Annotated in this window: 53 protein-coding genes and 2 tRNA genes (2 of these 55 only partly in view); 35 read left to right on the top strand and 20 right to left on the bottom strand. The window is 67.7% G+C overall.

The genetic code is table 11. The annotated features are described in order from the left end of the window. The 4 genes from yidC to NMP03_RS08710 form a co-directional block, all read left to right on the top strand. A protein-coding gene (yidC, locus tag NMP03_RS08725; RefSeq protein WP_256504974.1) for a membrane protein insertase YidC crosses the window boundary here: on the top strand, positions 1 to 1,404 show its 3' portion. 300 nt of this gene lie to the left of the window's left edge; 1,404 of the gene's 1,704 nt are visible here — the last part of the coding sequence; its start codon lies off the left edge, out of view; its stop codon occupies positions 1,402 to 1,404. Further along, a complete protein-coding gene (yihA, locus tag NMP03_RS08720; RefSeq protein ID WP_256504973.1) occupies positions 1,353 to 2,042 on the top strand; it encodes a ribosome biogenesis GTP-binding protein YihA/YsxC in 690 nt (229 codons plus the stop codon). The genes yidC and yihA overlap by 52 nt, the downstream gene beginning before the upstream one ends. Before the next feature lie 65 nt (positions 2,043 to 2,107). After that, a complete protein-coding gene (locus NMP03_RS08715; RefSeq protein WP_319937578.1) occupies positions 2,108 to 2,413 on the top strand; it encodes a DUF3253 domain-containing protein in 306 nt (101 codons plus the stop codon). Positions 2,414 to 2,583: 170 nt separating this feature from the next. After that, positions 2,584 to 2,979, top strand: a complete 396-nt coding sequence (locus tag NMP03_RS08710) for a response regulator transcription factor (protein WP_256504971.1) — start codon at positions 2,584 to 2,586, stop codon at positions 2,977 to 2,979. A 32-nt stretch (positions 2,980 to 3,011) separates the two neighbouring features. Here the strand turns inward: NMP03_RS08710 and NMP03_RS08705 are convergent, their stop codons facing one another. Beyond that, complete coding sequence (locus NMP03_RS08705; RefSeq protein WP_406697512.1) at positions 3,012 to 3,698, bottom strand: TetR/AcrR family transcriptional regulator; 687 nt, start codon at positions 3,696 to 3,698, stop codon at positions 3,012 to 3,014. Between the two features lie 95 nt (positions 3,699 to 3,793). On the opposite strand from NMP03_RS08705, the gene NMP03_RS08700 reads away from it, so the two are divergent. Further along, positions 3,794 to 6,196 carry a TonB-dependent receptor gene (locus NMP03_RS08700; RefSeq protein WP_256504970.1) on the top strand — a complete coding sequence of 801 codons (2,403 nt, stop codon included), beginning with the start codon at positions 3,794 to 3,796 and terminating at the stop codon, positions 6,194 to 6,196. Between the two features lie 75 nt (positions 6,197 to 6,271). Then, the gene (locus tag NMP03_RS08695; RefSeq protein ID WP_256504968.1) at positions 6,272 to 7,549 is read left to right on the top strand and encodes a spinster family MFS transporter; all 1,278 of its coding nucleotides are present in this window, start codon (positions 6,272 to 6,274) and stop codon (positions 7,547 to 7,549) included. A 103-nt stretch (positions 7,550 to 7,652) separates the two neighbouring features. Here the strand turns inward: NMP03_RS08695 and NMP03_RS08690 are convergent, their stop codons facing one another. Further along, positions 7,653 to 9,260: a GNAT family N-acetyltransferase gene (locus NMP03_RS08690; RefSeq protein ID WP_256504967.1), complete on the bottom strand. Its 1,608-nt coding sequence runs from the start codon at positions 9,258 to 9,260 to the stop codon at positions 7,653 to 7,655. A 291-nt stretch (positions 9,261 to 9,551) separates the two neighbouring features. Between NMP03_RS08690 and NMP03_RS08685 the strand changes: the two genes are divergently transcribed. Further along, complete coding sequence (locus tag NMP03_RS08685) at positions 9,552 to 12,011, top strand: hybrid sensor histidine kinase/response regulator (RefSeq protein WP_256504966.1); 2,460 nt, start codon at positions 9,552 to 9,554, stop codon at positions 12,009 to 12,011. A gap of 73 nt (positions 12,012 to 12,084) precedes the next feature. Here NMP03_RS08685 and NMP03_RS08680 read toward each other — a convergent pair whose 3' ends face one another. From NMP03_RS08680 to NMP03_RS08650, 7 genes are all read right to left on the bottom strand, one after another. Further along, a complete protein-coding gene (locus NMP03_RS08680) occupies positions 12,085 to 12,435 on the bottom strand; it encodes a response regulator (RefSeq protein WP_256504965.1) in 351 nt (116 codons plus the stop codon). Between the two features lie 2 nt (positions 12,436 to 12,437). Further along, on the bottom strand, positions 12,438 to 12,776 hold the full coding sequence (locus NMP03_RS08675; RefSeq protein ID WP_256504964.1) for a hypothetical protein: 339 nt from the start codon (positions 12,774 to 12,776) through the stop codon (positions 12,438 to 12,440). A gap of 308 nt (positions 12,777 to 13,084) precedes the next feature. Beyond that, a tRNA-Thr gene (locus NMP03_RS08670) sits at positions 13,085 to 13,160 on the bottom strand. A gap of 17 nt (positions 13,161 to 13,177) precedes the next feature. Then, positions 13,178 to 14,068, bottom strand: a complete 891-nt coding sequence (locus NMP03_RS08665) for a hypothetical protein (RefSeq protein ID WP_256508072.1) — start codon at positions 14,066 to 14,068, stop codon at positions 13,178 to 13,180. Continuing rightward, entirely contained in the window at positions 14,065 to 15,414 is a 1,350-nt protein-coding gene (locus NMP03_RS08660; RefSeq protein ID WP_256504963.1) for a serine hydrolase domain-containing protein, read from the bottom strand. The genes NMP03_RS08665 and NMP03_RS08660 overlap by 4 nt, the downstream gene beginning before the upstream one ends. A gap of 133 nt (positions 15,415 to 15,547) precedes the next feature. After that, positions 15,548 to 16,864 (bottom strand): replication-associated recombination protein A, encoded by a 1,317-nt coding sequence (locus NMP03_RS08655; RefSeq protein WP_256504962.1) that lies wholly within the window; start codon positions 16,862 to 16,864, stop codon positions 15,548 to 15,550. Between the two features lie 149 nt (positions 16,865 to 17,013). Next, positions 17,014 to 18,162, bottom strand: coding sequence for a glycosyltransferase family 4 protein (locus NMP03_RS08650; RefSeq protein WP_256504961.1), 1,149 nt, complete (start codon positions 18,160 to 18,162; stop codon positions 17,014 to 17,016). A gap of 94 nt (positions 18,163 to 18,256) precedes the next feature. Here NMP03_RS08650 and NMP03_RS08645 point away from each other — a divergent pair, with 94 nt between their 5' ends. The 6 genes from NMP03_RS08645 to NMP03_RS08620 all read left to right on the top strand — a co-directional run bounded on the left by NMP03_RS08645 (position 18,257) and on the right by NMP03_RS08620 (position 23,200). Next, a complete protein-coding gene (locus tag NMP03_RS08645) occupies positions 18,257 to 18,475 on the top strand; it encodes a hypervirulence associated TUDOR domain-containing protein (RefSeq protein WP_256504960.1) in 219 nt (72 codons plus the stop codon). A 187-nt stretch (positions 18,476 to 18,662) separates the two neighbouring features. Continuing rightward, positions 18,663 to 20,036, top strand: coding sequence for a DNA repair protein RadA (radA, locus tag NMP03_RS08640; protein ID WP_256504959.1), 1,374 nt, complete (start codon positions 18,663 to 18,665; stop codon positions 20,034 to 20,036). Positions 20,037 to 20,066: 30 nt separating this feature from the next. After that, positions 20,067 to 20,612, top strand: coding sequence for a CvpA family protein (locus NMP03_RS08635; protein WP_256504958.1), 546 nt, complete (start codon positions 20,067 to 20,069; stop codon positions 20,610 to 20,612). Between the two features lie 43 nt (positions 20,613 to 20,655). Beyond that, positions 20,656 to 21,096: an iron-sulfur cluster assembly scaffold protein gene (locus NMP03_RS08630; RefSeq protein WP_256504957.1), complete on the top strand. Its 441-nt coding sequence runs from the start codon at positions 20,656 to 20,658 to the stop codon at positions 21,094 to 21,096. After that, a complete protein-coding gene (locus NMP03_RS08625) occupies positions 21,096 to 22,871 on the top strand; it encodes a cation:proton antiporter domain-containing protein (RefSeq protein WP_256504956.1) in 1,776 nt (591 codons plus the stop codon). Before NMP03_RS08630 ends, NMP03_RS08625 begins: the two co-directional genes overlap by 1 nt. Beyond that, positions 22,868 to 23,200: a DUF423 domain-containing protein gene (locus NMP03_RS08620; RefSeq protein ID WP_256504955.1), complete on the top strand. Its 333-nt coding sequence runs from the start codon at positions 22,868 to 22,870 to the stop codon at positions 23,198 to 23,200. The genes NMP03_RS08625 and NMP03_RS08620 overlap by 4 nt, the downstream gene beginning before the upstream one ends. 15 nt (positions 23,201 to 23,215) lie before the next feature. Here the strand turns inward: NMP03_RS08620 and NMP03_RS08615 are convergent, their stop codons facing one another. Genes NMP03_RS08615 through NMP03_RS08600 form a run of 4 tightly spaced genes read right to left on the bottom strand, consistent with a single transcriptional unit; the run spans position 23,216 to position 26,529 of the window. Beyond that, the gene (locus tag NMP03_RS08615; RefSeq protein WP_319937577.1) at positions 23,216 to 24,712 is read right to left on the bottom strand and encodes a DUF4403 family protein; all 1,497 of its coding nucleotides are present in this window, start codon (positions 24,710 to 24,712) and stop codon (positions 23,216 to 23,218) included. Beyond that, positions 24,705 to 24,887 carry a DUF2256 domain-containing protein gene (locus NMP03_RS08610; protein WP_256504954.1) on the bottom strand — a complete coding sequence of 61 codons (183 nt, stop codon included), beginning with the start codon at positions 24,885 to 24,887 and terminating at the stop codon, positions 24,705 to 24,707. Before NMP03_RS08610 ends, NMP03_RS08615 begins: the two co-directional genes overlap by 8 nt. Beyond that, complete coding sequence (aroB, locus tag NMP03_RS08605; RefSeq protein WP_256504953.1) at positions 24,887 to 25,993, bottom strand: 3-dehydroquinate synthase; 1,107 nt, start codon at positions 25,991 to 25,993, stop codon at positions 24,887 to 24,889. The genes NMP03_RS08610 and aroB overlap by 1 nt, the downstream gene beginning before the upstream one ends. Continuing rightward, on the bottom strand, positions 25,990 to 26,529 hold the full coding sequence (locus NMP03_RS08600; RefSeq protein WP_256504952.1) for a shikimate kinase: 540 nt from the start codon (positions 26,527 to 26,529) through the stop codon (positions 25,990 to 25,992). Before NMP03_RS08600 ends, aroB begins: the two co-directional genes overlap by 4 nt. A 117-nt stretch (positions 26,530 to 26,646) precedes the next feature. On the opposite strand from NMP03_RS08600, the gene NMP03_RS08595 reads away from it, so the two are divergent. The 4 genes from NMP03_RS08595 to NMP03_RS08580 are packed head-to-tail and all read left to right on the top strand — an operon-like array spanning position 26,647 to position 30,436. Continuing rightward, positions 26,647 to 26,784, top strand: a complete 138-nt coding sequence (locus tag NMP03_RS08595) for a hypothetical protein (protein ID WP_256504951.1) — start codon at positions 26,647 to 26,649, stop codon at positions 26,782 to 26,784. Continuing rightward, complete coding sequence (locus tag NMP03_RS08590; RefSeq protein ID WP_256504950.1) at positions 26,765 to 28,555, top strand: hypothetical protein; 1,791 nt, start codon at positions 26,765 to 26,767, stop codon at positions 28,553 to 28,555. The genes NMP03_RS08595 and NMP03_RS08590 overlap by 20 nt, the downstream gene beginning before the upstream one ends. Before the next feature lie 59 nt (positions 28,556 to 28,614). After that, positions 28,615 to 29,475, top strand: coding sequence for a tyrosine-type recombinase/integrase (locus tag NMP03_RS08585; RefSeq protein WP_256508070.1), 861 nt, complete (start codon positions 28,615 to 28,617; stop codon positions 29,473 to 29,475). A 13-nt stretch (positions 29,476 to 29,488) separates the two neighbouring features. Continuing rightward, positions 29,489 to 30,436 (top strand): acetyl-CoA carboxylase carboxyltransferase subunit alpha, encoded by a 948-nt coding sequence (locus NMP03_RS08580; protein ID WP_256504949.1) that lies wholly within the window; start codon positions 29,489 to 29,491, stop codon positions 30,434 to 30,436. A 57-nt stretch (positions 30,437 to 30,493) separates the two neighbouring features. Here the strand turns inward: NMP03_RS08580 and NMP03_RS08575 are convergent, their stop codons facing one another. Both NMP03_RS08575 and NMP03_RS08570 read right to left on the bottom strand, forming a co-directional pair. Beyond that, complete coding sequence (locus NMP03_RS08575) at positions 30,494 to 30,670, bottom strand: Flp family type IVb pilin (RefSeq protein WP_256504948.1); 177 nt, start codon at positions 30,668 to 30,670, stop codon at positions 30,494 to 30,496. A gap of 120 nt (positions 30,671 to 30,790) precedes the next feature. Further along, positions 30,791 to 30,988: a Flp family type IVb pilin gene (locus NMP03_RS08570; RefSeq protein WP_256504946.1), complete on the bottom strand. Its 198-nt coding sequence runs from the start codon at positions 30,986 to 30,988 to the stop codon at positions 30,791 to 30,793. Between the two features lie 95 nt (positions 30,989 to 31,083). Here NMP03_RS08570 and NMP03_RS08565 point away from each other — a divergent pair, with 95 nt between their 5' ends. Continuing rightward, positions 31,084 to 31,467, top strand: a complete 384-nt coding sequence (locus NMP03_RS08565; protein ID WP_319937576.1) for a (deoxy)nucleoside triphosphate pyrophosphohydrolase — start codon at positions 31,084 to 31,086, stop codon at positions 31,465 to 31,467. 16 nt (positions 31,468 to 31,483) lie between these two features. Here the strand turns inward: NMP03_RS08565 and NMP03_RS08560 are convergent, their stop codons facing one another. Then, on the bottom strand, positions 31,484 to 32,329 hold the full coding sequence (locus NMP03_RS08560; RefSeq protein WP_256504944.1) for a methyltransferase domain-containing protein: 846 nt from the start codon (positions 32,327 to 32,329) through the stop codon (positions 31,484 to 31,486). Between the two features lie 43 nt (positions 32,330 to 32,372). Between NMP03_RS08560 and NMP03_RS08555 the strand changes: the two genes are divergently transcribed. The 7 genes from NMP03_RS08555 to NMP03_RS08525 all read left to right on the top strand — a co-directional run bounded on the left by NMP03_RS08555 (position 32,373) and on the right by NMP03_RS08525 (position 36,516). Then, positions 32,373 to 33,122, top strand: coding sequence for a ComF family protein (locus tag NMP03_RS08555; protein WP_256504943.1), 750 nt, complete (start codon positions 32,373 to 32,375; stop codon positions 33,120 to 33,122). A 32-nt stretch (positions 33,123 to 33,154) separates the two neighbouring features. Continuing rightward, positions 33,155 to 33,412 (top strand): glutaredoxin 3, encoded by a 258-nt coding sequence (gene grxC / locus NMP03_RS08550; protein WP_256504941.1) that lies wholly within the window; start codon positions 33,155 to 33,157, stop codon positions 33,410 to 33,412. Between the two features lie 10 nt (positions 33,413 to 33,422). Continuing rightward, positions 33,423 to 34,247, top strand: coding sequence for a carbon-nitrogen hydrolase family protein (locus tag NMP03_RS08545; protein WP_256504939.1), 825 nt, complete (start codon positions 33,423 to 33,425; stop codon positions 34,245 to 34,247). Continuing rightward, on the top strand, positions 34,244 to 34,699 hold the full coding sequence (locus NMP03_RS08540) for a DUF1178 family protein (protein WP_256504938.1): 456 nt from the start codon (positions 34,244 to 34,246) through the stop codon (positions 34,697 to 34,699). The genes NMP03_RS08545 and NMP03_RS08540 overlap by 4 nt, the downstream gene beginning before the upstream one ends. Positions 34,700 to 34,775: 76 nt before the next feature. After that, positions 34,776 to 34,852 (top strand) — tRNA-Arg (locus tag NMP03_RS08535). A gap of 132 nt (positions 34,853 to 34,984) precedes the next feature. Next, a complete protein-coding gene (locus NMP03_RS08530) occupies positions 34,985 to 36,118 on the top strand; it encodes a hypothetical protein (protein ID WP_256504936.1) in 1,134 nt (377 codons plus the stop codon). Then, a complete protein-coding gene (locus tag NMP03_RS08525; protein ID WP_256504933.1) occupies positions 36,115 to 36,516 on the top strand; it encodes a hypothetical protein in 402 nt (133 codons plus the stop codon). Before NMP03_RS08530 ends, NMP03_RS08525 begins: the two co-directional genes overlap by 4 nt. A 47-nt stretch (positions 36,517 to 36,563) precedes the next feature. On the opposite strand, the gene NMP03_RS08520 is transcribed toward NMP03_RS08525, so the two are convergent. Together NMP03_RS08520 and NMP03_RS08515 are read right to left on the bottom strand one after the other, a co-directional pair. Beyond that, on the bottom strand, positions 36,564 to 37,340 hold the full coding sequence (locus tag NMP03_RS08520) for a class II aldolase/adducin family protein (RefSeq protein ID WP_256504931.1): 777 nt from the start codon (positions 37,338 to 37,340) through the stop codon (positions 36,564 to 36,566). Positions 37,341 to 37,387: 47 nt separating this feature from the next. Next, a complete protein-coding gene (locus NMP03_RS08515; RefSeq protein WP_256504930.1) occupies positions 37,388 to 38,791 on the bottom strand; it encodes a helix-turn-helix domain-containing protein in 1,404 nt (467 codons plus the stop codon). A gap of 143 nt (positions 38,792 to 38,934) precedes the next feature. Here NMP03_RS08515 and NMP03_RS08510 point away from each other — a divergent pair, with 143 nt between their 5' ends. The 9 genes from NMP03_RS08510 to NMP03_RS08470 all read left to right on the top strand — a co-directional run bounded on the left by NMP03_RS08510 (position 38,935) and on the right by NMP03_RS08470 (position 53,609). Then, positions 38,935 to 40,461, top strand: coding sequence for an acyl-CoA carboxylase subunit beta (locus NMP03_RS08510; RefSeq protein WP_256504928.1), 1,527 nt, complete (start codon positions 38,935 to 38,937; stop codon positions 40,459 to 40,461). A gap of 111 nt (positions 40,462 to 40,572) precedes the next feature. After that, the gene (gene mce, locus NMP03_RS08505) at positions 40,573 to 40,986 is read left to right on the top strand and encodes a methylmalonyl-CoA epimerase (protein WP_256504927.1); all 414 of its coding nucleotides are present in this window, start codon (positions 40,573 to 40,575) and stop codon (positions 40,984 to 40,986) included. Positions 40,987 to 41,196: 210 nt separating this feature from the next. Further along, positions 41,197 to 41,982 (top strand): enoyl-CoA hydratase-related protein, encoded by a 786-nt coding sequence (locus NMP03_RS08500; protein WP_256504925.1) that lies wholly within the window; start codon positions 41,197 to 41,199, stop codon positions 41,980 to 41,982. Between the two features lie 116 nt (positions 41,983 to 42,098). Further along, a complete protein-coding gene (gene scpA / locus NMP03_RS08495; RefSeq protein WP_256504924.1) occupies positions 42,099 to 44,237 on the top strand; it encodes a methylmalonyl-CoA mutase in 2,139 nt (712 codons plus the stop codon). After that, a complete protein-coding gene (locus NMP03_RS08490; RefSeq protein ID WP_256504922.1) occupies positions 44,234 to 45,040 on the top strand; it encodes a heme-dependent oxidative N-demethylase subunit alpha family protein in 807 nt (268 codons plus the stop codon). Before scpA ends, NMP03_RS08490 begins: the two co-directional genes overlap by 4 nt. Beyond that, positions 45,040 to 46,056: a biotin synthase BioB gene (gene bioB / locus NMP03_RS08485; protein ID WP_256508068.1), complete on the top strand. Its 1,017-nt coding sequence runs from the start codon at positions 45,040 to 45,042 to the stop codon at positions 46,054 to 46,056. Before NMP03_RS08490 ends, bioB begins: the two co-directional genes overlap by 1 nt. A gap of 151 nt (positions 46,057 to 46,207) precedes the next feature. Further along, a complete protein-coding gene (locus tag NMP03_RS08480) occupies positions 46,208 to 48,322 on the top strand; it encodes an acetyl-CoA carboxylase biotin carboxylase subunit (protein WP_256504921.1) in 2,115 nt (704 codons plus the stop codon). 182 nt (positions 48,323 to 48,504) lie between these two features. Further along, positions 48,505 to 50,274, top strand: a complete 1,770-nt coding sequence (locus tag NMP03_RS08475) for a M14 family metallopeptidase (RefSeq protein ID WP_256504920.1) — start codon at positions 48,505 to 48,507, stop codon at positions 50,272 to 50,274. Positions 50,275 to 50,306: 32 nt separating this feature from the next. Further along, positions 50,307 to 53,609: a PAS-domain containing protein gene (locus NMP03_RS08470; protein ID WP_256504919.1), complete on the top strand. Its 3,303-nt coding sequence runs from the start codon at positions 50,307 to 50,309 to the stop codon at positions 53,607 to 53,609. A 41-nt stretch (positions 53,610 to 53,650) separates the two neighbouring features. Here NMP03_RS08470 and NMP03_RS08465 read toward each other — a convergent pair whose 3' ends face one another. Next, entirely contained in the window at positions 53,651 to 54,274 is a 624-nt protein-coding gene (locus NMP03_RS08465) for a response regulator transcription factor (RefSeq protein WP_256504918.1), read from the bottom strand. Continuing rightward, positions 54,271 to 56,214, bottom strand: a complete 1,944-nt coding sequence (acs, locus tag NMP03_RS08460) for an acetate--CoA ligase (RefSeq protein WP_256504917.1) — start codon at positions 56,212 to 56,214, stop codon at positions 54,271 to 54,273. Before acs ends, NMP03_RS08465 begins: the two co-directional genes overlap by 4 nt. 209 nt (positions 56,215 to 56,423) lie before the next feature. On the opposite strand from acs, the gene NMP03_RS08455 reads away from it, so the two are divergent. Next, a protein-coding gene (locus NMP03_RS08455) for a DcaP family trimeric outer membrane transporter (RefSeq protein WP_256504916.1) crosses the window boundary here: on the top strand, positions 56,424 to 56,731 show its 5' portion. Its footprint extends 1,123 nt past the window's final position; the window shows 308 of its 1,431 coding nt (coding positions 1-308); it begins with the start codon at positions 56,424 to 56,426; the stop codon falls past the right edge of the window.

Raw genomic sequence — 56,731 nt, 5'->3', positions numbered from 1 at the left:
CAATATGATGAGACGATCGCCAAGAACTCGCCGCCGATCCGGCTGCTGTCGCCGGCGGGCAGCGCCAACGCCTATTTCGCGGGCTTCGGCTGGCGATCGAGCAGCGTTGCCGCGCCCGATGCCGATACCGTCTGGCGCGCCACCGGCGACGTGCTGTCGCCGGGCCGCCCGATCACGCTCGACGCCGATAACGGGCAGGGCCAGCGCTTCCGGATCGAGCTGTCGATCGACGAGGATTACATGTTCACCGCGCGCCAGACCGTCGCCAATGGCGGCCAGGCGCCGATCGCGGTGACCCCTTATGGGTATCTCAGCCGGCGCGGCGCCTCGACCGATGTCGACCAATGGGTCGCGCATGTCGGCCCGATCGCGGTGCGCGACGGCAGCGCGGTGTATCGCGACTATGACGAGGTGGCCGAGGAGGCGACGCGCTACCCCACCACCGGCGGCTGGGCGGGCTTTACCGACCAATATTGGCTGACCGCGCTGGTGCCCGACCAGCAGACGCCGGTCGAACTGCAGCTGCGTTCGGGCGCCAATGGCCAGTTCCAGGCCGATTATGCGCAGCGCGATGCGGTCACGATCGCCCCCGGCACCACCGCGACCCAGACCGCGCGCTTCTTTGCGGGCGCCAAGGAAGTGCGGTTGATCGATCGTTACGAAGGGCAACTGGGGATCGTCCAGTTCGACAAGGCGATCGATTGGGGCTGGTTCCGGATCATCGAAAAGCCGATCTTCTATTATCTCGACTGGCTGTTCCGGCTGGTCGGCAATTTCGGCGTCGCGATCATCCTGCTGACGTTGACGATCCGGTTGCTGCTGTTCCCGATCGCGCAGAAGCAATTCGCGTCGATGGCGAGCATGCGTGCGATCCAGCCCAAGCTGAAGGCGCTGCAGGAGAAGCACAAGGAGGACAAGCCCAAGCTCCAGCAGGAGATGATGGCGCTGTACAAGACCGAGAAGGTGAACCCGCTGGCGGGCTGCCTGCCGATGCTGTTGCAGATCCCGATCATGTTCGCGCTGTACAAGGTGCTGATCCTGACGATCGAAATGCGGCATCAGCCGTTCGTGGCGTGGATCAAGGATTTGTCGGCACCCGATCCGCTGACCCCGCTCAACCTGTTCGGGCTGCTGGCGTTCACCCCGCCGAGCTTCATCGCGATCGGCGTCGTGCCGATCCTGCTGGGCATTTCGATGTACTTCCAGTTCAAGCTGAACCCCGCGCCGATGGACGAAGTGCAAAAGCAGGTCTTCGCGATCATGCCGTGGATGCTGATGTTCGTGATGGCGCCGTTCGCGGTGGGGCTGCAGGTGTACTGGATCACCTCGAACGTGCTGACGATGGCGCAACAATGGTGGCTGTATCGCCAGCATCCGGCGCTCAAGACGGCCCCCGCCAAGTGACGTCGCCCTTCGACGACGACGCGATCGAGGCGGCGCGGAAGATCTTTTCGGGGCCGATCGCGTTCCTGCGCTCGGCGCCCGCGCTCGAGCACATGCCCGAGCCGGTGGTGCCCGAGGTGGCGTTTGCCGGGCGGTCGAACGTCGGCAAGTCGTCGCTGCTCAACGCGCTGACCAACCGCAACGGGCTTGCGCGCACCTCGAACACGCCGGGGCGGACGCAGGAGCTGAACTTCTTCGACGTTGGCGAGCCGCTGGCGTTCCGGCTGGTCGACATGCCGGGCTATGGCTTTGCCAAGGCGCCCAAGGACGTGGTGCGCAAATGGCGCTTCCTGGTGAATGATTTCCTGCGCGGGCGGCAGGCGCTCAAGCGCAGCCTGTTGCTGATCGATTCGCGCCACGGCATCAAGGACGTCGATCGCGACATCCTTAAGATGCTCGACGCGGCGGCAGTCAGCTATCGCATCGTGCTGACCAAGGCCGACAAGGTGAAGGCGAGCGAGCTGGCCGAGGTGACCGAACGGACGATCGAGGAAGTGCGCAAGCGCCCCGCGGCGCACCCCGACATCCTGGTGACGTCGAGCGAAGGCGGGATGGGGATTCCCGAACTGCGCGCCGCAGTGATCGAGGCGGTCAGCTAGGCGCCGATTCGGGCGCTTCGAGCAGGTCGGCCCGCGCCTACACCGCGGCTTCGCGCACGTCGGTCATGATGGACCAAATATGGGTTTGGACCGAGGCCGGACCGATGACGATCGATACCAGCGCCTCCCGCGCCGCGACGCTGGCGTTGCTCGCCCGGCGCGCACCCGGTGCTACGATATGCCCGAGCGAGGTGGCCAGGGCCCTGGCCGCCGCAACCGGCGACGCGGCGGATTGGCGCGGGGCGATGCCCGCGGTCCACGCCGCGGTGGATCGGCTGGTCGCCGAGGGGGCGGTGCGGCTCAGCTGGAAGGGCGAGGCGCTGGCATCAAGGCGCGGACCCTACCGGATCGGCCGTACGCAGCGAGGCTGATACGGCGCGGATCGTCCCGCGACGCTAGCGCGGTGCAGCGGATACAGGCGGCGGCCGGTCCCCGAACGGACCCAAGGCTTCGCCGCGGCGGATGTACGGTTGCGTGCGGCGGCATGAAGGTGTCGAATGGCAGCGCCAGGATTTACGAGTATGCAAGCAAGGAACGAAGCGTGGCGCGTGTCATAGTTGCGGAAGACGACGAGATTGTTGGCCAGATCGCGTGCGATGTGCTGGTGGCCTATGGCCACGCTGCGGGGCTGGTGCAGGATGGCGCCGAGGCGCTGCAGATCGTCAAGACACGGCGACCCGACCTGTTGGTGCTCGATTGCAACCTGCCGGGCATGTCGGGGGTGACGGTGCTGCGCGAACTGCGCAACATGCCCGCCTTTTGCGATCTGCCGATCATGATGCTGACCGGACGGCGCGGGGCGCAGGACGAGGAACTCGCGCGGTTCGCCGGCGCCGACGATTATATGAAGAAGCCGTTCGATCCCGACGAGTTCGTCTTTCGGGTCGAGGAACTGCTGACGCGCAAGCAGAAGGCGTCGCCACCAAAGCGCGCCTAGGCGATAGCCGCGCGGCGGCTGGCGAGCGCGGTTCAGCCTGGCCTGGGGGCGAGCCCATGGCGCAGGAAATCGGCGGCTTCCTCGGCGATGGCCTCGTGCGGCCGGTCCTCGTTCCAGACGCCGTAGCGCAGTCCCAGGAACACGTTCATCCCCATCACCGCCCAGGCATGGACTTCGCCGACATCGGCGCGGATATCGCCGCGCGCTGCGGCCGCGCGCAGCCGCGAGGTGATCCGCTCGGCGGTGGTTGCATAATGGAGGCGGAAGCTGTCGGGATCGACGAATTCGGCCTCGTCGATGATGCGATAGATTTCCTTGTGCTGGCGCACGAAGCCGATGAATTCCTGCAACCCCGCGCGCTCGGCGGCGATGCCGTCGGGCGCGGCGCGGATCGCGGGGGCGACCCGATCGCGCACCTGCGCCGACATGTCGCGCACCAGCGCGCGGAACACCGCGTCCTTCGAATCGAAATAGGTGTAAAAGCTGCCGAGCGCGACGCCCGCGCGCCGCGTGATCCCGCTGATCGATGCGTCGTGGAACCCGCTCTCGCCGAATTCGATTGCCGCGGCATCGAGGATCGCGCGCAGCGTCCGGCGACCGCGCGCGGTACGCGGCTCCTTGCCCGCGCTGGCGCCTTCGACCTTGGCCTCGCTCGCAGCGCCTTCGCCCAGAACGCCCTCGTCTGCCCCGCCTTCGACCAATCTGGATCCCCTCTTCATTCCTAAGTTGAAGCCTGGTTCATGTTTCAGTATAGCGTCGTGCAACGAGGCACAACCCGCAGTGACGGGCGCCCATTTCAAGGAGGGGATACCGCATGGCACGCCTGCATTCGAACATCCGTATCGCGCTGAAACTCTCGGCCGCCGCGCTCGCGCTGTCGGCGGTTCCCGCCTTGGCGCAGGACGCCGCCGATACCCAGGCAGCGCAGGATGCGCAGCAGGACCAGGGTGCGCTCGGCGACCAGGACATCGTCGTCACCGCACGCCGCCGCGCCGAAAGCCTGCTCGACGTGCCGATCGCGATCACCGCCTATTCGGGCGAAGCGCTCGAAGCGCGCGGCGCGATCGACCTGTCGGATATCGGCACGACCACCCCCAACGTGACGCTCGAGCCGTCGCGCGGCACCAATTCGACGCTGACCGCCTTCATCCGCGGCGTCGGCCAGCAGGATCCGGTGCCGGGCTTCGAAGCCGGGGTCGGGCTGTATCTCGACGACGTGTATCTCAACCGCCCGCAGGCGGCGCTGCTCGATATCTACGATGTCGAGCGGATCGAAGTCCTGCGCGGGCCGCAGGGGACGCTGTACGGGCGCAACACGATCGGCGGCGCGATCAAATATGTCACCCGGCGGCTGCCCGACGAACTCTCGGTGCGGCTGCGCGGCACCTATGGCAGCTATGACCAGGCCGATGGCGTCGTCAGCGTCTCGGCGCCGATCACCCAGGGCATCCGCATCGGGCTGGCCGGCGCGCGGCTTAGCCGCGGCGGCTTTGGCGACAACGTCAATCTGGGGATCGAGAACTACAACAAGGATATCTGGGCGGGCCGCGGCACGATCGAATTCGAGACCCCCGACAGCCGCCTGTTCGTGCGGATCGCGGGCGATTACACGCATGACAAGTCGAATGCGCGCAACGGCCATCGACTGATCCCCGGGCTGCAATCGGGTGCGCCGGTGCTCGACGACGAATTCGACACCCGCGCGGGCCTTGCCAACCCGGCCAACGATATCGAGGCGGGCGGGCTGACGATGAACGTCAGCGCGCAGCTGAGCGACGCCTTCACGCTGCGCAGCATCAGCGCGTGGCGGCAGGACCGCAGCTTCACCCCGATCGATTTCGACGCGCTGCCCACGGTCGATGTCGACGTGCCGGCAGTCTATCGCAACGAGCAGATCAGCCAGGAATTCCAGCTGTTATACGAAAGCGACCGGCTGAACGGCCTGGTCGGCTTCTATTATCTCGATGCCGAGGCTTCGACCAAGTTCGACGTGATCCTGGCCACCACCGGGCCCGCGCTGGGGCTGCCGGTGGCAGCGGGGTTCGGCCAGCAGACCGCGGGCGACGTGCGGACCGACACGTGGTCGGTGTTCGGCGACCTGACCTTCGACGTCACCGACTGGCTGAGCATCGCGGGCGGCCTTCGCTACACCAGCGATTCGCGGCGGTCGGACATCTTCAAGGCCAACCGGCTGGGCGGCGCCGATCCGTCGTTCGGCGGCAACGGCGTGAACCTGGGTGCGCCGATCACCGATTTCACCGGCGAGGCGACCTTCAAGAAATGGACCCCGCGCGCGTCGGTGTCGATCAAGCCGACCGAGGACATGCTGGCCTATGCCTCGTACGCCAAGGGCTTCAAGGGCGGCAGTTTCGATCCGCGCGGCAGCGCCAACATCACCCCCAACAGCAACGGCGTGCCGGGGATCCAGTATCAGGACATCTATGACTTCTTCCTGTTCGATCCCGAAGAGGTCGACAGCTACGAGGTCGGGCTCAAGGGATCGCTGTTCGACCGCGGCTTCACCTATCAGCTGACCGGCTTCTATGCCGATTACCAGAATGTCCAGGTGCCCGGATCGGTCGGCGTCGATGCCAACAATGACGGGGTGTTCGAAGGCTTTGCTGGCGTCACCACCAATGCCGCCGCTGCAACCTTCAAGGGGGTCGAGGCCGAACTGTTCGCGCGGCTCGCCCGCGGCTTTGCGGGCCCGGGATCGCAGGTGACGGTGTCGGGAACGATGGGCTATATCGATGCGAAATATGACAGCTTCGTCGGCCCGACCGGGCGCGACGTCGCAGAGTTCCGCCGCATCCAGAACACCCCCGAATGGACCGCGAGCGGAACGCTGGGGGCGATCGCGCAGGTCGGGCCGGGCGAGGTCAACGCATCGACGACGGTTTCGTATCGCAGCGACACCACCCAGTTCGAAATCCCCAACCCCTTCCTGGACCAGCCGGGCTATGCGCTGTTCGATGCCAGCATCAACTACAGCTTCGGCCCCGATCGCGCCTATTCGATCGGGTTGCACGGCAAGAACCTGACCGACGAACGCTACATCACTTCGGGCTATATCTTTGCGCTCGGCAATCCGGTGAACCAGCTGCCGGTGGTCACCGCGAGCGGCGGGATCACCCCGGCGCTTGGGCGCGAGGGGGTGGTGACCGCGTTCTACGGCAACCCGCGCCAGGTGTTCGCGACCTTCGGGGTGAAGTTCTGACCCCCGTCGGCGCGGCGCCATGGTGCGAAGGACACAGGATGGCGGCCAGGGGATCGGCATGCGACAGATAGCGGCATGACCGATTCGCCCACGCGCCCGGTGACCCCAGCCTATCGCGGGCTCGTGCTCGCGATGCTGCTACTGGTCTATATCTTCAACTTCCTCGACCGGCAGATCCTCGGCATCCTCGTCCAGCCGATCAAGGCCGATCTGGGGCTGAGCGACACGCAATTGGGGGCGCTGGGCGGGATCGCGTTTGCGATGCTCTATTCGACGTTGGCGATCCCGCTGGCGCTGATCGCCGATCGTACCAGCCGCAGTTGGGTGATCACCGGATCGCTGGTGGTGTGGAGCGCCTTTACCGCCTTGTGCGGCACCGCAACGAGCTTCTGGCAGCTGTTCGCCTATCGGCTGGGCGTCGGTGTGGGCGAGGCGGGCGGGGTGGCGCCGTCCTATGCGATGATCGCCGATTATTTCCCGCCCGAGCGCCGCGCGCGGGCGCTGGCGATCTATTCGCTCGGGGTGCCGCTGGGGCTGGCGGGGGGCGCGATCCTGGGCGGCTATATCGCCGCGACGGTCGACTGGCGGACCGCGTTCATCGTCGTCGGGGTGGCGGGGATCGTCATCGCGCCGATCTTCCGGCTGATCGTTCGCGAGCCGGTGCGCGGCGGTGCCGACGGCGCGGCGGCGGGGCCGATCGTCCGCGCGCCGCTGGGCGAGGTGTTCGCGATCCTCGCGCGCAAGCCAAGCTTCTGGCTGATGGGCTTCGCCGCGGGGTTCAGCTCGATGTGCGGCTATGGCCTGGCCTTCTGGATCCCCTCGGTGCTGGTGCGTAGCTTCGACTTCGCCTTGTTCGACGCGGCGCTGTTCATCGGCACCGTGCTGCTGATCGGCGGATCGACCGGGGTGTTGGCGGGGGGCAGCCTTGCCGACCGCTTCGGCACGCGCGACCGCGGCGCCTATGCCAAGCTGCCCGCGGTGGCGTGGCTGGTCACCGTCCCGTTCTTCGCGGCGGCGCTGCTCGCGCCCTCGCCGGTGGTGGCGTGGTTCCTGTTCCTGATCCCCAACGGGCTCAACATCCTGTGGCTCGGCCCGGTCAACACCGCGGTGCAGGGGCTGGTGCCGGCGCATATGCGCGCGACTGCGAGCGCGAGCTTCCTGCTGATCAACAATCTGATCGGGCTGGGGCTCGGCTCGTGGGTGATGGGGGCGATGTCCGACGCGATGACCGCGCGCTTCGGCGAGGAGTCGCTGCGCTATTCGACTGTCGCGGCGCTCGGCTTCTACCTGATCGCGGCGGTACTGATGCTGCTGGCGGTGCGCCCGCTGCGCCGCGACTGGGTGGGGGGATAGCGGCGCGATCGGCGGGAGCGGTAGCGGCAATCAACCGACGCTTCGCTCTCTCACCGCCGACGGGACCGCCGATAAGCGGTCGCGCCGAGGCCGCCGTCCCGGGCTATCCGCCCCCCGGCACCTTGGGCCCGCGCGGCGCCGCGTCGACCGGCGCGCTCTCGGACGATTTGCTTCGGCGCCAGTCGATCCGATACAGATCGAAGCGCCGATCGGCGAGGTTGCGAACCGTGCCCTCGGCGCGTGCCCAGGTCAGGTCGGCAAGGTTCACGTCGGCGATCGTCAGCGCCTCGATATTCTCGCTGGCCTCGGCCGCGATCCCGTCGCGCGCGAAGGGGAAGTCGCACGGCGTCAGGATGCACGACTGGGCATATTGGATGTCCATATTGTCGACCCCGGGCAAATTGCCGACATTGCCCGAGAGCACGACGAAACACTGGTTCTCGATCGCCCGCGCCTGCGAACAATAGCGCACACGCATATAGCCCTGCCGATTGTCGGTGCAGAAGGGCACGAAGATGATCCGCGCGCCTTCGTCGACCAGCCGGCGCGCCAGCTCGGGAAACTCGCTGTCGTAGCAGATCAGCACCCCGACCGGACCGATATCGGTCTGGATGACGTTTACCGAACTGCCGCCCTTGATCTTCCACCAATAGGCTTCGTTGGGGGTGGGGTGGATCTTTTCCTGCGAATGCACCGATCCGTCGCGAAGGCAGGTATAGGCGATGTTCTTGATCGTGCCGTCTTCGGTGCGGGTGGGATGCGAGCCGCCGACGATGTTGATGTTGTAGCGCATCGCCATGCGCGAAAGCTCGGCGACGATCGGCGCGCGATGCTCGGTCAACCGGTCGATCGCCTCCATCGGCGATAGCGTCTCGCTTTCGAACGAGAGCAGCGACAGCGTGAACAGCTCGGGGAAGACCACGAAATCGGACCGGTAATCCGCCGCGACATCGACGAAATATTCGACGTTCTTGACGAACTCGGCAAAGTCCTTGACCGCGCGCGCCTGGAGCTGGACGGTCGCCAGGCGTACGCTCTCGACATGGCGCGGCACGCGGAATTCGGGGGGCTCGTTCGGGTCGACATAGGGGTTGCGCCACACCATGTGCGTCGCGAACCCCGCCGATTCCTTGTCGCCGGGCAGATATTTGGGAAGGATGCCGATCGGCGTGAAGCCGTTGGCCAAATGGAAGCCGATCACCGGATCGCGGAACTTCCCCTCGCGGACGCCGATCAGATAGTCCTCGGGCTTGCCCGCCTTTGCTTTCTGCCGCGCATAGCCGGGCATCCGCCCGCCGAAGACGATTCCGCGCAGCTCCAGCCGCTCGGCCAACACCCGGCGCGCGTCATACAGGCGCTTGCCGATGCGAAGCCCGCGCCGGCTTTCGTCGACCGCCATCTCGATGCCGTACAGCCAGTCGCCGGTCGGATCGTGGCGGCTGCCGAAGCCATTGCCCGATATCGTCGGCCAATCGTGCGGCGCCAGCGCAATCGCCTCGTCGATCCGCGACGAGGCGCAATAGCCGACGATCTTCTTTTCGAGGACCGCCACGAACTGGCCGTCGGGGAAATTGTTGATCTGCCCGCGGATTTCACCGGCGGTGTAGTTTTCGGTGTCGGGATAGGCCGCGCTGATCAGCGCCAGGATGCCGCGAACGTCCCCCGGGACGGCGACGCGGACCTTTAGCTTTGCAGGGCTCTTCTTGGACAATGGTTTGCTCCAACCTCTTCCGGATACGCAGGCGGGGGCCGCCGCGCGCAGCAATACACCGATCCTGCGAGCGATCCAGGCGGCTCGGGACGATCGGGCAGAGGTTCTCTTAAGGACTGGCGCTTAGGAAGGGGCCAGCCACAGAAAGCCATCATGTCCGTCTCCGTCCGTACGCGATCGTCCTACTTAGTCCTGCTCAGCTTCGCGCTGCTGCTGAGTTGTGGCCTGGCGGCAGCGGGATTCCAGTGGCAGCAAAACCGGTCGGACCGGTGGGTGAGCCATACGGTGGAGATGCAAAAGCGTATGGCCCAGCTGCGTATCATGCGGCTGCGGGCCGAGGTGGCCCGCCGCGGGTTCGTGTTGACCGGCGATCCGCAGGATCGCGCCGCCGCGCACGCCGCGCGCAATTCGCTGCGCAAGGAACTGGCCCCGCTATCGGCGATGAGCGCGGGCAATCCCGCCCAGCAAGCCAACATGGCGATGCTCGACCGCGCCACGCAGCGATATTTCCAGGAAATGGAACGCACCTTCGCGCGCATCGACGAAGGCCGGGGAGACGAAGTCCGACGGAAATTCGGCGATCCCGCGGCTCGGCACGCGGATGCCCGGATCACGGCGCTGGTAGAGCGCATCAATGACGAGGAAGCGCGCCTCCTGCTGCAGCGCCAGCAGCGTTCGTCGCGCCTGGAGAACCTCGCCCGCGGCGTGCTCGGGTCGTGCATCGCACTGATCCTGCTGCTGGCAGCCATCGTCTGGCGCGATCGGGTGCTGCGACTGCGGGCGCTGCGCGCGGCGAACGAGGAGTTGGCGGCTGATGTCCAGAAGCGGGAGCTCGTCGAGGCGCAGCTGCAGTTGCTGGCGACCAACGCCACCGATGCGGTATTCCGGATCAGTCTTGACGGCACTTTTCTATATGCGTCGCCCTCCACGAAGCAGGTCTTCGGGATCGACCCATCGGCGGTGATCGGCGGCGACATCGCGCTCGGGGTTCATCCCGAGGACCAATCCGAGCTCGCAAAAGGGCTCGAAACGCTCCGCAGCGGCAAGCGCGATCGTACCTCGCTGACCTATCGCACGATCCAGCGCGGCGGCCCCCGGGCTTGGCGCTGGGTGGAGTCGAATGCCGGGCTGGTGCGCGATGCGGAGGGTCGGCCAGCCGAGATCATTGCTTCGGTGCGCGACGTGAGTACGCGCAAGCTGCTCCAGCTCGAGCTCGAGGCGGCGCGCCTCCACGCGGAATCGGCCGCGCACGCAAAATCGAGCTTCCTGGCCAATATGAGCCACGAGATACGCACGCCGATGAACGGCGTGATCGGCTTCACCGATTTGTTGCTCGCGGCCGACCTTGCTCCCCAGCAGCGACGGCAGGCCGAACTGATCGCCGATTCGGGTCGAGCGATGATGCGGCTGCTGAACGACATTCTCGACATTTCGAAGGTCGAGGCCGGACAAATGAAGATCGCCAGCGATGCCTTTGACCTACGCCATGCCCTGCGCGCTTGCGTGAAGCTGGTGATGCCGGCGGTCCAGCAGAAGGGCTTGGTGCTGAACCTCGATATTGCCGACGAATTGCCGGGGATGGTGGTCGGCGACGGCCTCCGCCTGCGGCAGATCGTCCTCAACCTGCTCGGTAATGCGGCGAAGTTCACCCCGTGCGGATCGATCACGCTGCGCGTCCGGTCGCAACCGCCCGCCGCCGACGCCGATCCGGATGCAGAGGCAATGGTCTCGATCGAGGTCGAGGACACCGGTATCGGAATCGCGCCGCATCGCCAGGCAGCGATCTTCGAAACCTTCGTCCAGGCCGAGGCGACGACCGCGAGTCGCTTCGGGGGTACGGGGTTGGGCTTGCCGATCAGCAAGCAGCTTGCCGAACTGATGGGAGGGCAACTGGTGCTCGACGGCGAGATCGGCGGCGGTTCGCGCTTCGTGTTGACCCTACCCCTGCGCGCCAGCCCCGATAACGACAGCGGCGCACCGGATGTGGGGGCAGAGGCGACCAGCGAGCCGGCTTCGACAGCGCGCGGCGCGCCGTTGCTCGTTCCGCAGGATCGCGGGCGCGTACTCGTGGCCGAAGATCACGACGTCAATCAACTGCTGATCACCGCCATGCTGCGCCAGCTGGGCTGGGACGTCGATATCGCGGTCGACGGCGCCGACGCGATCGCCAAAATCGACGCCGCGCTTGCCGCAGGTGCGCCGTACCGGATCGCGCTTATGGATATCCAGATGCCGATCATGGACGGATATGAGGCGACGCGACGATTGCGCGCGCAAGGTGTCGCCGCCAGCGATCTGCCGATTTTGGCACTGAGCGCCAACGCCTATGCCGATGATATCGCAGCGTGCCTGGCCGCGGGAATGCAGGCGCATATTGCAAAGCCGGTGACGCTTGCCAGCCTGGACAAGGCCATTCGGGAATGGGATCGTCAGCAGGCGGTGTCGTATAAGGGCCCCCCCGGAGAGTCGGTCCTGACGCCGGGCGCGACCATCCAGGAACGATACGCTGCTCGAAAGCAGGAGACGCTCGCGATGCTCGACGCGCTGCTGCGGCGCGGCCTGTTCTCCGATGCCGAGCTTACCGAAGCCTCGGGGTTGCTCCACAAGCTGGCCGGCACCGCCGGCATGTTCCGCGAGCCCGATCTTGGCGACCGGGCGCGCGACCTGGAGGACGGGATCGGCAGTTGGACGGGTGAGGATCGGCTGGACCGCGTCCGCGAAGCGATCGAAGCAATTCGCGCAGCCGCGTAGCAGCGACGAGGTTTTCAGCGACCGCGGGACGGGGTGGCGGTTACCCCGACGACCCACCCGGCAGAACCACCGTCTACAAATGGGCCAGCCGGCGAAACGTGTCCATCACGCAGGTCGGATCGATCGGCTTGTGCAGGACGACGCTCGACGGCTCGCGCGGCAGACAGCATTCGGGCGTCCCGGTGATGAAGATGACCGGTATTTCACCATAATGCGAGGTTATCGCCTGCACCGCGCAGGGACCGGTGCCCGCCAGCAAGATCACGTCGGAAAGGATGATGTCGGGTCGCCGCTCGTGCGCGGCGTCGACCGCCTCGTCTTCGGTATATGCCATCGCGATCGACGTGGCGCCCGCGCGTTCGGCGAGACTGGCCAGATATTCGGCGATCAGCCATTCATCTTCGATTATCAGCGCATGGCACATCGTTACGACCCCGGCCGCGGCGGGGTGGATTGGTGTTGCACGTCGCTTTTCAACGACGCTGCGATGGCGGATAGCAGCGCATGCGACCGCCACATCGGTGCGCCCGCGTCGTCGGCGGCTTCGGCATGGTCGAATTGTACGTCGGCGGCTCTTTCGATGATTGCCACCGCGTCGCCGCTGCTGAGCATCGCCTTCTCGCAAAGCCCGTGAATCAGGCTTTCGGCGAGCAGCAAGGCCGCCTGACCGTGAGCAGAACGGGCTGCCGGGAGCATCGCCTCGATCGCGGGATCATTGTCGTTCATGGGCATGGAGATGCCTTCTATACAGGCGGGAGCACGCACTCGCTCTCTGCCGCTGACGCCTGGTGAAGCATGCCAACGGTGAGGCCTTAATACCCCATCTCGTCCTGTATGTTCGCAACATACAACAATTTTCGACAATAACTTTAGTTAATATCAAAAGAGCGACACCGACCCAACTCCTGCAAATCGAATTGGTTCGTTCGGGACGGAAACTTTCTGCTGGCGATAAGGCGTTTTCCGAAGCCGAAATGCAGCGCAGCGCCAGGCGCGGGCAGATCGGAAGCCCGGCCCGCGGACCAGCCTCGGCAGACCGCTTCGGCATTTTTCGGAGAGTTTCGGCAGGGCAATGGTGCCGGTTGCAGGAATCGAACCCGCGACATCCAGTTTACAAAACTGGCGCTCTACCAACTGAGCTAAACCGGCACATGGCAGCTAATGTATCAGGTGACGCCGAAGGTCCAGCCTTCGGTTTGCGCGATATGCGGGGTCAGCGGTGCGGGTGACCAAAGTTCGGCGCGGTGGGCGTTGGCGCGGAGCCAGGCGGCGGTCAGCAGCGCGTCGGTGGCGTGGTCGTCGTAGATTGGGATCGGTGAGGCGCGCCCCTGCGTGAAGGTCGCGGGGTCGTGCGGGTGCGATCCGAATACCGCGAGCGCGGTGTCGAGCGCGTCGCGGTCGCGGAGCTTGCTCAGCCCCTTGCGCAGTCCCGCGGCGCGCGCGGCGATCGTGGTGTAGATTTCGACGACGCAGCCGCCGGAGCGCGGCGCGGGGTCGAACGGCCATACCGGCATTTGCTCGCCCAGATGGCGCAGCAGCCGCATGCCCGCGAAGCTCGCCTTGGCCACCTGCGCGGCGCCGATCGCGTCGTACACCGTCGAGGGCTTGCCGCCGCCATTGGCGTTGTAGCGCGCCTCGCAGCGGCGGAAATGCAGGAAGTCCGCCTTGGCACCGTCGGCGGCGCCCAGATAGAAATGGCTGCCGCGATGGCGTTCGAGGAAGCTTGCCGCGCCGAGATCGGCATCGTCGCACGTGGCGTCGATCCAGCGCCAGAACGCGCGGGCGCTGTCGGGGGCGGGGAGGCCGGGGAGATAGGCGCCGCGTTCGATCCAGGGCGGGGCGAAGCTGAAATCGAAGCCGATCAGCGTGTCGCTTGCGGCCTGGTCGCGCACCCAGTCTAGCACGCCGGCGCGCGACCAGATGCCGCCGGGCGGGCGCACCAGCACCGGCGCGGCGCTGCCGGCTTCGCACAAGCCCACCGCGATGCCGCGGTGGCGATTGCCCTTGGCGCCCGACCAGTCGATCGCGGCGAAGCGGGTGAAGCGCTGCGGGGTCAGTCGATCACCTCGGCCACCGCCTTGGCGAAGCCGGCGATGTCGAAGCGCGCGCTGCCGGGGTCCTCGCCCCGTCGGACGACCACCAGCCGCTTCGAGGGGATCACCATGACATATTGGCCGCGATTGCCCTGCGCGGCGTAGCTGCCGGCGGGAAGGCCCTGTTCGGGGCCGAACAGCCACATCGTCGCGCCATAGCCGGGGCCGGTGGCGGGCTGCGGGCCGGTCGGGGCGGTCATGTAGCGCATCCAGCCCTCGGGCAGCAGGCGCTTGCCCTGCCAGACTCCGTCGGCGCGCCAGAACTCACCGAGCCGCGCCAGGTCGCGCGCGGTCGACCAGACCTGGCTCGACAGGATGAAATTGCCGCGCCAATCCTGTTCGGCGACGGTGTGCGCCATGCCCAGCGGCGCGAACAGCGCGGTGTCGGGCAAGGTCGCATAGCGCGCGTCGCCCATGCCCTCGCGCAGCGACAGGACCGCCAACAGGATGTCGTTATTGGCGTAGCGGAAGCGGGTGCCGGGTTTGGCTTCTACCGGCCAGCCGGTGGTCTCCTCGGTCACCGCGGTGCCGCCGAAATAGATCGCGTCGGTACGGTTGCCCGCGGTCGCGCTGTGCAGCCCGCTCGCCATGCGGAGCAGGTTGTCGAGGGTGATCTGGCGGCGTGCGTTGGGGCTCGGCTCGTCGCGCCATGCGGCGATCCGCGCGGGCTGATCGACCTTGGCTGCGCCGTTCTTGACCGCGATTCCTGCCAGCGTGCCGGCGATGCTCTTTGCGACCGACCAGGTGCGGTTCGACACGAACGGGCCGAAGCCATCGGCATAGCGTTCGGCGACGATCGCGCCGTCGCGGACGATCACCACGCCGGCGGTCTTGGCGCCTTCGCCGAAGCCGCCGGTGAAGGCGCGATCGACCGCCGCCGCCAAGGCGCGCGAGGGGCGCGGGGCGATGCCCGCGTCGCCTTGCGGCCAGCGCGCGGGGTTGGCCGGGGCGGGACCGGGCGGGGTGGCGTAGCTGGTGGCGACCGGCGACGGCACCGCGCCGATCGGCTGGCCGACACAGCCGCGGCCCTTTGCGAACACCGCGCGGCGCGGTGGGAGTTGCGGGTCGAACGTGACGCTGACGACGCCGGTGGTGCGATCGATGGCGGCGGGAAGCTCGGGCAGCAGCGGCTGATATTGCGGGTAGATGCCCGCTAGTTCGTCGGCCTCGATCTGCGCTTCGCTGCGGCCGGCGTTGAAGATGCCGCTGCACAGCATCGCGGCCTTGTAACCGGCGGCGATCGCGCGGTCATAGGGTGCGGGGGCGGCGGGGGTGGTTTGCTGGGCGGCGGCGGGGGTGGCGACCAGCATTAGTACTAGCGCTCCCAACCACCGTTCGCCCTGAGCTTGTCGAAGGGCGGCCCGAACCTTCCGCTGGTGCGCGGGTTGCGGCTGCGGGGCGTGCTTCGACAAGCTCAGCACGAACGGGGATGGGGCAATAGTCCTAACCTTCACGCGCATTCCTTGCTTCCTCCCACCACGCCATCCGCTCGGCCACGCGCTTTTCGAACCCGCGATCGGTGGGCGCGTAGAAGCGTTGTGGGGGCAGTTCGGCGGGCCAGTAATTGGCTCCCGAAAAGCCCCCTTCGGCATCATGGTCATAGGCATAGCCCTTGCCATAGCCGATGTCCTTCATCAGCTTCGTTGGCGCGTTGAGGATGTTCTGCGGCGGCATCAGCGACCCGGTTTCCCTGGCGCTGCGCCACGCGGCCTTTTGCGCCTTGTACGCGGCGTTCGATTTTGGCGCGGTCGCGCAATAGAGGCACGCCTGCGCGATCGCGAGTTCGCCCTCGGGACTGCCCAGGAAGTCATAGGCGTCCTTGGCGGCGAGGCATTGCACCAGCGCCTGCGGATCGGCGAGGCCGATGTCTTCGCTGGCGAAGCGGACCAGCCGGCGCAGCACGTAGAGTGGCTCCTCGCCCGCGGTGATCATCCGCGCGAGATAATAGAGCGATGCCTGCGGGTCCGATCCGCGCAGCGATTTGTGCAGCGCCGAAATGAGGTTGTAATGCCCCTCGCGATCCTTGTCGTACACCGCGACGCGGCGCTGGAGCAGTGCCGACAGCCCGGCGGGGTCGAGCGGGGTCTCAAGCTGGATCGAGAACAGGGTCTCGGCCTGGTTGAGCAGGAAGCGGCCATCGCCATCGGCGCTGGCGACCAAGGCCGCGCGGGCGTCGGGATCGAGCGGCAGGCTGCGGTCTTCGATCGCTTCGGCACGCGCCAGTAACGTGTCGAGCGCGGCGGCGTCGAGGCGGTGGAGGATCAGCACCTGCGCGCGGCTGAGCAAGGCGGCGTTGAGTTCGAACGACGGGTTCTCGGTCGTCGCGCCCACCAGCGTGACGGTGCCGTCCTCGACATAGGGCAGGAAGCCGTCCTGCTGCGCGCGATTGAAGCGATGGATCTCGTCGACGAACAACAAGGTGCGCTTTCCGATTCGGGCATGTTCGTGCGCTTCGGCGAAGACCTTTTTCAGATCGGCAACGCCCGAAAACACCGCCGAGATCTGCGCATAGCGAAGCCCGACCGCGTCGGCGAGCAACCGCGCGATCGTGGTCTTGCCGGTGCCCGGTGGGCCCCACAGGATGATCGACGACAGCTTGCCCGCCGCGACCATCCGCCCGATCGCGCCTTCGGGGCCGGTCAGGTGGTCCTGGCCGACGACTTCGCCCAGATTGGCGGGGCGCAGCCGGTCGGCGAGCGGTGCGTCGGGGGCGGGTCGGGCAGGGGGCGGGGGAGCGGAGTCCCCGAAAAGATCGGCCATGACCGCCAGATAGGCGCGATCGCCGGCTTGCGCGAGGCTTCTTCCCCCCTCGCGCTTGCGGGAGAGGTCGGGGGTGGGCTCGATGTCTTACCAAGCGTTTCGTTCGAGGATGGCCCCACCCCTAGCCCCTCCCGCAAGCGGGAGGGGGACTAGCGCGCCCGCCGTGCGATCGTTTCGAGATACGCGTCGAGCACGACCTGGTTGATCCGGTCCCATTGATAGCCCTGCGCCTTGGCATGGCCCGCAGCCCCCGCGGTCCGCCGCGCGGCATCGTCACGGCAATATCGCTCGATCGCGTCGGCATAGGCGCCGACATCGCGCGGTTCGACCAATGCGCCGGTGACCCCCGGATCGACCAAGCCGACCGCGCCGGTCGCGCGCGCCGCGACCACCGGCACCCCCGCCGCCATCGCCTCGAGCGTCACATTGCCGAAGGTTTCGGTGACCGAAGGGTTGAAGAACACGTCCATCGACGCGACCGCGCGGCCCAAATCGTCGCCCGACTGGAAGCCCGCGAACACCGCGCTTGGCACATGCTTGGCGAACCATTCGCGCGCGGGACCTTCGCCGATCACCAGCACGCGGTGGCGCACCCCGCGCCGCTCGAGCTCGCGCACCACGTCGGCGAAGATGTCGAGCCCCTTTTCGAGCACCAGCCGGCCGAGGAAGCTCACCGCGACCTCATCGTCGGCGATGCCGAGCCCGCGGCGCCATTCGAGGCTGCGCATCGCCGGATTGAAGCGCGCATGGTTCACCCCGCGCGACCAGATGTCGATCGGCGTCGTCACCCCCCATTCGCGCAGCAGGTCGCGCATGCCCTCGCCGGGCACCACGACATGATCGACTCGATTGTAGAAGCGCTTCGACAGATTCACCGCGAGCGGCTCGAGAAACGCAGCCTTGTAATAGCGCGGATAGGTCTCGAACCGCGTGTGCACCGATCCAAGCGAGGGGATATCGTTCTCGTGCGCCCAGCGGACCACGCGATGCCCGGTGATATCGGGCACCGAGACATGGACGATGTCGGGGGCGAAGGCTTCCAGATCGCGCCGGATCGCCTTGGGCAATCCCAACCCCAGCCGATATTCGCTGCGTCCGGGAAAGGCGAGCGCGGGGACGCCGATCAGGTCGCCGGTCGGCTCGAACGCTGGCTCTGCTACCGTCGGCGAATAGACGCGCAGCGTCACCCCGGCGCGCAGCAAATGCCCCGCCAGCAGGTTGAGCGCCTGGTTCGCGCCGTCGCGGACATAATTATAGTTGCCGCTGAACAGCGCCACGCGGAGATTGGAAGCATGCATCGCCGGGCATCTAGCCGTACCGAGCGCGGTTTGCCACCGGAACGATCATCGCCGATCGCGGGTTTTGCTTCGTCATCCAGATCGGGAGCCGTCGATGTCGAATGCATTTCGCAAGGGCCAGAAGGTGAAGTGGAATTGGGGCAGCGGTGCGGCGCACGGCAAGGTCGAGGAACGCTTCGATCGCCGGGTGCAGCGGACGCTCAAGGGATCGAAGGTGGTCAAGAACGGCACGACCGACAATCCGGCGTATCTGATCGCGCAGGAGGATGGCGACCAGGTACTCAAACGCGGGAGCGAATTGAGCGGGGGGTGACCCTTCGCCTCCTACCGTCACCCCAGCGAACGCTGGGGTCTCGCGGTTGGAGAGCGCGCCGACCGACACGGGAAGACCCCAGCTTTCGCTGGGGTGACGGTAGCTTTCGCTGGGGTGACGGCTGTTGGGGTGACGGATGTCCTGGGGCGGTATTCCCTTTTCGTTCCTCCCGCGCTACCTCTGCTCCATGGCCAAGCCCCAGAAGAAATATGTCTGCCAGGCGTGCGGATCGGCGACGTCGAAATGGGCGGGCCAATGCGCCGATTGCGGCGAGTGGAATACGCTGGTCGAGGATGCCGGTGCGGTCGTCACCGCGTTTTCTGCGCGGCATAATCTGCAGGGCGGCGGGCGGCCGATCCTGCTGTCGGGGCTCGACAGCGAAATCGCGCTCCCCGAGCGCATGGCGACGGGCATCGCCGAGCTCGATCGCGCGCTGGGGGGCGGATTCGTCGAATCCTCGGCGACGCTGATCGGCGGCGATCCGGGGATCGGCAAGTCGACCTTGCTGCTCCAGGCGGCGGCCAAGCTGGCGCTGGCGGGCAAGTCGGTTGCCTATGTCTCGGGCGAGGAGGCTGCCGACCAGGTGCGGCTGCGCGCGCGGCGGTTGGGGCTCGGCAATGCGCCGGTGCAGCTCGCGGCGGCGACCTCGGTGCGCGACATCCTCACGAGCTTTGGCGGCGCCGCGGCGCCCGATCTGCTGGTGATCGATTCGATCCAGACGATGCATTCGGACCTGATCGAGGGCGCGGCGGGCACCGTCAGCCAGGTGCGCGCATCGGCGGGCGAGCTGATCCGCTTCGCCAAGGAGCGCGGCACCGCCGTCGTGCTGGTCGGCCACGTTACCAAGGACGGCAGCCTCGCCGGGCCGCGGGTGATGGAGCATATGGTCGATACCGTGCTGGCGTTCGAGGGCGAGCGCAGCCACCAATATCGCATCCTGCGTGCGATCAAGAACCGCTTCGGCGGCACCGACGAGATCGGGGTGTTCTCGATGGAGACGCAGGGGCTGAGCGAGATCGCCAACCCATCGTCGCTGTTCCTCACCTCGCGCGACGAAAGCGTCACCGGCACCGTGGTGTTTCCCGCGCTAGAGGGCACCCGCCCGGTGCTGGTCGAAGTCCAGGCGTTGATCGTCCGGCTGGCCAGCGGAGCGACCCCGCGTCGCGCGGTGGTCGGCTGGGATTCGGGACGGCTGGCGATGATCCTAGCGGTGCTCGAAGCGCGCTGTGGGCTCAGCTTTTCGACCTGCGAAGTGTATCTCAACATCGCCGGCGGCTATCGCGTGCAGGACCCGGCGGCTGATCTCGCGGTGGCCGCGGCGTTGGTGTCGGCGCTGTCCGAACGCGCAGTGCCCGTCGATTCGGTCGGGTTCGGCGAAATCGCGCTGTCGGGCGAGATCCGCCCCGTCGCCCACGCCAATCTGCGGCTGAAGGAAGCCGCCAAATTGGGCTTCGCCAGCGCGCTGCTGCCCAGCGCGCAGGCCACCGAGCCCGGCACGATGAAGCTGGCCGGGTTCAAGAACTTGGGCGCCTTCGTTGACCATATGCTGGCGCGCGGCTAGCGGCGCGGCAAGCAATCTGGAACGCACGCCATGGACCTGACCGCCCTCGATATCGTCGTCCTGCTCGCCGTCGGTAGCGCAGCGGTGCTCGGCGCGATGCGCGGCTTCGTCACCGAGGTGCTGTCGCTGCTCACCTGGCTGCTGGTCGCGTTCGTCGTGCGGCTGTTCCACACTCCCTTGTCGGCGATGATGGTCGACTGGGTCGGCACCAGCTCGGGGGCGGCGGTGCTGGCGCTGTCGATCCTGTTCGGGGTGACCTATCTGGGAGGCAAGCTGATCGCCAACGCGGTGGGCAAGCGGACGCGCACGTCGGTGCTCGGGCCGGTCGATCGCGCGCTTGGGTTCGGGTTCGGGATGCTCAAGGCGGTGATCCTGGTCAGCCTGGCGTTCATCCTGGTCGTGCTGGTGCTCGATACCGTCAATGGCGGCCCGGCGCGACGGCCCGACTGGATCAAAAGCGCGCGCACCTATCCGCTGCTCAACGCCACCAGCGCGAGCATCGCCGAGTTCGTCGACCGTCGCCGCCGCGGCCAGCCGGTGTTCCCCTTCCTCGACGATGCCCCGCGCAAGAAGTAGACGCCCTCTCGCGCAAAGCCTTGCCGTCGCCTACATCGATACGGTGACTACGCTCTACAACACCGACATCCTGCGGCTCGCCGCGACCGTGCCGTTCCAGCAGCGGCTCGATTCGCCGATGGCGAGCGTCGAGAAACGCTCGCCGATCTGCGGCAGCCGGGTGACGATCGACGTCAACCTCGACGAGGAGGGCCGCGTCGGCGAGCTCGGCATGCTCGTGCGCGCCTGCGCGCTCGGCCAGGCATCGAGCGCGCTGCTCGCCGAGCACGTCGTCGGTCGGACGCCCAAGGAGATCGCTGCTGCGAGCGATGCGCTCGCGGCATGGCTGGCCGGCGGCGACACGCCGCCCGACTGGCCGCGGCTCGAATTGTTCACCCCCGCGCTGCCGCACAGCGCGCGCCACGCCTCGATCCGGCTGGCGTTCGAGGCGGCGGCAGAAGCCGCGGCGCAAGCGGCGACCCACCGGCGCGAATTCGCCGGCTGATGGAAGCGCATGGCGAACTGAGCTTCGTTCGCGAATTCGCGCCGCTGCTCGGCGCGGCGCTGATCTTCGTGCTGCTGTTCCGCAAGCTGGGGCTGGGTGCGACGCTCGGCTATCTGGTCGCGGGCGCCGTGGTCGGGCCGCAAGTGCTCGGGCTGGTCGGCGATGCCGAGAGCAAGCTGGGGTTCGCCGAGCTCGGGATCACATTGCTGCTGTTCCTCGTCGGGCTCGAGCTCAGTCCGCAGCGGCTGTGGCGGCTTCGGCACGATATTTTCGGGCTCGGGCTGCTGCAGGTCGTGCTGTGCGGGCTGGCGGTGAGCGCGGTGATCTGGGGCGGGGCGGGGTTCTCGCTCGCCGCCGCCTTCGCGCTCGGGCTGCCGCTCGCCTTGTCGTCGACCGCGCAGGTGTTGCCGATGCTGCAATCGGCGGGGCGGTTGAAGACACCATTCGGCGAGCGCGCCTTTTCGATCCTGCTGCTCCAGGACCTGTCGATCGTTCCGCTGATCACCATCGTCGCGGCGATGTCGCGCAACCCCGCCGATGCCGCCGGCCCGCCGGGCTGGCTGCTCGCGGTCAACACTGTGCTCGCGGTCATCGGCCTGATCCTGGCCGGCCGCTTCATCCTGCGGCCATTGTTCACGCTGATCGGCAATCTGGGCGAGCGCGAGATGTTCGTGTTCGCCGGGCTGTTCACCGTCATCGCATCGGCGGCGATCATGCAGGCGCTGGGGCTGTCGATGGCGCTCGGCGCGTTCGTCGCGGGGGTGATGCTCGCCGACAGCCCGTATCGCCACGAGCTCGAGGCCGATGTCGAACCGTTCCGCTCGATCCTGCTGGGGTTGTTCTTCCTCGCGGTCGGCATGCTCCTCGACCTCGGCGCGATCGCCGAGCGGCCGCTGTTCGTGTTCGGCATGGCGCTGGCGCTGATCGTAACCAAGGGTGCGGTGATCTTCGGGTTGGGGCTGTTGTTCCGGATGGCGTGGCGACCCGCGCTGGCGCTCGGCATGTTGCTGAGCCAGGGCGGCGAATTCGGCTTCGTGCTGTTCGCGCAGGCGCAGGCGGCGTTCCTGATCGAACCCGAGGCGGCGAGCGTGTTCGGCGCGATCATCACGCTATCGATGGCGACCACGCCGTTCCTGATGATGTTCACCAAGCGCTTCCGTGCCGAGCCCGCCACGGGCGACGGATCGGCGCTCGATCCGCCGCGCCACGACGGCGCCAGCGCGGTGGTGGTCGGCTATGGCCGCTTCGGCCAGACGGTGGCGCAGATGCTGATCGGCCAGGGGCTGTCGGTAACGATCATCGACACCGACCCCGAGACGATCGAGATCGCGGGCGATTTCGGCATGAAGGTCTATTATGGCGACGGCACCCGGATCGACCTGTTGCGGCTGGCCGGCGCCGCCGATGCCGAGCTGCTGATGTTCTGCCTCGACGGCGACCAGCTCGATACCGAGGCGCTGACCGCGATCAAGCAGGCCTTCCCGCAGCCCTCGCAATTCCTGCGCGTGGTCGATCGCCGCGCGGTGATGCGGCTGGCGGGCGCGCCGGTCGAGGCGACGGTCCGCGAAGTCTATGAATCGGCGATCGCGATGGCGCGGCTGGCGATGGCGTGCGTCGGGGTCGACGAGGGCGAGGTCGAGCGGACCGAGGACGAATATCGGCGGCTCGACGAAGCGCGGCTGAAGCTGCAGGCCGACAGCGGCAGCATCTATGCCGGCCGCGACGAGATGTTCTCGCAGGCGCGCCAGCAGCGCCAGGCGGAGGAAGCGGAATGAACATCATCGTGGTGCTGGCGGGGCTTTCGGGCGCGATGGCGGTGGCGGCAGGCGCGTTCGGCGCGCACGGCGCGCAGGCGCAGGCCGCCGAATGGCTGCGCACCGGCGGCATGTACCAGCTGGTCCATTCGGTGGCGGCGGTGGCGGTGCTACAGCTCGGCGCGCGGGTGCCGGCGTGGCTGTTCCTGGCCGGCGGGCTGGTGTTCGCGGGCACGCTCTACGCGATGGCGCTGGGTGCCCCGCGCTGGCTGGGTGCGGTGACGCCGATCGGGGGGACGTTGCTGATCGTCGGGTGGTTGTGGCTGGGGTGGAGCGGGGTGCGGGGGTAGGGCGCCCGCCCAAGCCTAGGGCGTCACGGTGATCGAGGCGGTGCCCTCGGCCCAGACCGGCAGGTACAGGCCCTGGCCGGCCGCCCGCAGTTGACCGGTACGCGTCCGTTCGAGATCGGCGCGGACGATCACCCGGTCCTGTCGCTGGTTGGCGATCGCGCGATCGACCTTGCCGATCAATTTGGCGTAATCGCGCTCGGAATTCTGCGCCAGCAGGCCCGCGATCATCGGCGCGACCCCCGGCGCGTTGATCAGGTCGAGTATCAGATCGCCGCCCGTCATGTCGGTGGTGCCGCTGACCGCGAAGTCTTCGAAGCCGATCGCGCGCGAATCGGGACGGGTGACGGGCTTTCCGGTCATCCAGACGGTGCCGTGGGTGGGCTTGGTGTCGCCCGCTTCGAGCGCGGTGAAGGTCAAGCCGACCGCGATTCGTCCATTGGTCGTCCCGTATATCTCCACCTTTTCGAACCGCGCGCGCACCGGGTCCAGCCCTGGAATGTCGAACGGCCGGGCGGATCGCCGACGCAGCGCTTTCATGAGCACGGGTTCGAGCACGCGATAGTCGGCAATTACCGGAATGAAGAAGGCAAGCCGACCGACCGGCGTGGCAACCGGCTGCATCGGCGGCAGCGGCGTTGGTTCGGGGGGCGGCGGGCGGTTGCCGATATGCGTCTCGGTGATCGCGCGCAGGCCCAGGTTCAACCGCAATCGGCCGTTGGCGATCGTATAGCCGCCATAGCGTAATTCGCGCGGCGCGATCCGCATCCACGCCGCCGGATTTTCGCGGTTGAGCGAGATGGTGGTGAAGGCGGCGGTCCAGGCGCCGGCAATCGCGTCGCGCAACCCCAGCTTGCCCAACTCGGCGGGCAGGTTGCGTTCGAGCCGCGCCAGGATCGGCGCGAGCTGGCGCTCTGCCTGCGCGGTGAAATCGATGCGCTGGCCCAGAAACTCGATATGCGGCGTGTCGGTCCAGTCATAGGCGATGCGCATGGTGGTGCGCGGCGTCCAATCGTGCGCGAAGGTTATCTGCACGCGCGCGGTGACGACGGCGTCGGCGGTAGCGGGCTCGCGCTTGAGCACCCCGCCGATATCCTCGGCGCTCACTACTGCACGCAAGGGTATCGTGATCTCGATATCCTCGCCCTTGCCGGCGAGCGAGACCCTTCCGCGCGTGACCGATCCGACGATGCGGCATTTGATCGCGGGGGTCTTGACGGTGGCGATGCCCAGGTCGACGCGCTTGCTGGCGATGCAGGTCTGGCCGGGCTTGTCGATCCGCCAAAGCTGGGCCGGCACCTCGCCTTCGATCAGCCGCGCGAGATTGCCGAGTTCGGCCTCGACCGGGACGGCGAGGATCGAGGGCTGTGGTTCGATGACGATGGCGTCATTGGCGCGCGGTGGCTGCCCGCGATTGCGGTCGCATCCGGCCAGCAGGAGCAGCGCGAAGCCGATGGCCAGACCGGTCGAGCCCCTGCGCGCGATCACGAGGGGCTTGGCGGCCATCTTACGCATCGCCGCGGTCTGGCTTCGCCGTCGATACCTGCTTCTTCCCCACCCCCCGGCACTTGTCCGAACAATATACCACCTGCTCCCAGTCGCGCTCCCACTTCTTGCGCCAGGCGAAGGGGCGTTGGCAGACCGGGCACGTCTTGGTCGGCAGGTCGCGCTTGGCGACGCCGCGGGGCATCAGGCGGGGACGCGCTGGGCGTTCAGGAACGCGGCGACGTCGGTCAGGTCCACATTCCGGTCGAGATAGGTCCGGCCGATCCCGCGCGCGAGCAGGAAGGGGAGGGTGCCGCCCGCCATCTTCTTGTCGTGCGCCATATGGTCGACCAGCCGCGCGCCGTCGGCATCGACCTGCGCGCTGCCAAGGCCATCGGGCAGGCCTACCGTGCGCAGATGCGCGGCCACCCGGTCGGCATCGGCTTGCGGCGCGATGCCGTGCGCGGCGGAAAAGCCGAAGGCTAGCGCCATGCCCGCCGCGACGCCTTCGCCGTGGAGCAGCCGGTCGGAAAAGCCGGTTTCGGCCTCGAGCGCATGGCCGAAGGTGTGGCCGAGGTTGAGCAGCGCGCGCTTGCCGGTGGTCTCGCGCTCGTCCTCGGCGACGATCCGCGCCTTGGCGGCGACCGCATGGGCGATCGCGTGGAGCCGCGCGGCGGGGTCGCCGGCGATCAGCGCCGCCCCGTTGGCCTCGCACCAGGCGAAGAAATCGGCGTCGTCGATCAGGCCGTATTTGACGATCTCGGCATAGCCGGCGCGCACCTGGCGCGGCGGCAGCGTGTCGAGCACGGTGGGGTCGATCAGCACCAGGGCGGGCTGGTGGAACGCGCCGACCAGGTTCTTGCCCGCCGACGTGTTGATCGCGGTCTTGCCGCCGACCGACGAATCGACCTGCGCGAGCAGCGAGGTGGGGATCTGCACGAACTGGCAGCCGCGCTTCAGGATCGCACAGGCAAAGCCCACCAGATCGCCGATCACCCCGCCGCCAAGCGCGATGACATGATCCGATCGCTCGATGCCGAGCGCGAGCAACCGGTCGGTCAGCTCGGCGAGCATCGCCCAGCTCTTGGTGCCCTCGCCCGGCGGCAGGATGATCGGGTGGCTGGCAATCCCGGCGGCGTCGAGGCTGGCGCGCAAGGTGGCCAGATGCGGGGCGAGATTCTCGTCGGTGACGATCGCCATCGCGCGGCCGCGCGCCAGCGGCGCGAGCGCTTCGCCAGCACGCGCGAGCAGCCCCGCCGCGATCCGCACATCATAGCCGCGTTCGGCCAGCGCCACCTTGATCGTCGTCATCGCCCGATGGCCTCCAATATCGCATTCACCGTGGTTTCGTGCGGCGCGTCGTAGCTGGTCACGCGCAGCGGCGCGAGCGCGTAAAACGGGTTCCGCACCGCCGCCAGCTCGGCGAGCACCACGTACGGATCGCGCCCGCGCAGCAACGGGCGGGTGTCGCGGCGGCGAACGCGTTCGGCGAGCACCTGCGGCTCGGCGTCGAGCCAGATCGCCAGCGCCTGGTCGAGGATCAGCGCGCGCGTCTCGGGATTGACGAAGGCGCCGCCGCCGGTGGCGATCACCTTGCGCGTGCCGTCGATCAGCCGCGCGATCACGCGGCGTTCGCCGTCGCGGAAATGATCCTCGCCGAAACGCTCGAAAATATCGCTCACCGACATGCCCGCGGCAACCTCGATCTCGGTATCGGCATCGACGAAGGGCAAATGCAGCCGCGCGGCGAGCCGGCGGCCGACGGTCGATTTGCCCGCCCCCATCAGCCCGACAAGGACGATGGCGCGGTCATTCGTCGCGGATGCGGGGGGATGGGTTTGCAGCATGGTCGCCGGGGCTATACAGCCAGGGGGCGTGTCGGGCAAAAGGCGGCGCGTCCTATTTGCCAAGACGCGCTTGCTATCTGCCAATGCAGTCGCCCAACGAAGGTTTCGAACCCCCGCATGTCCCGTTCGCTTGTGATTCTCGTCGTCGTCATCGTCCTGCTGGTCGGCGGGCTGTTCTACCTGTCGGGTCGCGACGCCACTAAGGCGCCGGTCACGGTCGAAAAGGTGGTGCCGCTTGAAAATCTCTCGAACTAGCGTCGCCGCTGGCGCGCTGGCGGTGCTGCTCGCGGGGGGAGTGCTCTCCGCGCAGGATCGTGACGCGCCCGAATCGCTGCTGCCGCCGGGGTTCGGCGATCCGGTAGCGCCTGCCCCGGCGCCCGCGCCCGGACCGCGTCCGACGGGCACGGTGCCGTCGCCGATGGTCCAGCCGCTGCCGGGGCCGATGCCAAGCCCGACGCCGACGCCATCGCCGACCCCCACGCCGACCCCGACGCCGCTGACCGCCGCCGAGCTGCTCGAATATGAGCTGCCGGTATATGCACGGCGCTCGACCGCGCGGGTGGGGCGGATCGGGATGGAGAATGGCGGGCTTGCGCCCGATGCGTTCGGCGATGCCGATGGCGTGTATCTCGAAGGCCTGATGCGGCGGATCGAGGCGCCGATCGCGTCGCGCTGGCTGTCGATCGCGCTGCGGCGGATGCTATTGTCGCAGCTCGACACGCCGGCGCGGGTGAATGGTGCCGATTTCGCCGCCGAGCGCGCGTGGCTGCTGATCCGGATGGGCGAGGCGATGGCCGCGCGCAGCGTCGTCCAGGGCGTCGATACCCAGAACTACACCCCCAAATTATACCAGGTCGCGATGCAGGCGGCGCTCGCGGCGGGCGATCCGGGGGGCTTGTGTCCGCTCGAACCCTTTGCTCGGCCGACCACCAACGAAGCGGGCTGGGAGCTGGTCGAGGCAATGTGCGCGGGGCTTGCGGGCGAACCGCGCCGCGCGGGCCAGATCATCGACGCCGCACGCCGCGCGCGCGTCGCCAACGGCACCAATTTGCTGCTCGCCGAAAAGGTGGTGGGGGCAGGCGCGCAAGGCCGCCGCGCGGTGACGATCGAGTGGGACGACGTCCAGCAGCTCACCGCCTGGCATTACGGGCTGGCGATGGCGACCGGGGTCGCGATACCCGACGAGCTGATCCAGACGGTGGGGCCACATGTCCGGTCGTGGCAGGCATTGTCGCCCGCGCTGGCACCGCAGACGCGGCTGCGCGCCGCCGAGCTGGGGGCGAGCTGGGGGGTTTTGTCGAACGCCGCGTTGGTCGATCTGTGGGGCGCTGCCGAAGCGTCGGACGAGGCATCGAGCGCCGACACCGCGATCGCGCGCGACCTGCGCTCGGCCTACACCGCGGGCACCGCCAGCGAGCGGATCGAGGTGATGCGCCGGCTGTGGAGCGAGCCCGGCGATGCGCGGGTCCGCCATGCGCGGCACATCCTCACCGCACGCGCGGCGACGCTGATCGTTCCTGCGGCCGAGCAGGTCGACGCCGCCGATTCGCTGGTCGCCTCGATGCTGAGCGCGGGGCTCGACCGGCCCGCGGCGCGCTGGGGCGAGGTGGCGCCGGCGGGATCGGACGCGTGGGCGATGATCCTGCTTTCGGATCCCGATGCCCGCCAGCCGCTGACGGCAAGCAACATATTGGCCTATCGCGGCAGTGCCAGCCCCCGAAAGGCGCAGCTGTTCTTCGCCGGCATGGCGGGCACCGGGCGCGTCGCCGACGACGTCGTCGAAGGTCTGGCGCAGTCGTTCGAAGTGCGGATCGGCGACCAGAATGCCTGGACGCGCGCGATCGCGCAGGCGGCGCGCAACCGCCAGCCGGCGACGGTGCTGGTGCTGGCGGGGTTGGGGATGCAGACGACGCAGTGGTCGGCGGTGTCGCCCGCCGCGCTGTTCCACATCACCGCCGCGCTGACCGCCGTCGGGCTCGAGGGCGAAGCGCGGATGATCGCCGCCGAGGCGATCGCGCGCGCTTGACCGAGGCCGCCGATCGCGCGCCGAGCGAGGATCGTGCGCTGATCGAGCGGTTCCTCGAGATGATGTCGGCCGAAGCCGGCGCGGCGCGCAATACGCTGGCGGCGTATGAAACCGATTTGCGGCTGGCGTCGGAGCATCTGCGCGGCGGGCTCGCGCTGGCCGACGCGGCGGCGCTGCAATCGGTGGCCGAGCAATGGATGCCGCTCGCGCGCAGCAGCGTCGCGCGCAAGGCGGCGGCGCTGCGGCGGTTCTTCGGCTTCCTGGCCGACGAGGGCTTCCGCACCGATGATCCGTCGGATGCGTTGCCGCGGCCCGGCGCCGCGCGATCCTTGCCCAAAACGCTGTCGATCGCCGATGTCGACCGGCTGTTCGCCGCGATCGCCGACCGGATCGCGCGGGTACCCGCCGACCCCAACGACCTGCGGCTGTCGGCGCTGGTCGAGCTGCTCTATGGGTCGGGACTGCGCGCGACCGAGCTCGTGTCGCTCACGCGCGGTGCGATCTCGCCCGATCGGCCCTGGTGCATCCTCAAGGGCAAGGGCGGGCGCGAACGGATGGTGCCGATCTCGGATCGCGCGCGCGCCGCGGTCGCGGTCTGGCGTGCGCAGGTGCCCGCCGACCGCGCGTTTTTGTTCCCCTCGCGTACCGGGCATCTGACGCGGATCCGTTTGTACCAATTGCTCAAGGCGCTGGCCGCCGAGGCGGGCATCCCGCCCGATCGGGTCAGCCCGCACGTGCTGCGCCACGCCTTCGCGACGCATCTGCTGTCGGGCGGCGCCGACCTGCGCGCGCTGCAGGCGATGCTGGGGCATGCCGACATCGCGACCACCGAAATCTACACCCATGTCGACGCCAGCCGCCTGGTCGCGCTAGTCAACGAACGCCATCCGCTCGTTGACGCGGCGGCGCGGCGCACGTAACCGCAGCGGCCACATGGCAAGCTTCCTAGACTTCGAAAAACCGATCGCCGAACTGCAGGGCAGGATCGACGAATTGCGCGAAACCGCGGCGGGCGGCGAGCTCGACATCGATGCCGAGGTCAAGCGCATCCAGGTCAAGTCCGACCGGATGCTGCGCGAGACCTATGCGCGCCTGACCCCGTGGCAGAAGACGCAGGTCGCGCGCCACCCCGAGCGGCCCCATTTCAAGCATTATGTCGCCGCGCTGATCGACGATTTCATGCCGCTGGGGGGCGACCGCGCCTTTGCCGACGATCAGGCGATCATCGGCGGCTTCGGCAAGTTTCGCGGGCAGCGGGTGATGGTGCTCGGCCATGAAAAGGGTGACGACACCGCCAGCCGGCTGCGCCACAATTTCGGCATGGGCAAGCCCGAGGGCTATCGCAAGGCGATCCGGCTGATGCAGCTGGCCGACCGATTCGGGCTGCCGGTGGTGACGCTGGTCGATACCTCGGGCGCGTTCCCCGGGGTGCAGGCCGAGGAGCGCGGCCAGGCCGAGGCGATCGCGCGCTCGACCGAGCAGCTGCTGAACCTGGGCGTGCCGGTAGTGTCGGCGATCGTCGGCGAGGGCGGATCGGGCGGCGCGGTGGCGCTTGCGACGGGCAATAGCGTGCTGATGTTCGAGCACGCGGTCTATTCGGTGATCTCGCCCGAGGGCTGTGCCTCGATCCTGTGGCGTACCGCCGACCGCGCGGCCGATGCGGCGGAGGCGATGAAGGTCACCGCGCAGGATCTGATGGCGCTGGGGGTGATCGACCGGGTGATCCCCGAGCCGCTGGGCGGCGCGCACCGCGATCCCGGCGCGGCGATCGTGTCGCTGGGCGACGCGATCGAGAAGGAGCTGGGTCAACTCGAGGGCAAGACGCCCGATGCGCTGCGCAAGGCGAGGCGCGAGAAGTTTTTGAAGATGGGTCGGGGATAAAAAAAGAGCGGCGGATCCGAAGTTCCACCGCCCTTTTCTCATATGCCCAAGTTAGGTTTAGGGAGCAGCCGGCGGCGTCATCTTGGTCGACACTTCGTTGAAGGTCTTGTTCAGGCTGGTGCCCAGACCCTGCATCGCTGCGATCGCCGCGACGGCGATCAGGGCGGCGATCAGGCCGTATTCGATGGCGGTGGCGCCCTTGTTGTTCGTGAAAATCTTGCGAATCGTCTTCATGCCGGTCTCCATCTTGTAAGAGCTTCAAAATACCCGGCTGTTCGGGGAGCCCCGGCCAGCCTGGCGGGGATAGCGCCGCTACGGTTGAGAAATGGTTTAAGACGAGCTCCGCGGTTCCGACTATTCGGCCTGGCCGCTCGTCGCATCTTCGACATCGGTGCTCACCCCGTCCCACATGGTGATCGTTGCATCGGCCACGCCCGCGATCGCACCGACGATCGCCAGGAACACCAGCGCGAGAATCAGCCCGTATTCCACCGCGGTAGCGCCGCGCCGGTCGTCGAAGAGGCGCTTGGCCACATGAAGAATTCGCCGCATATGCTCCGCTCTCGATCCGTGGCGTCCCGTTTACGCCAGCAGAGGTAAAAATATTGCTCGCACCGATTTCTTCTCCTCCGACGTCGCCTTTGCTCGTGGTCGCCGCCGCCTTGATCGATCTCGAAGGCCGCGTACTGGTGCAGCAGCGGCCACCGGGCGGGTCGATGGCGGGGCTGTGGGAATTTCCCGGCGGCAAGATCGAAGCCGGCGAGACCCCCGAGGCAGCACTGATTCGCGAATTGCACGAAGAACTGGGGATCGACGTCGAACAGGCGTGTCTGGCGCCGGCAGTGTTCGCGAGCGAACCGCTGGGCGATCGGCATCTGCTGCTGCTGCTTTACGCCTGCCGCAAATGGGGGGGCGTGCTCGAAGCGCGGCACGCCAGTGGGCTGCGCTGGGTGCGTCCGCTCGAGTTGCACCGCATGGAAATGCCGCCGGCGGACAAGCCGCTGATCGGGTTGCTCGAAGCCCTGGTCTGAGGTCTCCCCTCGCGCGTCAGGAAGCGGAGCCACCCTCCTTCAACGCCGCTGCGAGCGACGCCGTCGCACTGCCGCGCTTCGCGGGCTTGGGCTGCGACGGATCGGGTGCCCAGCCGGTCAGGAACACGATCTGGAAGCGCTCGGGGGTCCGCCCGTCGGGATCGGCGCGCGCGGCGAAGCCCTGCGCCGCCGCCGCCAGCGCCGCGCGGGTCAGCGGCGGGGTACCCCGCAGCAGGTTGGTCGCCGCCATGCCGCGCAGATCGTCGAGCAGCCGCCCCAGCCCCGAATAGCGCACCGTCAGCGTCTCGATATCGGCGACCGGCAGCGCGAAGCCCGCGCGCATCATCAGGTCGCCCGCCGACCGCACGTCGATCTGCGGATGCACCCGCGCGATCGCGCGATCGGGCTCGGCGGCGAGCAACGCCGGCTTGAGCGTGGCGAGCGATCCTGCGCCCAGGAAAGCGCCGAGGAACAACCCGTCGGGTTTGAGCACTCTTCGTGCCAGCGCCAGCGCGCCCGGCACGTCGTTCACCTGATCGAGCACGCCAGCACTCACCACGCAATCGAAGCTCGCATCGGCGAAGGGCAGGCGGTCCTCGTCGCATTGCACCCCGCGCGCTGCCGCCGCGAAGCCGAACCCTGCATCGGCGCGGATCACCCGCGACCCCGGCGGCGGCACGAACGCGCCGTCGAAACAGCCGAGGTCGAGGATGTCGACCATTGGCCGCGTCACACTGTCGAGGCGCTCGGCGATCCCGTCGAGCATCGCCGCGCGCAGGAAATCATGCGCGGCATAGCCCGGCTGCGCGCGGTCGCGGCGGCGGCGGCGCAACGCGCGATCGAAAAGTTCGGTGGTCGCCATCGCCGCGCTTGTGCCCCCGTGGGGCGCAGTCGACAAGGGTGCGATGCTGCTTCGCCCCGCCTCGACCATCGCCTTGCAGGTGTTGCGTGGTGCCGCGTCGCTCGCGCTGCCGCCGCGATGTCCTGCCTGCGGCGCGGTGACCGCCGACGATCACCGCTTCTGCGTCGATTGCTGGGATACGCTGCGCTTCCTGGGTCCGCCCTGGTGCGCGGGCTGCGCGCTGCCGTTCGAGCATGATCGCGGCGAGGGGGCGATGTGCGGCGTGTGCCTCGCCGATCCGCCGCGCCACAGCGGGGTGCGCGCCGCGGTCGCTTATGGCGAGGTCGCGCGGCGTACGGTGCTCAAGCTCAAATATGGCGGGCGGATCGGCTGCGCCGACACCGTCGCGCGGCTGATGCTGCGGCTGTTGCCCGACGACGCCGAACTGTTGGTGCCGGTGCCGCTGCATCGGCGGCGGCTATGGTCGCGGGGGTTCAACCAGGCGGGGCTGATCGCGGTTGCGCTGGGACGTGATCGCGGCGTCGCGGTGGTGCTCGATGCGCTGGTGCGGCGAAGGCCGACCCCGGTGCTCAAGGGCCTGAACCGCCGTGCCCGCGCCAAGGCGGTGGCGGGGGCGTTTGCAGTGCCCCCCGAACGCCGCGAGACGATCGCCCGACGGCACGTGGTGCTGATCGACGACGTCTATACCAGCGGCGCCACCACCGATGCCTGCACCGCGCAGCTCCTGCGCGCGGGTGCGGCGAGCGTCACCATCCTGTGCTGGGCGCGGGTCCTCCACGACGCCGACGATTGACAACCGCAGTCGCGCCCCACACCTGAAGCGCCATGGCAACGATCGAAATCTATACCAAGGCGTTCTGCCCCTATTGCACGCGCGCCAAGCGGTTGCTCGACGGCAAGGACGCGAGCTACACCGAACACGACATCACCATGGGCGGCCCACGCCGCGCCGAGATGATCGAGCGGGCGCAGGGGCGTACCACGGTGCCGCAGGTGTTCATCGAAGGGCAGCATATCGGCGGGTCGGACGATCTGGCGGCGCTCGACCGCGAGGGCGGCCTGGATTCGCTGCTCGCCAAGTGAGCGCGCGGGCGTGAAGGTCGCGCTGCTCCAGATGACCGCGGGGACCGATCCTGCGGCTAATGCAGCGACGCTGGTGGCGGCGGTGCGCGACGCCGCCGGTGCGGGTGCGGCGATGCTCTTCACCCCCGAAATGTCGGGGCTGCTCGATCGCGACCGCGAGCGCGCGAAGGCGAGCATCGTCGCCGAGCGCGAGGATGGCGTGCTGGTGGCGGTGCGCGAGGCAGCGCGCGCGAACGCGATATGGGTGCATCTGGGATCGCTCGCGATCCTGCGCGACGACGGACGCTACGCCAATCGCGGCTTCGTGATCGATCCCGAGGGGGTCATCCGCGCGCGCTACGACAAGCTGCATTTGTTCGACGTTGATCTGCCGAGCGGCGAGCGCTGGCGCGAATCGGCGGCCTACGCCGCGGGCGAGGCGGCGGTGCTGGTCGACACCCCTGCGGGGCGGCTGGGCCCCACGATCTGCTACGACCTGCGCTTCCCCGATCTCTATCGCGCGCTCAGCGACGCCGGCGCGACCTTGTTCTCGGTGCCCGCAGCTTTCACGCGGCCGACCGGCGCGGCGCATTGGCACGTGTTGCTGCGCGCGCGCGCGATCGAGGCGGGGGCGTTCGTCGTCGCGGCAGCGCAATGCGGCGAGCATGCCGATGGCCGCGCGACCTATGGCCATTCGCTGGTGATCGACCCCTGGGGCGAAGTGCTGCTCGACATGGGCGACGCGCCGGGGCTGGGGTTTGCCGAGATCGATCCGGCACGGGTCGCCGTCGTCCGCGCCGAGGTCGCAGCGCTGCGCCATCGCCGGCCGATCCCGAAGGTGACGCTGGCGCCATGATCGTCTTTGACCTTCGCTGCCCGGCGGCCCATGTGTTCGAGGCATGGTTCGGCAGCTCGGCCGCCTATGCCGACCAGCGCGAGCGGGGGTTGATCGCCTGCCCGATCTGCGGCGATACCGACATCCAGAAGGCGCTGATGGCGCCCAATATCGGCGCCAAGGGTAATCGCGCCGTGGCGCCGCCGCCCAAACCCGCCGGCGATGCGCCGACCCCGGAAGCGATCAAGGCGGCAATCGCTACGGTCGCTGCGGCGCAGGCAAAAATGCTCGAGCAATCGGCCTGGGTCGGCCGGTCCTTTCCCGATCGCGCGCGCGCGATGCATCTGGGCGAAGAGAAGGTCGCGCCGATCCACGGCCAGGCAACGCTCGCCGAGGCGCGCGCTTTGGTCGACGAAGGCGTCGCGATCGCCCCGCTGCCGTTCCCCGTGGTACCCCCCAGCGCGCAGAATTGAATCGCGCGGCTGGTCGCGGGGCGTGGAGGGGTTCGGGATTGTCGGTCGCCGACGGTGCGACTAAACGCCGTGCGACGCACCCGTAGCTCAGCAGGATAGAGCGGTCGCCTCCTAAGCGACAGGCCACTGGTTCGAATCCAGTCGGGTGCACCAGAAATGTTTCAGCCTGCGGTAGCTGATCGTTGCCGAAAAGCCTTCGTTGCACGGCTCCTCTAACGCGTGATGTGGCCTTGACTAGTTGGAGAATGTTGCTCAAATGTTCTCGCCCAGCGGGAGCGAGGCGACATGATCGATATCAATGGTCCAGACCAGCGGCGAACAATTTCGGTATGGCTCCGAACCGGTCGGCTACCAGCCTTTCCGACTGATGGGATCGAACTGAAGTTCAATCCCTATCACGACCCGCGTAACGGGCAGTTCACCTTTGCTCCTGGGGGGCCGCGCTCGTTGAGCCGCGTCATCATCTCGCATCGTCGATCGCGAGCGTTTGCAGCGGACAATGCAGGTGCGGCGCGGTCGCCCGAATTGCCAATTGACCCACCGCGCAAGCCGCAGACGACTAGCCTACAACCAATCGTCGTTTCCGACGCGGTGTATCGACCGGGCGACACCGATCCTGACCTCCAGCAAATATCGTCGCGGCCTCCTCGCGCGGGACGCGGCAGCAATAGTCGAGCGTTCGAGGATCCGATGTTGTTAGAGCAAACGTTCCCAGGGTTGCGCAATGCGCCCGGCGGGGCAATGCTCTCGGTCGCGGATCATATCTTCGACCTTACCGGTCCTGCCCGGGCCACAACCGCCGCACTGACCCAGGCCCGCACCCGCGTGTTGATCGAGCAGATCGGGGCGATCGACCCGAACTACCGCTTCCAGTCGCTGGGTGTCCCCCAAACGCTGCAAGGGCAGGTCAATCAAGTCGATGGGCTGCGTTTCGATCGCGCGGCGGCTTTCGTTCGCACGAAGGGAGAGCTTCGCCCGATGCAGGTGGAGACGCTGCGCTTCATGCAACAACGCGCTGATCTGGCCTATGCTCGCGGTGTTAAACTATTGAATGCCAGGTTGCTACCGATCCGATTGTCATCGCAGGAGGCGCTCGGCAACTATATCGATCGTGAAGTCCGAAAGGACCTTCGTAGGCGATATGCGCAAGCCGGTATCGATTCGGGTGGGGCAGGGCCGATTAGAGTGAACAGGCGTGAAAACGACAGCTCGGGATCTGACGCAACCTTCAGGCGACCGGACGCCCGAGTAGGGGCGGTGGCCTATGACGTGACGCTGACGCGCAAAACAATCCAAACAGGTCAAGTCCGCGGCTTCTTCGCTACCGACTTCCAGCCGACGCAGGTCATCATCGTACGCCCAAGGCAGCTTGGGCCGGACAATAGCTACATTATTACCCGACCGGAGGCGAAAAGATGAGCGAGATTTTCAGAAGCTCCTATACTAACCCCGACCCCTATTGTTATATTCCGGCGTCGTTGAGCGAGATCTACGATATGCTGGCCTCGCTGGCGGGCGGCGCACCGACGTTTGTCGATCCGATGTTTCCCGAGCGAAACATCGACACCGAGTTTGAAATACTGCGCAGAGCGCTGGATATCGTTCGCGGCAAGCTTGGCGACGAGGGGCACGCGGCGGCGCTCGACCTTGCGGCGCGTGCCAAGGCGCTGTTTCTCGACGATCCTGCCGAGGACAATGGCAAGACGAGCGAGGGCATCAAGCTGATCTTCGAGATCGAGGACATCATCCAGTCGGTGAGAAATCGCCGGACCAAGGCGGGGATCAAGGACGAAGAAGGGCGGGTCAGCGGCGACTGACGCTGGCCCTCCTCTGCTCCTGGCAGCCGGCTGCAACCCGCTAACGGCTATTCGCGCCAGCTTTTGTCGTGTCGATCGACCAGCCGCACCATTGCGGCGAAGTCGGCGGCGCCCGGACCGCCGGGGGGCTGCACCTTGAACAGGTCGCGCTGGTGCGTCGCGACGACTTCGGGCGATACTTCGAGCGCGGTGCCCATGCTGGCGGTCGCGATCTGGATTTCGCAAGCGCGCTGGAGCGACCAATGTTTGATGAAGGCTTCGGGCAGCGTGCGACCCATCACCAGGATGCCGTGGTTCTTGAGGAACATCACCCGCTTGTCGCCCAGATTGGCGACCAGCCGCGCGCCCTCTTCGCTGCGCACCGTGACGCCTTCGAAATCATGGTATGCGATCTGCCCGACGAAATTGCAGGCGTAGAAGTTGGCGGGGCGTAGTCCGCCCTCGACCGAACTGACCGCCATGCCCGCGGTGGTGTGGGTGTGCATGATGCAATGTGCGTCGGGCAGGTTGCGGTGGAACACCGCATGCTGGGTGAAGCCCGCCAGGTTGACGGGGTAGGGCGATCCGTCGAGCTTGTTGCCGTCGAGGTCGATCTTGACGAGGTTCGACGCCTTCACTTCGCTGAAATGCAGGCCGAAGGGGTTGATCAGGAACGCGCCTTCTTCGCCGGGCACCTTCAGCGTGATGTGGTTGTAGATCATCTCGGACCAGCCGAGCATGTCGAACACGCGGTAGCAGGCGGCGAGCTGCTGGCGCGCCTCCCATTCGGCTTCGCTCATCTTCGTCGTCTGCGCTGTCGGCGTCTGGATCGCGGCGGTCGCCATGGCATCCTCCCGGGGGCTGTTTCGGGTTACGGGTATGCCATCGATGGTCAGCGAAAGCGATAGGGGACGACCTGGCGGACATTGGGGTCGATCTCGATGATCGAGGCCGCGGGGGGGAAGGCGCGCTGGTCGCAGGCGATGCGCGGGCAGATGCGGCACGAGCTGCCGATCGGCGTGGCGGGGCCGTCGGCGCGCAATTCATCGGCATAGACGAACTCGGCGGCGTGCTGCGCCTCGCATCCCAAGGTCACCGCATAGCGGCGCGGGGTGCGGGTGAAGCTGCCCGATGCCTTCACCAACCCCTTGGCCATGGTGACATAGCGAACGCCATCGGGGGTTTCGGCGAGCTGGACGAGGATACGATCGGGGATCGCGACGGCTTCATGGACCAGCCAAAGCGGGCAGGCGCCGCCATATTGCGCGAATTGCAGCGGGGTGGCCGAATGTCGCTTAGTGATGTTGCCCGCCATGTCGACGCGGCAGAAAAAGACCGGGATTCCTGCCGCGCCGGGGCGCTGGAGCGTCGAGAGGCGGTGGCAAGCCTGTTCGAAGCTGACCCCGAAGCGCTGGCGCAGGCCGTCGACATCGTGGCGAAGCTCGCGCGCGGCGTCGCGATAGGCGGTGTAGGGCATCAGCAGCGCGCCCGCGGCGTAATTGGCGAGCCCCACCGAAAGCAAGGCGCTGGCGGCGTCGACCAGCCCCGATCGCGCCACGGTGACGTCGATTTCGTTGGCGAACTCGAGCCGAACGAGCTGGTGCGCGAGCTGGAAATGGGTGCTTTCGGGGGGCAGGTTGCGATCGATCCGCAGCGTACGGCGGACGGGGTCGAAGGCGCGCAGCGGCGCGGTCTGCTCGCCGGTGCCGGGTTCGATCGTCACGCGGTGGCGCAGCTGCAGCCGGTCGATCATCGCGCGGACGGGGTCCGCCCCCGCGGGCAGCGCGGCAGCGAGCGCCTCGGCGGCGCGGTCGATCGGATCGATGTAATTATTGGCATGGTGGAACCAGTCGCGGACCTCTTCCCAGGGCTGGCGGCCGGAGGTTTCGCCGCCGCTGTCGAATCGGTCGTCGAGTGCGCGAACCTGTTGCTGCACCCGCAGATAGGCGTCGTGCAGCGCGACGAGCCGGCGGGCGAGTTGCGGTTGTTGGCGAAGCGCGCGGTGGACGGCGGCCTCTTCGACCGGAGCTCCCGAAACGCTGGGGTCGCGCGCCGCGGCGATGGCGGCGGTGAGCAGGCCGGCATCTTCGCCCACTTCGGCCCAGTCATTGGGGAAAGCGCGCCCCAATGCCGCGAGCGTCAATTCGGTGAGCGGGCGATCGCCGTTCTCGATCTGCGAGAGATAGCTGGTCGAGATGCCGAGGCGGGCAGCGGTTTCGGCCTGCGACAGCGCGAGGCGTTGGCGAAGCGTGCGAACGTTCGATCCGGCGAACAGGCGGCGGCGGGGGGCGGTCACTGCCTCCCTCGAGCGCGGGACGTGTGGGTCATGCGGTGATTGGTAGTTTGCAAAGTGTTTCGCCGCAACTTCGCAACATCGCATTTGCCTTTCTTTCGCTTGGCTGAGAAGGGGATGGCCAACGCAACGGAGTGATCGCCTGCATGTCGTCGACGATGCTCGAACTGGAAAAGCGGCGCGAAGCCGCGCGGGCAGGCGTCGGTCAGAAGCGGATCGACGCGCAGCACGCCAAGGGGAAGCTGACCGCGCGCGAGCGGCTCGATGTATTGCTCGACCACGGATCGTTCGAAGAACTCGACATGTATGTCGAGCATAACTGCGTCGATTTCGGGATGGAGGAGCAGATCATCCCCGGCGACGGCGTCGTCACCGGATCGGGCACGATCAACGGCCGTCTGGTCTTCGTGTTCAGCCAGGACTTTACCGTTTTCGGCGGATCACTGTCCGAACGCCACGCGCAGAAGATCTGCAAGATCATGGACATGGCCCTCAAGGTCGGCGCGCCGGTGATCGGGCTCAACGATTCGGGCGGCGCGCGCATCCAGGAGGGTGTCGCATCGCTCGGCGGCTATGCCGAAGTCTTCCAGCGCAACGTATTGGCTTCCGGCGTCGTCCCGCAGCTCAGCCTCATCATGGGGCCGTGTGCAGGCGGCGCGGTTTATTCTCCAGCTATGACGGACTTCATCTTCATGGTGAAGGATTCGTCGTATATGTTCGTCACCGGCCCAGATGTAGTGAAGACCGTTACAAACGAGATCGTCACGCAGGAGGAACTGGGTGGAGCGGTGACGCATACCACGAAGTCGGGGGTCGCAGATGTCGCCTTCGAAAATGACATCGAGGCGCTGCTCGCAGCCCGCGACTTCGTGGATTTCCTTCCCGCCTCGAACCGCGCCGCGGTGCCCGAGCGTTCGAGCGACGACCCATGGGACCGGATCGAGCCCAGCCTCGACACGCTGATCCCGCCCAGCGCCAACATGCCCTATGACATGCACGAGTTGATCGCCAAGACGGTCGACGAGGGCGAGTTCTTCGAATTGCAGCCGAGCCATGCGGGCAACATCCTGATCGGCTTCGGCCGGATCGAGGGGCGCACGGTGGGGATCGTCGCCAACCAGCCGATGGTGCTGGCGGGCTGCCTCGACATCAATTCATCGAAGAAGGCGGCGCGGTTCGTGCGCTTCTGCGATGCGTTCGACATTCCGATCGTGACCTTCGTCGACGTCCCCGGCTTCCTGCCGGGCGTGGGGCAGGAGCATTCGGGGATCATCAAGCACGGCGCGAAATTGCTGTTCGCCTATGCCGAGGCGACGGTGCCCAAGATCACGGTGATCACGCGCAAGGCCTATGGCGGTGCCTATGACGTGATGGCGTCGAAGCATCTGCGCGGCGATCTGAACTATGCTTGGCCGACCGCCGAAATCGCGGTGATGGGGGCCAAGGGCGCGGTCGAGATCATCTTCCGGGGCAAAACGCCCGAGGAGATCGCCGAGCGGACGGCGGAATATGAGGCGCGCTTCGCCAACCCCTTCGTGGCGGCGAGCAAGGGCTTTATCGACGAGGTGATCCAGCCGCATTCGACGCGGCGTAGGGTGGCGCTGGGGCTACGCAAGCTGCGCGGCAAGCAGCTCGAGAACCCTTGGAAGAAGCATGACAATATTCCGTTGTGAATCCCCCTCCCGCTTGCGGGAGGGGTTAGGGGAGGGCGTGTTACTCGAAGCTGTTTCCCGCTGTTGCGGACAGTCCCTCCCCCGACCCCTCCTGCAAGCGGGATGGGAGAAGTGAAGCTCGGCCGTCTCAACCACGTTGGCGTCGCGACACCTTTGATCACCGACAGCATCGCCTTCTACCGCGACACCATGAGTGCGACCGCGATCGGCGAGCCGTTCGATCTGCCCGCGCAAGGGGTGAAGGTGTGCTTCGTCGATACGCCCAATACCCAGATCGAGTTGATCGAGCCGCTGGGCGAAGGCTCGCCGATCCACGGCTTCCTCGCCAAGCATCCGGGCGGCGGACAGCATCATCTGTGTTATGAGGTCGAGGATATCCTGATCGCCAAGACGTGGTTCGAGGGGCGCGGGGTGCGGGTGCTCGGCGAGCCGCGGATAGGCGCGCACGGGACGCTGGTCCTGTTCCTGCATCCCAAGGATACCGGCGGGGTGCTGACCGAATTGATGGAAGCGCCGCAGCACTGAACCTTCTCCCGCTTGCGGGAGAAGGATACCGAAGCTTGCCAGCTTGCTGGCTAGCGCAGGTTGGATGAGGGTGGTGCGGCGCTTGGCGCCGCGCGGTCGCAAGTGCGACCGCTCCACCCTCACCCAGCTCCGACTAGGGCCGCATGAAGAATGCGACCCAAGTCTTCGCAACCCTCTCCCGCCAGCGGGAGAGGGGAGAAGGGATCGAGCTTGCCCCACTACGAACACATCCTCACCGAGCGGCGCGGCGACGTGCTAGTCGTCAGGCTCAACCGACCCGACCGGCTGAACGCAGCCCCGCCCGCTATGTTCGACGAACTGCGCGCCGCGCTGGGCGATCTGGACGGCGCGCGCGCAGTGTTGATCGCGGGCGCGGGGCGGGGGTTCTGTTCGGGGGCCGATGTCGGCGGCGGCGCACTGGGCGCGGCGGACCCCGGCGCGGCGACCTTCGAAGCACTGACCGAGCATTATAATCCAGCATTGCTGGCGATCGCCGCGCTCGATGTGCCGGTGGTGAGCGCGGTGCGCGGGCCGGCGGCGGGGATCGGGTGCAGCCTGGCGCTGGCCGCTGATTTCTGTGTCGCGAGCGAGACCGCCTATTTCCTCCAGGCATTCGTCAATATCGGGCTGGTGCCCGATGGCGGCGCGTCGTGGATGCTGCCTCGGCTGATCGGGCGCGCGCGCGCGACCGAGATGATGCTGTTGGGCGAGCGGGTGGCGGCGGCCAAGGCGCACGATTGGGGAATGATCCACCGCGTCGTGGCCGACGACGCGCTCGATGCCGAGGCGTTTGCGCTCGCCGAGCGGCTGGCGGCGGGGCCGACGCGCGCACTGGGGCTGATGCGGCGGGGGATGCAGGCGGCGCTCGAGAGCGATTATGCCGGCGCGATGGTCCGCGAGGCCGAGAACCAGCGCGCGGCGCGCGGGACGCAGGATGCGATCGAGGGGGGGATGGCTTTTTTGCAGAAGCGCAAGCCGGTGTTTAAAGGCAATTAATCCCCTTCCCGCTTGGCGAGGGGGTTAGGGGAGGGCTTGTCCCACCCCTTGCGCTTTCCGCCTTAGACAGGCCCTCCCCCGACCCCTCCCGCAAGCGGGAGGGGGGAGATTGTAGAATGACCGACAAACCGACCCTCGCCGACTGGCAGAACCTCGCCGCCAAGGAATCGAAGGACCGCGACCTGCGCTGGCACACGCCCGAGGGCATCGCGGTCAAGCCCTTGTACACGCAGGAGGACGTCGCCGATCTCGACCCCGGCCTGCCGGGCTTCGCGCCGTTCACCCGCGGGGTGCGCGCGTCGATGTATGCCGGGCGGCCCTGGACGGTACGGCAATATGCGGGCTTTTCCACCGCCGAGGAATCGAACGCCTTCTACCGCCGCAACCTGGCGGCGGGGCAAAAGGGGCTGAGCGTCGCGTTCGATCTCGCCACCCATCGCGGCTATGACAGCGATCATCCGCGCGTGACGGGCGATGTCGGCAAGGCGGGCGTGGCGATCGACAGCGTCGAGGATATGAAGATCCTGTTCGACGGCATCCCGCTCGACAAGATGTCGGTCAGCATGACGATGAACGGCGCGGTAATCCCGATCCTGGCGTTTTTCATCGTCGCGGGCGAGGAACAGGGGGTGCCGCGCGAACAGCTCGACGGGACGATCCAGAACGACATCCTCAAGGAGTTCATGGTCCGCAACACCTATATCTACCCGCCCGAGCCCAGCATGCGGATCATCGCCGACATCATCGGCTATACCTCGGCGCACATGCCCAAGTTCAACAGCATCAGCATTTCGGGCTATCACATGCAGGAGGCGGGGGCGACGCAGGTGCAGGAGCTTGCCTTCACCATCGCCGACGGCCGCGAATATGCGCGCGCGGCGATGGCGGCGGGGCTCGACATCGACAAGTTCGCCGGGCGGCTGAGCTTCTTCTTCGCGATCGGCATGAACTTCTTCATGGAAGTCGCCAAACTGCGCGCCGCGCGGCTGCTATGGCACCGGGTGATGACCGAGCTGGGTGCCAAGGACGAGCGATCGAAGATGCTGCGCACGCATTGCCAGACATCGGGCGTGTCGTTGCAGGAACAGGACCCGTATAACAACGTGATCCGGACCACCGTCGAGGCGATGGCGGCGGCGTTCGGCGGAACGCAAAGCCTGCACACCAACGCGCTCGACGAAGCGATCGCGCTGCCGACCGACTTTTCGGCGCGGATCGCACGCAACACCCAGATCGTGCTGCAGGAAGAAACCGGCATCACCAAGGTCGTCGATCCGCTGGGCGGCAGCTATTATGTCGAGGCGCTGACGCAGGAAATCGCCGATCGCGCCTGGGAAATCGTTGAGCGGGTCGAGTGCGAGGGCGGGATGGCCAAGGCGGTCGATGCCGGCTGGCCCAAGGCGATGATCGAGGAAGCGAGCGCGGCGCGACAGGCGCGGGTCGATCGCGGCGAGGACGTGATCGTCGGGGTGAACAAATACCGGCTGAAGGACGAAGATCCGGTCGAAATCCTCGACATCGACAATCATGCGGTGCGTGCGGGTCAGGTGGCGCGGATCGAACGGATCAAGGCGACGCGCGACGAAGCTGCGTGCCGCGCGGCATTGGATGCGCTGCGCGAGGGCGCGGGGGGCGACGCCAACTTGCTCGCGCTCGCGGTCGAATGCGCCCGCGCCCGTGCGACTTTGGGCGAGATCAGCCAGGCGCTCGAGGATGTGTTCGGCCGCTATGGCACCACGCCGACGCCGGTGAGCGGCATCTATGGCGGGGCCTATGGCGACGATGTGCGCTGGTCGCGGCTGACCGACGGCGTCGCCGCGACCGAGCGGCGGCTGGGGCGCAAGCCGCGGATGCTGGTCGCGAAGATGGGGCAGGACGGCCATGATCGCGGGGCCAATCTGGTGTCGAGCATGTTCGGCGATCTGGGGTTCGAGATCGTCCCCGGTGCGCTGTTCCAGACCCCCGAGGAGGTCGCCAGGCTGGCGATCGAGCAGGGCGTCGATGTCGTCGGCGCATCGAGCCTGGCGGCGGGACACAAGACCTTGGTGCCCGAACTCATCGGCCATCTGCGCGACGCCGGGCATGGCGACATCAAGGTGATCGCGGGCGGCGTCATCCCTGCGCAAGACTATGACTTCCTGCGCCAGGCGGGCGTCCAGGCGATCTTCGGTCCCGGCACCAATTTGATCGAGGCGGCGGGCGAAGTGCTGCGGCTGCTGGGGCACAACATGGCCCCCGCCGAGGACGCCGCGTGAGCCTTGGCTTTTCAGTCGAGACGTTGATGCCGCGCGCGCGCGGTGGCGGCGCGCTGCGGATGGGGCTGGTGCCGATCGCCGATGATCGTTGGCTGCAACCCGCGCCCGACCTCGCCGCGCGCGCCGCGGCGTTCGACAGCGACGATTGCGTGGCGGTGTTGCCCGAAGCCGAGGCTGCGGCGCGCGAGACCGCGGCGCTGCTCGGGGTCGCGGGCGGGCTGGGCGAGGCGGCGCGCGCGGTGTGGGAGGATCTATGCCTCGTCACAAGCGACGCCGATCGCGGCTATCGGCTGACCGGCGGCGCGGTGGCGTTCCCCACCGATTGGCGATTGCACCAGAAGCTCGGCCAGTCGCTGGCGCAGGTGCACGCGCCGATCCATGGCTATGCCGAGCAATTGTCGAAGGGGGTCGATCACTTCGTCGCGACGCTGCCCGCAGGGGCGATCTATGGCCGCGCGAATTGGTTCGTCGTGCCGACCGCGGCGTGGCGCTATCTGCCCCAGGACGATCCTGCGCAGCGTTTTGCGCATGTCACCACCGCCAATGCCGGCGATACGCTGTTCGTGCGCTGCGAGCGCCAGACGCTGCGCCGGCTGCCCGAAACCGGCGCAGTGCTGTTCACCATCGGCATCCACGTCGCGCCGCTGCACGCGTTAAGCGACGGCGTGGTGCACCGCGTCGCCGATGCGGTGGCGCAGACCGGCAGCGGCGAGCATGCGCGGCGCGCCGCGCCCTTTTACGCCGAAGCGCTGGCGGGCTATGCCGCCGCGCGACGCGACGAGCTTGTGGAGACGATCGAGTGATGACCCTTATTGCCGATGCAGGCACCCGCAACGATTGGACGCGCGAGGAGATTGCGGCGCTGTTCGACCTGCCCTTCACCGAACTGGTGTTTCGCGCTGCCGAGGTGCATCGCGCCAACCACGCCCCCGACCGGGTGCAGCGATCGACCTTGCTCTCGATCAAGACCGGCGGCTGCCCCGAGGATTGTGGCTATTGCAACCAGGCCGCGGGCGCCGATACCGGGCTGAAGGCATCGAAGCTGATGGATGTCCGCGCGGTGCTGCAATCGGCGGCGCAGGCAAAGGATAATGGCTCGACTCGCTTCTGCATGGGTGCGGCCTGGCGCAACCCCAAGGATCGCGACATGCCCGCGATCGTCGAGATGGTGCGCGGCGTTCGCCAGATGGGGATGGAAACCTGCATGACTTTGGGCATGCTCACCCCAGCGCAGGCGCAGATGCTCGGCGAGGCCGGGCTCGATTATTACAACCACAATATCGACACTTCGCCGGAGCATTACGAGAAGGTCATCACCACGCGGACCTTCGCCGATCGGCTCGATACGCTGGAGCAAGTGCGCGCTGCGGGGATCAACGTGTGTTCGGGCGGGATCGTCGGCTTGGGCGAGACGCGCGCCGATCGCGTCGGCTTCGTCCATGCGCTGGCGACGTTGCCCCGGCATCCCGAAAGCGTGCCGGTGAACGCACTGGTGCCGGTGAAGGGCACGCCGCTGGGCGACATGCTCGCCGACACGCCGATGGCGAAGATCGACGATATCGAATTCGTGCGGACGGTGGCGGTCGCGCGGATCACGATGCCCGAAAGCATGGTGCGGCTGAGTGCTGGTCGCGAGAGCATGAGCGAGGCGACGCAGGCCTTGTGCTTCCTGGCCGGGGCGAACTCGATCTTCACCGGCGACCGGTTGCTGACGACGGGCAATGCCGGCGACGACGCCGACAGCGCGCTGTTCGCCAAGCTGGGGCTGCAACCGATGGAGGCCGCCGCGCCTGCGCAGCTTGAGGCGGCAGGGGCGTGATGCTCGCTGTGCCGCTGGTAATCGTCGCGATGACCCACCCTCGTCACCCCGGACTTGTTCCGGGGTCCACGCTTCCACCTGCGGCGGCTTCGCTGGGCGCACGGTGGACCCCGGAACAGGTTCGGGGTGACGTTCAAGATTGGTGCAACTGATGTTCAAGAAAATCCTGGTTGCCAATCGCGGCGAGATCGCTTGCCGCGTCATGCGGACGGCGAAGAAGATGGGGATCGCCACCGTCGCGGTCTATTCGGACGCCGATGCGCGCAGCCCGCACGTGCTGATGGCCGACGAGAGCGTCCGGCTGGGGCCGGCACCCGCTGGGGAGAGCTATCTCAAGGCCGAGCTGATCCTGCTGGCGGCCAAGGAGACCGGGGCGGACTGCATCCATCCGGGCTATGGCTTCCTGTCCGAGCGCGAGAGCTTCGCGCGCGCCTGCGCCGATGCGGGGATCGCGTTCGTCGGCCCGCCGCCGGAGGCGATCGCGGCGATGGGCGACAAGATCGAATCGAAGAAGCTGGCCAAGGCCGCGGGCGTCAACGTCGTTCCCGGCTTTCTGGGCGAGATCGCCGATACCGACCATGCGGTGCGGATCGCGGGTGAGATCGGCTATCCGGTGATGATGAAGGCGAGCGCGGGCGGCGGCGGCAAGGGGATGCGGCTGGCTTGGGGCGAACAGGACGTCCGCGACGGGTTCGAGGCGACCAAGCGCGAGGGGCTGGCGAGCTTCGGCGACGACCGCGTGTTCATCGAGAAATTCATCGAACAGCCGCGGCATATCGAAATCCAGCTGCTCGGCGACCAGCACGGCAGCATCGTCTATCTCGGCGAGCGCGAATGCTCGATCCAGCGGCGGCACCAGAAGGTGGTCGAGGAAGCGCCGTCGCCCTTCGTGACGCCCGAGATGCGCAAGCGGATGGGCGAGCAGGCGGTCGCGCTGGCGCGCGCGGTGGGCTATTATTCGGCGGGCACGGTCGAGCTGATCGTGTCGGGCGCCGACACGACGGGCGAGGGTTTCTACTTTCTCGAGATGAACACCCGGCTGCAGGTCGAGCATCCGGTGACCGAGGCGGTTACCGGGCTCGACCTAGTCGAGCAGATGATCCGCGTCGCGGCGGGCGAGCGGCTGGCATTCGGGCAGGACGAAGTGCAGCTCAACGGCTGGGCGATCGAGAACCGCGTCTATGCCGAGGATCCGTATCGCGGGTTTCTGCCGAGCACCGGGCGGCTGGTGCGCTATCGCGCGCCCGAGGCGGGGCCGGCCCCAGGCTCGTCACCCCAGCGAACGCTGGGGTCTCTCGCCGCATTCGATGCGCTTCGAACGGGCGAGACCCCAGCTTTCGCTGGGGTGACGGATGATGGCGAGGCGCAACCCTATATCCGCATCGACGACGGCGTCGCCGAGGGCGGCGAGGTTAGCATGTTCTACGACCCGATGATCGCCAAGCTGGTCACCTGGGCACCCACGCGCGACGGCGCCGCCGACCTGGCGGTCGCGGCGCTCGACCGGTTCGAGCTCGAGGGCGTCGGCAACAACATCGATTTCCTGTCGGCACTGATGCAGCATCCGCGCTTTCGCAGCGGCGCGCTGACGACGGGGTTCATCGCCGAGGAATTCCCCGACGGCTTCACCGGCGCCGATGCATCCGAAGCGATGATCCGCAAGCTGGCGGCGGTGGCGGCGGTGCTCGACATGGAGACCGCGTGGCGCAACGCCAGCATCTCGGACAAGCTCGACGATCGCTTCATCCCGCGCGAGGATCGTGCGGTGCTGATCGGCGAGCGGCGCTACGACGTGTCGATCGACGGCTATGATCGCGGGCTGCTGGTCAATCTCGATCCGCAGGAAAGCCCGCTCGACGTGGTGACCGGGTGGAAGCCCGGCCAGCGCCAGTTCGTCGCGACGATCGACGACGCAGCGATCACCGTCGGGGTAAAGCGCACCCGCACCGGCTGGCGGCTCAACGCGCATGGGCGCACGCATGTGGTGCGCGTGATGACGGTGCGCGCGGCCGATCTGGCGGCGCACATGATCGAGAAGGTGCCGCCCGACCTGTCGAAGTTCCTCCTGTGCCCGATGCCCGGGATGCTGAGCGCGCTCCATGTCGCCGAGGGTGATGCGGTCGAGGCCGGGCAGCCGCTGGCGACGGTCGAGGCGATGAAGATGGAGAATATTCTGCGCGCCGAGCGGCCGGGGGTGGTGGGCAAGATCCACTTCGCGCCGGGCGAGAGCATGGCGGTCGACGCGGCGATCCTCGACTTCGTTTGAGGGTCTGCACCCCCTAGCGTCCGTTCGTGCTGAGCTTGTCGAAGCACCGTTCTTTTGCCCCCCAGGCGGTGCGCATGTGGCAAGAAGGGCAGTGCTTCGACAAGCTCAGCACGAACGGTTGGGGTTTTGGGGTCAGTCGGGGATGATTGCCGCTGGTTTCGCCGCGCGATAGGACCGGTGGCATGATCCTTCGCGTTGCCACTTCGCTCGCGCTGCTTGCAGCCGCTCCCGTCCATGCCCAGACCGAGCCCGCGCCGCTGCCGCCGGTGCTGCCCTGGTCGGGGGCGAGTGAGGCGCTGGTGGCCGGGCCCGGCGCGCGTTGGATCACCCCGGCGGAGGTCGCCAGATTCGAGACCACCCCCGATTACGCCGCGACGCGCGCGTGGATCGAGCGGCTGGTCGCCGCTTCGCCGCTGCTGACGATCGAAAGTTTCGGCACGACCCCCGAGGGGCGCGACCTCTATTATGTCCGCGCGAGCAAGGGGCCGGGCAAGCCGGTGGTGCTGGCGCAGGCGGGGATCCATGCCGGCGAGATCGACGGCAAGGATGCCGGCATGATGCTGCTGCGCGACATCGCGTTCGGCGGCAAGGATGCGCTGCTCGACCAGGTCGATCTCGTCTTCGTGCCGATCTTCAACGCCGATGGGCATGAGCGCTCGTCGCCCTGGAGCCGCCCCAACCAGCGCGGCCCGCGCGAACAGGGTTGGCGCACCAACGCGCAGAACCTGAACCTCAACCGCGACTATCTCAAGGCCGACACCCCCGAGATGCGCGCGATGCTCGCGCTGATCCGGCGGATCGATCCCGCGCTGTACCTCGACCTGCACGTCACCGACGGCACCGATTACCAGTATGACATCACTTTTGATTTCAACGGCCTGTACGGGCGCTACGCCAACAGCGTCGCGATCGGGCGCTGGCTCGACGAGCGGCTGCGCCCGGCGTTCGATGCCGCGCTGACCGCGAACGGCCATGTGCCGGGAATCTATGTCGATGCGATCGACAATCGCGACCCCGCCAAGGGCATCGCGCACAATGCCGATGCAGCGCGCTTTTCGACCGGCTGGGGCGATCTGGCGCGCGTGCCGACGGTGCTGCTCGAGACGCATTCGCTCAAGCCCTATCGCCAGCGGGTGCTGGGCACCTATGTCTTCATCGAAACCGCGCTGCGGACGGTCAGCGCCGAACGCCAGACGCTGCAACGTGCGATCGCCGCCGATCGTGCCGCCCGCCCGCGCGAGGCAGTGCTGGGGTGGAAGCAGGCGTCCGCACCGATCTTTACGACGCAGTTCAAGGGCGTCGCGCACGATCGTTATCGCTCGGTCGCTTCGGGGCGCGACGAACTGCGCTGGTTGGGGCGGCCGGTGACGCTGACGATGCCCGTCATCGGCCAGGTGCCGGCGATCACCAACAAGCTGCCCAAGGCCTGGTGGGTGCCTGCCAGCGCGCCGCAGGTGATCGAGCGGCTGCGCGCGCAGGGGATCGCGTTCGAGACGATCGATACGCCGCGCAAGCTGCGGCTCGACATGGTGCGACTGAAGGATCCCAAGCTCGGTACCGCGATCGAAGGCCATGTGCCGCTGACCGCGGGGTTCGCGCACGAGACGCGGAGCGAGGCGATGCCCGCCGGATCGGTACGGGTGCGATCGGATCAGCCGCTGGGGCTGCTCGCCGCGGCGATGCTCGAGGCCGAGAGCGCTGATTCGCTGCTGGCGTGGAATTACTTCGCCGCTATCCTGACGCGGACCGAATATATCGAAGGCTATGCGGTCGCGCCGATGGCCGATGCGATGCTGGCGCGCGACCCCGCGCTCAAACGCGCGTTCGAGGCGAAGCTGGCCGCCGATCCCAAGTTCGCTGCGGATGCAAATGCGCGGCTGGCGTGGTTCTACGAACGCACGCCCTATTACGACGCGCGGTATCTGCTGTATCCGGTCGGCCGCGAGCTGTGACAATCGCGCCGCGAGCGGCGTAGGATAGCGGCGTGAACCCGATCGTCCTCACCCTTGTCGCGTTCGGCTTTGCCGTGCTGCTGTTCGCGGTGGCGGCGTGGGTCGAAGGGCGGCGCGAGGCGCTGGCGCAGCACCGCTTCCGGCATGTCGCTTATGCGATGTCGCTCGCGGTCTATTGCACCAGTTGGACGTTCTTCGGCGCGGTGGGCAGTGCGGCTGCCGAGGGCTGGTCGTATCTGCCGATCTATCTCGGGCCGATCCTGGTCTTCGCGCTCGCGCCGCGTTTCCTGCGCCGGCTGGTGGCGGCGGTGCAGGCCGAGGGGGCGACGACGATCTCGGACTTTATCGGCTCGCGCTTCGGCAAGAGCCGCGGGGTCGCGGCGCTGGTGACGGTGACCGCGGCGCTGGGGGTGATGCCCTATATCGCGCTCCAGCTGCGATCGGTGGGGATCGCGTTTTCGACGCTGAGCGGCGGCTCGGTCGCGGTAGTGATGGGCGTCACCGCCGTAGTGCTCGCGATGTTCGCGATGCTGTTCGGTACGCGCCGTTACGAAGCATCGGGCCGCAACGAAGGCGTCGTTTTCGCGACCGCGCTCGAATCCTTGGTGAAGCTGGCAGCGCTCGCCGCGGTCGCGGTCACCGCGACGGTGCTGCTACTCTCGGCGCCGCGCGAGGTTACCGCGGCGGGCGCGGCGGCGATCGCGCGCAACTTCTCGCCCGCGGGGGCCGGGGTCGAGGTCGTCCTCATCACCCTGCTGTCCATGGCGGCGATCCTGTGCCTGCCGCGCCAATTCTATGTCAGCGTGATCGAGGCGCATTCGCCCGACGACATCGTTCGCGCGCGCTGGCCTTTCGTCGGCTATCTGCTGGTGATGACCGCGATGGTGATGCCGATCACCTGGGCGGGGCTGGCGCTGTTGCCCCCCGGCGCGTCGCCCGATCTGTTCGTGCTGCAACTGCCACTGGCGATCGACTCGCAGGCGCTCGCGTTGGTCGCGTTCCTCGGCGGGTTTTCGGCGGCGACCGCTATGGTGGTGGTCGAGACGATCGCGCTGTCGACGATGGTGTCGAACGACCTGATCGCGCCGATCCTGCTGCGCTCGCCGCGGCTGTCGGGCGAGGCCAATCTGGGGCGGCTGCTGCTGTACGTCCGGCGGCTGTCGATCGTGCTGGTGATCGCCCTGGCCTTGCTGTGGGCGCGTTCGATTTCGGGCGAGCAGCGGCTGGCGGCGATCGGCCACATCGCCTTCGCCGCGATGGCGCAGATCGCGCCGCTGCTGCTGCTCGCGGTCGACGGGCGGATGCGCGATGCGCTGGCGGCCAAGGCGGGGCTCGCGGCGGGGCTGGTGCTGTGGCTGTGGACGCTGGCGCTGCCGCCGGTGCTGCCGCGCGCCTGGCTGAGCGCGCTGGCGGACACGCCGTTCGATCCGCGCCACCTGCTGGGGATCGGCGATGCCGGACCGCTGGTGCACGGCGTCGCGTGGAGCCTGGGCGCGAACCTGTTGCTGCTCGCGCTGGTCGCCGCGCGCAAGGCGCCCAAGCGCCCGCGCCTGTTCGCGCGCGCTGCGGTAGGCCAGGTCGAGGACATGGCGGCGCTCTCGGCCTTCGTCGCGCGCTTCGTCGGCGAAGGGCGCGCCGCCGAGACGCTGGGGCCGCCGCAGGCGCGGCCGATCGCGCGCGAGGATGCCAGGCGGGCCGAGCGGCTGGTCGCGGGCGTGGTCGGCGCGCCCTCGGCGCGTGCGCTGATGGCGTCGGCGCTGGCGGGCGAGCGGCTGGGGCATGAGGATGTCGCGCGGATGCTCGACGAAAGCGGGCAGAGCCTGCAATTTTCGAAGGGGCTGCTGGCGGCGACGCTCGAGCATATCTACCCCGGCGTCAGCGTGGTCGATGGCGAACAGCGGCTGGTGGCGTGGAATACGCGCTATCTCGAGCTGTTCGGCTATCCCGAGGGTCTGGTGCATGTCGGCGCGCCGGTCGCCGACCTGATCCGCTGGAACGCGATCCGCGGCGATTGCGGGCCGGGCGAGGTCGAGGCGCATGTCGCGCGGCGGCTGGGGCATCTGCAGCGCGGCGACGTGCACAGCTTCGAGCGCACCCGCCCCGATGGTCGCGTGCTCAAGACCGTGGGAGGTCCGATGCCCGGCGGCGGCTATGTGATGTGCTTTACCGACACCACCACCGAAGCACGCGCGCGCGCCGAGCTCGAGGCGCGGGTGACCGAGCGCACCGCCGAGCTGACCCGGCTCAACGAACAATTGGCGCTGGCGACGCGCGACAAGACGCGCTTCCTGGCGGCGGCAAGCCACGATCTGCTGCAGCCGCTCCACGCCGCACGGCTGTTCAGCGCGGCGCTCGGGCGCGAGACCGGCGCGCACCGGTTGGTCGAGCGGGTCGACAAGTCGATCGCCGCCGCCGAGCAATTGCTGCGCGCGCTGCTCGACATCTCCAAGCTCGACGCCGGCGGGATCGAGCCTGTGCCCGAGGCGATCGACGTTCGCCCGCTGCTGAGCGACGTGGTCGAGGGGTTTCGCCCGCTTGCCGCCGAAAAGGGGCTGCGGATCGCGCTCGGGGCGGGAACGGGGACGGTCGCGACCGATCCGGTGCTGCTGCGATCGATCCTGCAGAATTTCGTGTCGAACGCGATCCGCTACACCGATTCCGGCGGGTTGCTGGTGGGGGCAAGGCGGCGCGGGGGCGGAATCGCGATCGAGGTGATCGACACCGGCCACGGGATTCCCGACGACAAGCGCGCGGCGATCTTCCGCGAGTTCGAGCGGCTCGGGACCGGCGGCGAGGGCGGGATCGGCCTCGGCCTGGCGATCGTCGAGCGTACTGCGCGACTGCTCGGCGCCGAGGTGACGCTGCGCTCGCAGGTCGGGCGTGGGAGCGCGTTCGGGGTGGTGCTGCCGCGCTCGCAGGCGCAGCCGGTCGCGGCGACACCGCGCTTGCCCGCGGCGATCGGCGAACGGCGGCATGCGATCCTGGTGGTCGATGACGATCCCGACATTCTCGATGCGATGCGCGCGTTGCTCGAAGCCGATGGCCACCGCGTGGCGACCGCGCGCGATGCCACGAGCGCGGCGGTGGCGCTCAGCGAGGCGAGCCTGGCGCTGGTCGACTTTCACCTGGGCGACGGCCCCGACGGGCTGGCGACGATCGCCGCGCTCCGGCGGCTGCGGCCCGGGCTGCGCGCGGCGCTGGTGACCGCCGATGCCTCGGCGGTGACGTCGGCCAAGGCGCATGGCGTCGGCGTGACGGTGCTGGCGAAGCCGCTGGCGGCGGCGACGCTGGCGGGGTGGATCGCGGAAGGTGAAGGCGCGCGGGCGGCGGAGTGAGGGGACGGGGACCCTGGCCACCACACCCCGTCCGAGCGACCTCAGTGCGTAATCCCTAGTCCCAGCGCGCGCGCCGCCAGCACCGCTTGCGTGCGGTTCTGGACGTCGAGCTTTCGCAGCACCGCGGTCATGTGCGCCTTCACCGTCGCCTCGCTGATCGACAGGTCATAGGCGATCTGCTTGTTCAGCCGGCCGTGCAGCACGCCCAGCAGCACCTTCAACTGCATCGGCGTGAGCCCGGCTACCTTTTCGGCGACCGCGTCGATCTCGGGGTCGGCGGGGCCGGTGATCGCCTTGCCCGCCAGCGCGTCGGCGATCGCGGCTTCGATGTCCTCGAGCGGGCGGTCCTTGCCGATGAAGCCGACCGCGCCGAAGCGGCACGCCTCGTGCGCCACCGCAAGCCCGCCGGCGCTCGACACCACCAGGATCGGCACGCCGGGGCGTTCGGCGTGGAGCAGCGCGACACCCGAAAACCCCTCGGCCCCGGGCATTTTCAAATCGAGCAGCACCAGCGCCAGATCCTCGGCCGCCGCCGCGAGTTCGGCGGCGCGCGCGAGCGTGCCCGCCTCGACGATCCTCGCCTCGGGAGCCGCCCGCTCGATCGCCACGATCAGCGCCTGGCGGAACAGCGGATGGTCGTCGGCGACGAGGATCGTTTGGGTCATGCAGGCATCATCGGACGGTTCTCGATCAGATTGTCGACCACCGCGGGGTCGGCGAGCGTCGAGGTGTCGCCGAGCGATCCGATATCGCCCTCGGCGATCTTGCGCAGGATGCGGCGCATGATCTTGCCCGACCGCGTCTTGGGCAGCCCCGGCGCGAACTGGATGACGTCGGGGGTCGCGATCGGGCCGATCTCGCGGCGCACCCATTGCGACAATTCCTTGCGCAGTTCCTCGCTGTCGGGGACGTTGGCGTTGAGCGTGACATAGGCATAGATGCCCTGGCCCTTCACCGGGTGCGGCATCCCCACCACCGCGGCTTCGGCGACCTTGGCATGCGCCACCAGCGCGCTTTCGACCTCGGCGGTGCCCATCCGATGGCCGCTGACGTTGATGACGTCGTCGATCCGCCCGGTGATCCAGTAATCGCCATCGGCATCGCGGCGGGCGCCGTCGCCGGTGAAATATTTGCCGGGGAAGGTGGTGAAATAGGTCTGGAAGAAGCGGTCGTGATCGCCCCACACGGTGCGCATCTGTCCCGGCCAGCTGTCGGTGATGACCAGGCAACCCTCGGTCGCGCCGTCAAGGACCTTGCCCTCGGTATCGACGAGTTGCGGCTGGACGCCGAACAGCGGCTTGGTTGCCGAACCCGGCTTCAGGTCGGTGGCGCCGGGGAGCGGCGAGATCATCGCGCCGCCGGTCTCGGTCTGCCACCAGGTGTCGACGATCGGGCATCGGCCGTCGCCGACGACGCGGTGGTACCAGTCCCACGCCTCAGGGTTGATCGGCTCGCCGACGCTGCCGAGTAGCCGGAGCGACGAGCGATCGGTGCGGGTCACATAGTCGTCGCCCTCGCGCATCAGCGCGCGCAGCGCAGTGGGCGCTGCGTAGAAGATGTTGACGCCGAACTTATCCACCAGTTCCCAGAACCGGCTCGGATCGGGCCAATTGGGCACGCCTTCGAACATCACCGTCGTCGCGCCGTTGGCGAGCGGGCCATAGACGACATAGGTGTGGCCGGTGACCCAGCCGACATCGGCGGCGCACCAGTAGATATCGCCGGGGCGATAATCGAAGACGTAGTCGTGGGTCATCGACGCCCACACCAGATAGCCGCCGGTGGTGTGCAGCACGCCCTTGGGCTGGCCGGTCGATCCGCTGGTGTAGAGGATGAACAACGGGTCTTCGGCGCCCATCGCTTCGGGCGCGCAATCGGCCGAGGCGGTTTCGAGCGCTTCGTGATACCAAAGGTCGCGCCCTTCCTGCATCGTCACCGCGCCGCCGGTGCGGCGGACGACGACGACCTTCTGGACCGAGGGGCAGCGCTTGAGCGCTTCGTCGAGATTGCCCTTGAGCGGGATCGCCTTGCCGCTGCGCAGCCCCTCGTCGGCGGTGATCACCAGCGTGCTGTCGCAATCCTGGATACGCCCGGCGAGCGCATCGGCCGAAAAGCCGCCGAACACGATCGAATGGATCGCGCCGATCCGCGTGCAGGCGAGCATCGCCATCGCAGCTTCGGGGATCATCGGCATGTACAGCGTCACGCGGTCGCCCCGGCTTACACCATTGTCCTTGAGGATGTTGGCCAAGCGGCAGACTTCGGCGTGCAGGTCGCGATAGGTGATGCGCCGCGCCTCGCCTGGGGTGTCGGGCTCCCACAGGATCGCGACGGTGTCGCCGCGTTCGGCGAGATGGCGATCGAGGCAGTTGGCGGAGACGTTGAGCTTGCCGTCGGCGAACCATTTGATACCGAAATCGGCTTCGGCGAACGACGTCTCCTTGACGCGCGCGAAGGGCTCGATCCAGTCGAGCCGCTTGGCCTCTTCGGCCCAGAAGCCGTCGGGATCGCTGATCGAGCGTTCGTAGCGCTCGGCATAGCCTGCGGCGTCGATCTTCGCGCTGGTCGCCCATTCGGCGGGAACGCGGTGGATGGCCTGGCTCATATGCGGCTCCTCTCTGATTGTTTCGCCCGCACATACTCCCTGCGCGGCTCGGGCGCACCCCAGACATAGGTCGCAGGGGGGCGGGGCTGGAGGGGCGGGCGGTGCATCGACGAAGGTCTAACTATCACGCGGTGGCCTGCGGAGCGATCCTTCGAGCTCTTGGAAGAGCGTGTGCCACGAGCGCATGCCGTCGGAGCGGGAGAGTTCGGATGCGACACCCTAAATGCGTATTGCTCGCAGGCGCGGCGTTGATCGCGGTGACCGCAGGGCAGGCCAACGCGCAGACGCAGACCGCGCGCGAGGCGCAGCTGGAGGAGCGGCTGCGCCAGCTCGAGGAGGCGGTGGCGACGCTGCGCAGCGAGCTGCAATCGGCGCGCGCGGCACCGGCAACGGGCGTTGCCGCTGCGACTCCGCAGGCGAACGTCGCCTCGACCACGCCGCCGCCCGGCACCAACGTCCAGGTCACCCGCGCCGCCGGATCGTCGCAAGGCGATGTCGCGGTCGCATCGGCACCGCC

This window comes from Sphingomonas qomolangmaensis, from assembly GCF_024496245.1.
GTDB lineage: Bacteria > Pseudomonadota > Alphaproteobacteria > Sphingomonadales > Sphingomonadaceae > Sphingomonas > Sphingomonas qomolangmaensis.
This window is presented reverse-complemented; position numbering and strand designations above follow the sequence as displayed.

Coding starts and splice junctions, on each gene's coding strand:
- NMP03_RS08555 (WP_256504943.1), top strand. CDS start 32,373: ATGCTGCTTCGCCCCGCCTCGACCATCGCCTTGCAGGTGTTGCGTGGT.
- NMP03_RS08585 (WP_256508070.1), top strand. CDS start 28,615: ATGATGTCGGCCGAAGCCGGCGCGGCGCGCAATACGCTGGCGGCGTAT.
- NMP03_RS08540 (WP_256504938.1), top strand. CDS start 34,244: ATGATCGTCTTTGACCTTCGCTGCCCGGCGGCCCATGTGTTCGAGGCA.
- bioB (WP_256508068.1), top strand. CDS start 45,040: ATGACCCTTATTGCCGATGCAGGCACCCGCAACGATTGGACGCGCGAG.
- yihA (WP_256504973.1), top strand. CDS start 1,353: ATGGTGGCTGTATCGCCAGCATCCGGCGCTCAAGACGGCCCCCGCCAA.
- NMP03_RS08610 (WP_256504954.1), bottom strand. CDS start 24,887: ATGCCCCGCGGCGTCGCCAAGCGCGACCTGCCGACCAAGACGTGCCCG.
- grxC (WP_256504941.1), top strand. CDS start 33,155: ATGGCAACGATCGAAATCTATACCAAGGCGTTCTGCCCCTATTGCACG.
- aroB (WP_256504953.1), bottom strand. CDS start 25,993: ATGACGACGATCAAGGTGGCGCTGGCCGAACGCGGCTATGATGTGCGG.
- NMP03_RS08580 (WP_256504949.1), top strand. CDS start 29,489: ATGGCAAGCTTCCTAGACTTCGAAAAACCGATCGCCGAACTGCAGGGC.
- NMP03_RS08475 (WP_256504920.1), top strand. CDS start 48,505: ATGATCCTTCGCGTTGCCACTTCGCTCGCGCTGCTTGCAGCCGCTCCC.
- NMP03_RS08635 (WP_256504958.1), top strand. CDS start 20,067: ATGGACCTGACCGCCCTCGATATCGTCGTCCTGCTCGCCGTCGGTAGC.
- NMP03_RS08595 (WP_256504951.1), top strand. CDS start 26,647: ATGTCCCGTTCGCTTGTGATTCTCGTCGTCGTCATCGTCCTGCTGGTC.
- scpA (WP_256504924.1), top strand. CDS start 42,099: ATGACCGACAAACCGACCCTCGCCGACTGGCAGAACCTCGCCGCCAAG.
- NMP03_RS08645 (WP_256504960.1), top strand. CDS start 18,257: ATGTCGAATGCATTTCGCAAGGGCCAGAAGGTGAAGTGGAATTGGGGC.
- NMP03_RS08625 (WP_256504956.1), top strand. CDS start 21,096: ATGGAAGCGCATGGCGAACTGAGCTTCGTTCGCGAATTCGCGCCGCTG.
- NMP03_RS08655 (WP_256504962.1), bottom strand. CDS start 16,864: ATGGCCGATCTTTTCGGGGACTCCGCTCCCCCGCCCCCTGCCCGACCC.
- NMP03_RS08650 (WP_256504961.1), bottom strand. CDS start 18,162: ATGCATGCTTCCAATCTCCGCGTGGCGCTGTTCAGCGGCAACTATAAT.
- NMP03_RS08620 (WP_256504955.1), top strand. CDS start 22,868: ATGAACATCATCGTGGTGCTGGCGGGGCTTTCGGGCGCGATGGCGGTG.
- NMP03_RS08560 (WP_256504944.1), bottom strand. CDS start 32,329: ATGGCGACCACCGAACTTTTCGATCGCGCGTTGCGCCGCCGCCGCCGC.
- NMP03_RS08480 (WP_256504921.1), top strand. CDS start 46,208: ATGTTCAAGAAAATCCTGGTTGCCAATCGCGGCGAGATCGCTTGCCGC.
- NMP03_RS08510 (WP_256504928.1), top strand. CDS start 38,935: ATGTCGTCGACGATGCTCGAACTGGAAAAGCGGCGCGAAGCCGCGCGG.
- NMP03_RS08525 (WP_256504933.1), top strand. CDS start 36,115: ATGAGCGAGATTTTCAGAAGCTCCTATACTAACCCCGACCCCTATTGT.
- NMP03_RS08695 (WP_256504968.1), top strand. CDS start 6,272: ATGACCGATTCGCCCACGCGCCCGGTGACCCCAGCCTATCGCGGGCTC.
- NMP03_RS08575 (WP_256504948.1), bottom strand. CDS start 30,670: ATGAAGACGATTCGCAAGATTTTCACGAACAACAAGGGCGCCACCGCC.
- NMP03_RS08530 (WP_256504936.1), top strand. CDS start 34,985: ATGATCGATATCAATGGTCCAGACCAGCGGCGAACAATTTCGGTATGG.
- NMP03_RS08715 (WP_319937578.1), top strand. CDS start 2,108: ATGATGGACCAAATATGGGTTTGGACCGAGGCCGGACCGATGACGATC.
- NMP03_RS08660 (WP_256504963.1), bottom strand. CDS start 15,414: ATGCTGGTCGCCACCCCCGCCGCCGCCCAGCAAACCACCCCCGCCGCC.
- NMP03_RS08520 (WP_256504931.1), bottom strand. CDS start 37,340: ATGGCGACCGCCGCGATCCAGACGCCGACAGCGCAGACGACGAAGATG.
- NMP03_RS08615 (WP_319937577.1), bottom strand. CDS start 24,712: ATGCGTAAGATGGCCGCCAAGCCCCTCGTGATCGCGCGCAGGGGCTCG.
- NMP03_RS08685 (WP_256504966.1), top strand. CDS start 9,552: ATGCAAAAGCGTATGGCCCAGCTGCGTATCATGCGGCTGCGGGCCGAG.
- radA (WP_256504959.1), top strand. CDS start 18,663: ATGGCCAAGCCCCAGAAGAAATATGTCTGCCAGGCGTGCGGATCGGCG.
- NMP03_RS08570 (WP_256504946.1), bottom strand. CDS start 30,988: ATGCGGCGAATTCTTCATGTGGCCAAGCGCCTCTTCGACGACCGGCGC.
- NMP03_RS08465 (WP_256504918.1), bottom strand. CDS start 54,274: ATGACCCAAACGATCCTCGTCGCCGACGACCATCCGCTGTTCCGCCAG.
- NMP03_RS08680 (WP_256504965.1), bottom strand. CDS start 12,435: ATGTGCCATGCGCTGATAATCGAAGATGAATGGCTGATCGCCGAATAT.
- NMP03_RS08600 (WP_256504952.1), bottom strand. CDS start 26,529: ATGCTGCAAACCCATCCCCCCGCATCCGCGACGAATGACCGCGCCATC.
- acs (WP_256504917.1), bottom strand. CDS start 56,214: ATGAGCCAGGCCATCCACCGCGTTCCCGCCGAATGGGCGACCAGCGCG.
- NMP03_RS08705 (WP_406697512.1), bottom strand. CDS start 3,698: ATGAAGAGGGGATCCAGATTGGTCGAAGGCGGGGCAGACGAGGGCGTT.
- NMP03_RS08700 (WP_256504970.1), top strand. CDS start 3,794: ATGGCACGCCTGCATTCGAACATCCGTATCGCGCTGAAACTCTCGGCC.